Origin of the sequence: Aquabacterium parvum (genome assembly GCF_001447195.1) — a bacterium.
GTDB lineage: Bacteria > Pseudomonadota > Gammaproteobacteria > Burkholderiales > Burkholderiaceae_C > Aquabacterium > Aquabacterium parvum.
The window spans coordinates 1-54707 of sequence record NZ_LFRI01000235.1; the positions used below are offsets into that span (position 1 = coordinate 1).

Annotated in this window: 58 protein-coding genes, 1 tRNA gene and 1 pseudogene (1 of these 60 running past the window's edge); 42 read left to right on the forward strand and 18 right to left on the reverse strand. The window is 66.3% G+C overall.

What is annotated here, in order from left to right; genetic code table 11:
- The 3 genes and pseudogenes from ABG80_RS08160 to xerD form a co-directional block, all read left to right on the forward strand.
- Positions 1 to 125: pseudogene (locus tag ABG80_RS08160) on the forward strand (IS5-like element ISCARN85 family transposase); the annotation flags it as partial.
- A 102-nt stretch (positions 126 to 227) separates the two neighbouring features.
- Positions 228 to 848, forward strand: a complete 621-nt coding sequence (locus ABG80_RS08165) for a chalcone isomerase family protein (protein WP_058087232.1) — start codon at positions 228 to 230, stop codon at positions 846 to 848.
- Positions 835 to 1794 (forward strand): site-specific tyrosine recombinase XerD, encoded by a 960-nt coding sequence (gene xerD / locus ABG80_RS08170; protein WP_407638743.1) that lies wholly within the window; start codon positions 835 to 837, stop codon positions 1792 to 1794. The genes ABG80_RS08165 and xerD overlap by 14 nt, the downstream gene beginning before the upstream one ends.
- Positions 1795 to 1836: 42 nt before the next feature.
- Here the strand turns inward: xerD and ABG80_RS08175 are convergent, their stop codons facing one another.
- Together ABG80_RS08175 and ABG80_RS08180 are read right to left on the reverse strand one after the other, a co-directional pair.
- Complete coding sequence (locus ABG80_RS08175; protein ID WP_058087233.1) at positions 1837 to 2727, reverse strand: ferritin-like domain-containing protein; 891 nt, start codon at positions 2725 to 2727, stop codon at positions 1837 to 1839.
- Between the two features lie 42 nt (positions 2728 to 2769).
- A complete protein-coding gene (locus tag ABG80_RS08180; protein WP_058087312.1) occupies positions 2770 to 3612 on the reverse strand; it encodes an undecaprenyl-diphosphate phosphatase in 843 nt (280 codons plus the stop codon).
- A gap of 126 nt (positions 3613 to 3738) precedes the next feature.
- Between ABG80_RS08180 and ABG80_RS08185 the strand changes: the two genes are divergently transcribed.
- Genes ABG80_RS08185 through ABG80_RS08205 form a run of 5 tightly spaced genes read left to right on the forward strand, consistent with a single transcriptional unit; the run spans position 3739 to position 7560 of the window.
- Positions 3739 to 5292 carry a protein adenylyltransferase SelO gene (locus ABG80_RS08185; protein WP_058087234.1) on the forward strand — a complete coding sequence of 518 codons (1554 nt, stop codon included), beginning with the start codon at positions 3739 to 3741 and terminating at the stop codon, positions 5290 to 5292.
- Positions 5289 to 5708, forward strand: a complete 420-nt coding sequence (gene msrB / locus ABG80_RS08190; protein WP_058087235.1) for a peptide-methionine (R)-S-oxide reductase MsrB — start codon at positions 5289 to 5291, stop codon at positions 5706 to 5708. The genes ABG80_RS08185 and msrB overlap by 4 nt, the downstream gene beginning before the upstream one ends.
- Before the next feature lie 34 nt (positions 5709 to 5742).
- On the forward strand, positions 5743 to 6384 hold the full coding sequence (locus ABG80_RS08195; RefSeq protein WP_058087236.1) for a septation protein A: 642 nt from the start codon (positions 5743 to 5745) through the stop codon (positions 6382 to 6384).
- A 44-nt stretch (positions 6385 to 6428) separates the two neighbouring features.
- Positions 6429 to 6686: a BolA family protein gene (locus ABG80_RS08200; protein WP_058087313.1), complete on the forward strand. Its 258-nt coding sequence runs from the start codon at positions 6429 to 6431 to the stop codon at positions 6684 to 6686.
- Between the two features lie 43 nt (positions 6687 to 6729).
- Complete coding sequence (locus ABG80_RS08205; RefSeq protein ID WP_058087237.1) at positions 6730 to 7560, forward strand: peptidylprolyl isomerase; 831 nt, start codon at positions 6730 to 6732, stop codon at positions 7558 to 7560.
- A gap of 184 nt (positions 7561 to 7744) precedes the next feature.
- Here the strand turns inward: ABG80_RS08205 and trmB are convergent, their stop codons facing one another.
- Complete coding sequence (gene trmB, locus ABG80_RS08210; RefSeq protein ID WP_058087238.1) at positions 7745 to 8473, reverse strand: tRNA (guanosine(46)-N7)-methyltransferase TrmB; 729 nt, start codon at positions 8471 to 8473, stop codon at positions 7745 to 7747.
- Between the two features lie 164 nt (positions 8474 to 8637).
- On the opposite strand from trmB, the gene ABG80_RS08215 reads away from it, so the two are divergent.
- Positions 8638 to 9387, forward strand: coding sequence for a hypothetical protein (locus ABG80_RS08215; RefSeq protein ID WP_058087239.1), 750 nt, complete (start codon positions 8638 to 8640; stop codon positions 9385 to 9387).
- Positions 9388 to 9424: 37 nt separating this feature from the next.
- Positions 9425 to 9498 (forward strand) — tRNA-Gly (locus ABG80_RS08220).
- Between the two features lie 60 nt (positions 9499 to 9558).
- Here the strand turns inward: ABG80_RS08220 and nadE are convergent.
- Together nadE and ABG80_RS08230 are read right to left on the reverse strand one after the other, a co-directional pair.
- The gene (gene nadE / locus ABG80_RS08225; protein WP_083505929.1) at positions 9559 to 10569 is read right to left on the reverse strand and encodes an NAD(+) synthase; all 1011 of its coding nucleotides are present in this window, start codon (positions 10567 to 10569) and stop codon (positions 9559 to 9561) included.
- Between the two features lie 70 nt (positions 10570 to 10639).
- On the reverse strand, positions 10640 to 12085 hold the full coding sequence (locus tag ABG80_RS08230; protein WP_058087240.1) for a class I adenylate-forming enzyme family protein: 1446 nt from the start codon (positions 12083 to 12085) through the stop codon (positions 10640 to 10642).
- Between the two features lie 104 nt (positions 12086 to 12189).
- On the opposite strand from ABG80_RS08230, the gene asnB reads away from it, so the two are divergent.
- Genes asnB through ABG80_RS08255 form a run of 5 tightly spaced genes read left to right on the forward strand, consistent with a single transcriptional unit; the run spans position 12190 to position 16990 of the window.
- Positions 12190 to 14178, forward strand: coding sequence for an asparagine synthase (glutamine-hydrolyzing) (gene asnB / locus ABG80_RS08235; protein ID WP_058087241.1), 1989 nt, complete (start codon positions 12190 to 12192; stop codon positions 14176 to 14178).
- 18 nt (positions 14179 to 14196) lie between these two features.
- The gene (locus ABG80_RS08240) at positions 14197 to 14451 is read left to right on the forward strand and encodes an acyl carrier protein (protein ID WP_058087242.1); all 255 of its coding nucleotides are present in this window, start codon (positions 14197 to 14199) and stop codon (positions 14449 to 14451) included.
- A 16-nt stretch (positions 14452 to 14467) separates the two neighbouring features.
- Positions 14468 to 15565, forward strand: coding sequence for a 3-oxoacyl-ACP synthase III family protein (locus ABG80_RS08245; protein WP_058087243.1), 1098 nt, complete (start codon positions 14468 to 14470; stop codon positions 15563 to 15565).
- Positions 15562 to 15816: an acyl carrier protein gene (locus tag ABG80_RS08250; RefSeq protein WP_058087244.1), complete on the forward strand. Its 255-nt coding sequence runs from the start codon at positions 15562 to 15564 to the stop codon at positions 15814 to 15816. Before ABG80_RS08245 ends, ABG80_RS08250 begins: the two co-directional genes overlap by 4 nt.
- A gap of 31 nt (positions 15817 to 15847) precedes the next feature.
- Positions 15848 to 16990: a hypothetical protein gene (locus ABG80_RS08255; protein WP_152987534.1), complete on the forward strand. Its 1143-nt coding sequence runs from the start codon at positions 15848 to 15850 to the stop codon at positions 16988 to 16990.
- A gap of 11 nt (positions 16991 to 17001) precedes the next feature.
- Here ABG80_RS08255 and ABG80_RS08260 read toward each other — a convergent pair whose 3' ends face one another.
- Together ABG80_RS08260 and ABG80_RS08265 are read right to left on the reverse strand one after the other, a co-directional pair.
- Positions 17002 to 17931, reverse strand: coding sequence for an aspartyl/asparaginyl beta-hydroxylase domain-containing protein (locus ABG80_RS08260; protein WP_058087246.1), 930 nt, complete (start codon positions 17929 to 17931; stop codon positions 17002 to 17004).
- A gap of 59 nt (positions 17932 to 17990) precedes the next feature.
- Positions 17991 to 19484, reverse strand: coding sequence for an NAD-dependent succinate-semialdehyde dehydrogenase (locus ABG80_RS08265; protein WP_058087247.1), 1494 nt, complete (start codon positions 19482 to 19484; stop codon positions 17991 to 17993).
- Between the two features lie 230 nt (positions 19485 to 19714).
- On the opposite strand from ABG80_RS08265, the gene alaS reads away from it, so the two are divergent.
- The 4 genes from alaS (at position 19715) to ABG80_RS08285 (ending at position 24380) form a co-directional block, all read left to right on the forward strand.
- The gene (alaS, locus tag ABG80_RS08270; protein WP_058087248.1) at positions 19715 to 22342 is read left to right on the forward strand and encodes an alanine--tRNA ligase; all 2628 of its coding nucleotides are present in this window, start codon (positions 19715 to 19717) and stop codon (positions 22340 to 22342) included.
- A gap of 167 nt (positions 22343 to 22509) precedes the next feature.
- On the forward strand, positions 22510 to 22830 hold the full coding sequence (locus ABG80_RS08275) for a YbjQ family protein (RefSeq protein ID WP_058087315.1): 321 nt from the start codon (positions 22510 to 22512) through the stop codon (positions 22828 to 22830).
- Positions 22831 to 22843: 13 nt separating this feature from the next.
- A complete protein-coding gene (locus ABG80_RS08280) occupies positions 22844 to 23359 on the forward strand; it encodes a YbjQ family protein (protein WP_083505930.1) in 516 nt (171 codons plus the stop codon).
- A gap of 19 nt (positions 23360 to 23378) precedes the next feature.
- Entirely contained in the window at positions 23379 to 24380 is a 1002-nt protein-coding gene (locus ABG80_RS08285) for a M48 family metallopeptidase (RefSeq protein ID WP_058087249.1), read from the forward strand.
- Here the strand turns inward: ABG80_RS08285 and ABG80_RS08290 are convergent.
- From ABG80_RS08290 to ABG80_RS08300, 3 genes are read right to left on the reverse strand one after another with little or no spacing between them, the layout of a single operon-like run.
- Positions 24371 to 25369 (reverse strand): cytochrome d ubiquinol oxidase subunit II, encoded by a 999-nt coding sequence (locus ABG80_RS08290; RefSeq protein WP_058087316.1) that lies wholly within the window; start codon positions 25367 to 25369, stop codon positions 24371 to 24373. The two genes, ABG80_RS08285 and ABG80_RS08290, sit on opposite strands and share 10 nt — an antisense overlap.
- 50 nt (positions 25370 to 25419) lie before the next feature.
- Positions 25420 to 26817, reverse strand: a complete 1398-nt coding sequence (locus ABG80_RS08295; RefSeq protein ID WP_083505931.1) for a cytochrome ubiquinol oxidase subunit I — start codon at positions 26815 to 26817, stop codon at positions 25420 to 25422.
- Positions 26818 to 26820: 3 nt separating this feature from the next.
- Positions 26821 to 27414 carry a GbsR/MarR family transcriptional regulator gene (locus ABG80_RS08300; protein ID WP_058087318.1) on the reverse strand — a complete coding sequence of 198 codons (594 nt, stop codon included), beginning with the start codon at positions 27412 to 27414 and terminating at the stop codon, positions 26821 to 26823.
- A 303-nt stretch (positions 27415 to 27717) separates the two neighbouring features.
- Between ABG80_RS08300 and ABG80_RS08305 the strand changes: the two genes are divergently transcribed.
- From ABG80_RS08305 to dut, 6 genes are all read left to right on the forward strand, one after another.
- Positions 27718 to 28605, forward strand: a complete 888-nt coding sequence (locus ABG80_RS08305) for a metal-dependent hydrolase (protein WP_058087250.1) — start codon at positions 27718 to 27720, stop codon at positions 28603 to 28605.
- 197 nt (positions 28606 to 28802) lie between these two features.
- The gene (locus ABG80_RS08310; RefSeq protein ID WP_160322493.1) at positions 28803 to 29696 is read left to right on the forward strand and encodes a metal-dependent hydrolase; all 894 of its coding nucleotides are present in this window, start codon (positions 28803 to 28805) and stop codon (positions 29694 to 29696) included.
- An 85-nt stretch (positions 29697 to 29781) separates the two neighbouring features.
- Positions 29782 to 30846: an AraC family transcriptional regulator gene (locus ABG80_RS08315; RefSeq protein WP_083505933.1), complete on the forward strand. Its 1065-nt coding sequence runs from the start codon at positions 29782 to 29784 to the stop codon at positions 30844 to 30846.
- Between the two features lie 200 nt (positions 30847 to 31046).
- Positions 31047 to 32045 carry an AraC family transcriptional regulator gene (locus ABG80_RS08320; RefSeq protein ID WP_160322494.1) on the forward strand — a complete coding sequence of 333 codons (999 nt, stop codon included), beginning with the start codon at positions 31047 to 31049 and terminating at the stop codon, positions 32043 to 32045.
- Positions 32046 to 32115: 70 nt separating this feature from the next.
- The gene (coaBC, locus tag ABG80_RS08325; protein WP_058087254.1) at positions 32116 to 33345 is read left to right on the forward strand and encodes a bifunctional phosphopantothenoylcysteine decarboxylase/phosphopantothenate--cysteine ligase CoaBC; all 1230 of its coding nucleotides are present in this window, start codon (positions 32116 to 32118) and stop codon (positions 33343 to 33345) included.
- 57 nt (positions 33346 to 33402) lie between these two features.
- A complete protein-coding gene (gene dut / locus ABG80_RS08330; RefSeq protein WP_058087255.1) occupies positions 33403 to 33852 on the forward strand; it encodes a dUTP diphosphatase in 450 nt (149 codons plus the stop codon).
- Between the two features lie 34 nt (positions 33853 to 33886).
- On the opposite strand, the gene ABG80_RS08335 is transcribed toward dut, so the two are convergent.
- Positions 33887 to 34417 (reverse strand): FKBP-type peptidyl-prolyl cis-trans isomerase, encoded by a 531-nt coding sequence (locus ABG80_RS08335; RefSeq protein ID WP_058087256.1) that lies wholly within the window; start codon positions 34415 to 34417, stop codon positions 33887 to 33889.
- Positions 34418 to 34494: 77 nt separating this feature from the next.
- On the opposite strand from ABG80_RS08335, the gene ABG80_RS08340 reads away from it, so the two are divergent.
- The 3 genes from ABG80_RS08340 to ABG80_RS08350 all read left to right on the forward strand — a co-directional run bounded on the left by ABG80_RS08340 (position 34495) and on the right by ABG80_RS08350 (position 36641).
- The gene (locus ABG80_RS08340) at positions 34495 to 35700 is read left to right on the forward strand and encodes a JmjC domain-containing protein (protein ID WP_058087257.1); all 1206 of its coding nucleotides are present in this window, start codon (positions 34495 to 34497) and stop codon (positions 35698 to 35700) included.
- A 49-nt stretch (positions 35701 to 35749) separates the two neighbouring features.
- The gene (locus ABG80_RS08345; RefSeq protein WP_152987535.1) at positions 35750 to 36271 is read left to right on the forward strand and encodes a hypothetical protein; all 522 of its coding nucleotides are present in this window, start codon (positions 35750 to 35752) and stop codon (positions 36269 to 36271) included.
- A 154-nt stretch (positions 36272 to 36425) separates the two neighbouring features.
- Positions 36426 to 36641: a hypothetical protein gene (locus ABG80_RS08350; protein ID WP_058087259.1), complete on the forward strand. Its 216-nt coding sequence runs from the start codon at positions 36426 to 36428 to the stop codon at positions 36639 to 36641.
- A gap of 205 nt (positions 36642 to 36846) precedes the next feature.
- Here the strand turns inward: ABG80_RS08350 and bamC are convergent, their stop codons facing one another.
- From bamC to fliE, 6 genes are all read right to left on the reverse strand, one after another.
- Positions 36847 to 37992, reverse strand: a complete 1146-nt coding sequence (bamC, locus tag ABG80_RS08355) for an outer membrane protein assembly factor BamC (protein WP_152987536.1) — start codon at positions 37990 to 37992, stop codon at positions 36847 to 36849.
- Between the two features lie 55 nt (positions 37993 to 38047).
- Positions 38048 to 38926 carry a 4-hydroxy-tetrahydrodipicolinate synthase gene (gene dapA / locus ABG80_RS08360; protein WP_058087261.1) on the reverse strand — a complete coding sequence of 293 codons (879 nt, stop codon included), beginning with the start codon at positions 38924 to 38926 and terminating at the stop codon, positions 38048 to 38050.
- A 78-nt stretch (positions 38927 to 39004) separates the two neighbouring features.
- Complete coding sequence (locus ABG80_RS08365; protein WP_058087262.1) at positions 39005 to 39811, reverse strand: SDR family oxidoreductase; 807 nt, start codon at positions 39809 to 39811, stop codon at positions 39005 to 39007.
- Between the two features lies 1 nt (position 39812).
- Positions 39813 to 39974, reverse strand: coding sequence for a hypothetical protein (locus ABG80_RS22645; protein ID WP_160322495.1), 162 nt, complete (start codon positions 39972 to 39974; stop codon positions 39813 to 39815).
- A gap of 43 nt (positions 39975 to 40017) precedes the next feature.
- A complete protein-coding gene (locus ABG80_RS08370; protein ID WP_058087263.1) occupies positions 40018 to 41253 on the reverse strand; it encodes an MFS transporter in 1236 nt (411 codons plus the stop codon).
- 105 nt (positions 41254 to 41358) lie between these two features.
- Positions 41359 to 41712: a flagellar hook-basal body complex protein FliE gene (gene fliE / locus ABG80_RS08375; protein WP_058087264.1), complete on the reverse strand. Its 354-nt coding sequence runs from the start codon at positions 41710 to 41712 to the stop codon at positions 41359 to 41361.
- 206 nt (positions 41713 to 41918) lie between these two features.
- Here fliE and fliF point away from each other — a divergent pair, with 206 nt between their 5' ends.
- The 13 genes from fliF (at position 41919) to fliR (ending at position 53668) form a co-directional block, all read left to right on the forward strand.
- Entirely contained in the window at positions 41919 to 43655 is a 1737-nt protein-coding gene (gene fliF, locus ABG80_RS08380) for a flagellar basal-body MS-ring/collar protein FliF (protein ID WP_058087265.1), read from the forward strand.
- A 15-nt stretch (positions 43656 to 43670) separates the two neighbouring features.
- The gene (gene fliG / locus ABG80_RS08385; protein ID WP_058087266.1) at positions 43671 to 44666 is read left to right on the forward strand and encodes a flagellar motor switch protein FliG; all 996 of its coding nucleotides are present in this window, start codon (positions 43671 to 43673) and stop codon (positions 44664 to 44666) included.
- The gene (locus ABG80_RS08390) at positions 44653 to 45714 is read left to right on the forward strand and encodes a FliH/SctL family protein (protein ID WP_083505935.1); all 1062 of its coding nucleotides are present in this window, start codon (positions 44653 to 44655) and stop codon (positions 45712 to 45714) included. Before fliG ends, ABG80_RS08390 begins: the two co-directional genes overlap by 14 nt.
- Positions 45711 to 47141, forward strand: coding sequence for a flagellar protein export ATPase FliI (gene fliI, locus ABG80_RS08395; protein WP_268760953.1), 1431 nt, complete (start codon positions 45711 to 45713; stop codon positions 47139 to 47141). Before ABG80_RS08390 ends, fliI begins: the two co-directional genes overlap by 4 nt.
- Positions 47142 to 47165: 24 nt before the next feature.
- Positions 47166 to 47648, forward strand: a complete 483-nt coding sequence (fliJ, locus tag ABG80_RS08400) for a flagellar export protein FliJ (RefSeq protein WP_058087268.1) — start codon at positions 47166 to 47168, stop codon at positions 47646 to 47648.
- A 13-nt stretch (positions 47649 to 47661) separates the two neighbouring features.
- Entirely contained in the window at positions 47662 to 49098 is a 1437-nt protein-coding gene (locus ABG80_RS08405; protein ID WP_058087269.1) for a flagellar hook-length control protein FliK, read from the forward strand.
- 164 nt (positions 49099 to 49262) lie between these two features.
- Positions 49263 to 49895, forward strand: a complete 633-nt coding sequence (locus ABG80_RS08410) for a flagellar basal body-associated FliL family protein (protein ID WP_058087270.1) — start codon at positions 49263 to 49265, stop codon at positions 49893 to 49895.
- A gap of 42 nt (positions 49896 to 49937) precedes the next feature.
- Positions 49938 to 50939: a flagellar motor switch protein FliM gene (gene fliM / locus ABG80_RS08415; protein ID WP_058087271.1), complete on the forward strand. Its 1002-nt coding sequence runs from the start codon at positions 49938 to 49940 to the stop codon at positions 50937 to 50939.
- Positions 50932 to 51447, forward strand: a complete 516-nt coding sequence (gene fliN / locus ABG80_RS08420; protein ID WP_152987537.1) for a flagellar motor switch protein FliN — start codon at positions 50932 to 50934, stop codon at positions 51445 to 51447. The genes fliM and fliN overlap by 8 nt, the downstream gene beginning before the upstream one ends.
- Positions 51448 to 51462: 15 nt before the next feature.
- On the forward strand, positions 51463 to 51828 hold the full coding sequence (locus tag ABG80_RS08425; RefSeq protein WP_058087272.1) for a FliO/MopB family protein: 366 nt from the start codon (positions 51463 to 51465) through the stop codon (positions 51826 to 51828).
- Between the two features lie 8 nt (positions 51829 to 51836).
- A complete protein-coding gene (gene fliP, locus ABG80_RS08430; RefSeq protein WP_058087321.1) occupies positions 51837 to 52586 on the forward strand; it encodes a flagellar type III secretion system pore protein FliP in 750 nt (249 codons plus the stop codon).
- A gap of 25 nt (positions 52587 to 52611) precedes the next feature.
- The gene (fliQ, locus tag ABG80_RS08435; protein ID WP_058087273.1) at positions 52612 to 52881 is read left to right on the forward strand and encodes a flagellar biosynthesis protein FliQ; all 270 of its coding nucleotides are present in this window, start codon (positions 52612 to 52614) and stop codon (positions 52879 to 52881) included.
- A 25-nt stretch (positions 52882 to 52906) separates the two neighbouring features.
- A complete protein-coding gene (gene fliR / locus ABG80_RS08440) occupies positions 52907 to 53668 on the forward strand; it encodes a flagellar biosynthetic protein FliR (RefSeq protein ID WP_058087274.1) in 762 nt (253 codons plus the stop codon).
- Positions 53669 to 53742: 74 nt separating this feature from the next.
- Here fliR and ABG80_RS08445 read toward each other — a convergent pair whose 3' ends face one another.
- Positions 53743 to 54147, reverse strand: a complete 405-nt coding sequence (locus ABG80_RS08445) for a hypothetical protein (protein ID WP_058087275.1) — start codon at positions 54145 to 54147, stop codon at positions 53743 to 53745.
- A gap of 141 nt (positions 54148 to 54288) precedes the next feature.
- On the opposite strand from ABG80_RS08445, the gene ABG80_RS08450 reads away from it, so the two are divergent.
- Positions 54289 to 54707 carry the start of a DNA topoisomerase IV subunit B gene (locus ABG80_RS08450; RefSeq protein WP_058087276.1) on the forward strand. It continues 1585 nt past the right edge of the window, so 419 of the gene's 2004 nt are visible here — the first part of the coding sequence; the start codon lies at positions 54289 to 54291; its stop codon lies beyond the right edge, outside the window.

Genomic DNA, 54707 nt, shown 5'->3' on the forward strand with positions numbered 1-54707 from the left:
AGAGGTTGTTCCGGCGGCTCAAGGGCTACCGCCGAATCTTCTCCCGGTTCGAAAAGCTTGATGCGATGTTTCTCGGCTTTCTCAGCTTCGTGCTCGTGGTCGATGGGCTTCGCAGTTTGTGTTAACAGGCCCTAGCTGGTTTGCCCTTGAAAGCCGATTGTGTGTCCCCACATTCAAACGGTCCTGGCGGGCTGCTAGGCTGCCTTTCACCCAACAAACACCGCTGCATGCTGAATTTTTCCTGGCGCCTGCGCGCCACCCGTCACCTGGCCTGCACCGCGCTGCTGGCCCTCGTCGCTGGCACCTGGGTCGGGCCATCTCCCGCCATGGCGGCCAGCCTCGAAGGGCAGACTTTCGAGGACACGGCGGTGCTGTCCGATCGCACCCTGCGCCTGAATGGACTGGGCTTGCGCGGCGTGGCCTGGATCAAGGCCTTTGTGGCCGGCTTGTACCTGGCCGCCCCCACGAAGGACTCGGCACAGGTCCTGAGCATGCCGGGCCCCAAGCGCCTGCGCCTGAAGATCATGCTCGACGCGCCCAGCAACGAGCTGACCAAGTCGCTGACCAGCCGCATTGCGCGCCACGAACCGGAGCCCGTGCAGGCCCAGATCGGCGCCCGGCTGCAGACCCTGGCCTCCCTGATCGACGGCTTGGGCGAGCTCAAGGTGGGCGACACCGTTGACCTCGACTTCCAGCCCGACCGAGGCACCGTGCTGCGCTTGAACGAAAAGCCCATCGGCCAGCCCGTGGCCGGCGATGACCTGTACCGGGCGGTGCTGAAAATCTTCGTCGGCGAGCACCCGGCCGACAAACGCATGAAAGAGGGTTTGCTGCGTGGCGGTGTCTGACGACGCCAGCGGGGCGCCGGGCGGCACAGGTCAGCAGACCGACTCGCTGCCCGCGCCGACCGACCCTGTCGTCGATCGGTTCGTCGATGCCATCTGGCTGGAAGACGGCCTGAGTGACAACACCCTGGCCGCTTACCGCCGTGACCTGTCGGCCCTGGTGAGTTGGCTTTTCGGGCATGCGGGGCACACCTTGCTGCAAGCCTCGGAGGCCGACCTGCAGGCCTACATGCTGGCCCGCCACGGCGAGTCTCGTCCAGCCTCGGTGGGGCGCCGCCTGAGCGTTTTCCGGCGGTTCTACCGCTGGGCCATCCGCGAACACCTGTGTCAGGCCGACCCGACCGTGCGCATGGATGCCCCGCGCCAGCGCATGCGCCTGCCCGGCACCCTGACCGAAGACCAGGTCGAGCAACTGCTTGCCGCCCCCGATCCCCACGAGCCCCTCGGCCAGCGCGACCGCGCCATGCTCGAGCTCATGTACGCCAGTGGCCTGCGCGTGAGCGAGCTCGTGGGCTTGCGCACCGTGCAGGTCAGCCTGGATGAAGAGGTGCTGCGCGTGACAGGCAAGGGCAGCAAGGAGCGCCTGGTGCCTTTTGGCCAGGAGGCCAGCGGCTGGTTGCTGCGCTACATGAGCGAGGCCCGCCCACAGATCCTGGGAGAAGGCCGCAGCAGCGAAGACCTGTTCGTCACCGCTCAGGGCCATGCCATGAGCCGGCAGATGTTCTGGAAGCTCATCCGCAAACACGCCATGCACGCGGGCATCACCCAGCACCTGTCGCCGCACACCTTGCGGCACGCCTTCGCCACCCACCTGCTCAACCACGGCGCTGATTTGCGCGTGGTGCAGATGCTGCTGGGCCACGCCGACATCTCGACCACCCAGGTCTACACCCACGTGGCGCGCGAGCGGCTGAGGCAGTTGCACGCGCAGCACCACCCGCGTGGCTGATGCACCGGGGTGTCCTGGCTGCGGTTCAGGCGCCTCGGCAGCTCAGTCGGTGCCCAGCAGAAATGCCATTTCTTCTTCGGTGAACCCGGCTGCTTTGCGCGCCGCTTCGTTGAAAGGCGGGCGCAAGCGGGGTGCCTCGAATTCGCGCACCAGCCGAGGGTAGAGCGTCACGGCGTCGAGCCCGCGCTCCTGGCACAGGTGGTGAAACCATCGGTTGCCGATCGCCACGTGGCCAACCTCGTCACGCAGGATCAAGTCAAGGATCTCGACCGCGCGCAAGTCGCCCGCACGCGTGAGCTTGTCCTGGATCAGCGGCGTGGCGTCCAGCCCGCGGGCTTCCAGCGTGCGCGGCACCAGCGCCATGCGCGCCACGATGTCGTGCCGCGTCTTCTCGCACATGCTCCACAGGCCATCGTGGGCATCGAAGTCGCCGTAGTCGTGCCCCAGGCTTTGCAGGTGCTCGCGCAGCAGGCTGAAGTGCAGCGCCTCCTCGGCGGCCACACGAAGCCAGTCGCGGTAGAAGGCCTCGGGCATGCCCGCGAAACGCCAGACGGCGTCGAGCGCCAGGTTGATGGCGTTGAACTCGATGTGGCAGATGGCGTGCAGCAGCGCCGCGCGCCCATCCAGGGTGAAAGGGCTGCGCGAGGGCACGTCCTTGGCGGGCACCAGCCGGGGCAGGGCAGGGCGGCCCGGCATGGCGGTTTGCTGCGCCTCGCTCAGCGTCAGCACCGCCAGCCGCACGGGCTCGGACCACGCGTTGTCACCACTCGGGTGTTGCGCTGTGCGCGCAGCTGATGGCGCCACCAGGCAAGCCGAAGCTTCTTCAAACAGCACTCGTGCCTGGGCAGCTTTGCGTGCCGGATCGGGCTCGAGCAGTGCGTCGAGGGCCCGGTGTCGGATGCTCGGGCGATGCGGCGGGCTCTGAGGGCTCATGCCCCCGATTGTCGCAGCCCTGACATCGGGCTGGCCCAGGGCTCACTCGTGCCAGCTCACCCAGCCGAAATGCGCCGTCACCAGGATCAGGATGCCGAAAGCGATGCGGTACCAGGCGAAGGGCACGAAGGTGTGGCCGGACACGTAGCGGATCAGCCAGCGCACGCACACCCAGGCCGACAGGAACGCAAAAACCAGCCCGGTGGCGAACAGCGGCAGGTCATCCCAGGACAAGAACGCGCGCTCTTTGTAGAGGCTGTAGATGCCAGCGCCCACCAGGGTCGGGATGCCCAGGAAGAAGCTGTAGTCGGTGGCCGCCTTGCGCGACAGCCCCATCAACATGCCGCCGATGATGGTCGCGCCCGAGCGGCTGGTGCCCGGCACCATGGCCAGGCACTGGATCAGGCCGACCTTGATGGCGTCGACAAAGCCCAGGTCGTCGATGGTCTCGACGCGGGCCTGAGGTTGACGCGCTGCGATGCGCTCGGCGATCAGGATGATCACCCCGCCGATGATGAAGGTGGTGGCCACCACGGTGGGCGTGAACAGGTGTTCCTTGATCACCTTGCCGACCAGCAGGCCCATGACGACCGCAGGCAGGAAGCCGATGACCACGTTGAGTGCAAAGCGCTGGGCTTTCGGGTCGGAGCCGAGGCCGGCGACCGTGTCCTTCAGGCGCTGCATGTAGACCAGGATGACGGCAAAGATGGCGCCGGTCTGGATGGCGATCTCGAAGACCTTGGCTTTTTCGGAGCCGGCGGCTTCAGAGAAACCCATCATGGCATTGGCCAGGATGAGGTGGCCAGTGCTGGAGATGGGCAGGAACTCGGTCAGCCCCTCGACGATGCCCATCAACGCGGCCTTGAAGAACAACACCAGGTCCAAAGCGATCTCCTGCAACAAGACGAAGCCGGCAGCGAGCCGGCGATGCAGCGCATCTTAGGGCCTGTGCATTCGGACACATGCCCCGCCGCGCCCCAGGGACAGGGGGGCTTGTCTACACTCCGCCACATGCCTTTGCTCACCCCCGATGCCCCCCTCACCGATGGCTGGCACCCGCCCGCGCAAAGCTGGCCCAACCGATACGCCGCAAGCAGCGAACGTGCCCGCACCGATTTCGGCGTGCCCCTGGGCACCTTCCTGCAGGGCGAGCCCTTGCCCGCCCTGCAATGGGTGTCCCGCAACGACGCCTTGGCGGCCGAGCTGGGCTGGCCCGTCCACTGGGCCGACGAGCAGGCCTTGCAGGTGCTGGGTGGCAACGGCCTGTGGCCAGGCATGGCCCCGATGGCCACCGTCTATTCAGGTCACCAGTTCGGTGCCTGGGCTGGGCAACTGGGTGATGGCCGGGCCCTGCTGCTGGGTGAAGTCGAAACCCCGCTCGGTCCTCGTGAGATCCAGCTCAAGGGTGCCGGCCAGACACCGTACTCCCGCCGGGGCGATGGCCGTGCCGTGCTGCGCTCGTCCATCCGCGAGTTCCTGTGCTCCGAAGCCATGCATGGCCTGGGCATACCGACCACGCGCGCGCTGGCCCTGGTGGCATCCCCGGAGCGCGTGCGCCGCGAAACCACCGAGACGGCCGCCGTCGTCACCCGTGTGGCGCCCAGCTTCATCCGATTCGGGCATTTCGAGCACTTCGCGCACAGCGCACAGCCCCGCCACCACGAGGTGCTCCATGCGCTGCTGGACTTCGTCATCACCCACCACTTCCCGCAACTGGCCGCGCAGCCCCAGCCCGCGCTGGCCCTGCTGGACGAGGTGGTGCGCCGCACGGCGCTGTTGATGGCCGACTGGCAGGCCGCCGGCTTTTGCCACGGGGTCATGAACACGGACAACATGTCCATCCTGGGCCTGACGATCGACTACGGCCCCTTTGGCTTCCTTGACGCGTTCGATCCGGACCACATCTGCAATCACTCCGACACGCAGGGGCGCTACAGCTGGAACAACCAGCCTCAGATCGGCTACTGGAACCTGCGCGCGCTGGCCCAGGCCCTGCTGCCGCTCATCCCCGAAGCGCAAGCCGATCCCAAGGGCGTCATCGAGGTGCTGGAGCGTTACGAGCAGGCCTTCATCCAGGCCATGAACGCCCGCTGGCGCACCAAGCTGGGCCTGCGCAGCGAACAGCCCGGCGACGACGCCCTGTGCATCGACTTCCTGCGCCTGCTGGCCGCGGGCAAGGTGGACTTCACCATCGCCTTTCGCCGCCTGGCCGATTTCGACACCACCGTGGGTGCCGACGACGTGCGCAACGCACCTGTGCGCGACCTGTTCCTGGATCGCGCCGCCTTTGACGCCTGGGCCGGACGCTACCGCAACCGCCTGCAGGCCGAGGCCAGCCAGGACGCCGAGCGCGCCGAACGCCTGCGCCGCGTCAACCCGCTGTACGTGCTGCGCAACCACCTGGCCGAGACCGCCATCCGCCAGGCCCAGCGGGGTGACTTCAGCGAGGTTCAGCGCCTGCACCGATTGCTGCAGCAGCCGTTCACCGAGCAGGCCGGCTGCGAGGCCGATGCAGGCTTTCCGCCCGAATGGGCCCAATCCATCGAGGTCTCCTGTTCATCATGAGCGATCACCCTGTCAAGAAGACCGACGCCGAATGGCAAGCGCAGCTGACCTCGGCCGGCGCCGAGCCCCTGGCCTTTCGCGTCACGCGCCACGCCGCCACCGAGCCGCCTTTCAGCGGCAAGCATTGGGACAACTTCGCCGAGGGTGCCTACCGCTGCATCTGCTGCGGCGTCAAGCTCTTCGAGTCGGACACCAAGTTCGACGCCGGCTGCGGCTGGCCCAGCTACTGGCAGCCCGCGGCCGACGACCTCATCGAGTACGTGCGTGACATCAGCCACGGCATGATCCGCACCGAGGTGCGATGCAAGGGTTGCGGCGCCCACCTGGGCCATGTGTTCGACGACGGCCCGGCGCCCACCGGCGAGCGCTACTGCATCAACTCCGCCGCGATAGACTTCGAGCCCCGGTCACGTTGATCGCCCCGATTTCGCCTCTGCCTAGCGCGTCCCCATGAAATTCCTTTTCGACCTGCTGCCCGTCATCCTTTTCTTCGTCAGCTTCAAATGGGCCGACGGGCACAAGGAGGCAACGGCTGCCTGGCTCACCCAACACCTGGGCTTCGCGGTTTCCGGTGGCTCGGTGGGCGTGACCGAAGCGCCGGTGCTGCTGGCCACCGTCGTTGTCGTGCTGGCCACGGTCCTGCAAATCGGCACGCTCAAGGTGCTGCGCAAGCCCGTGGACAAGATGCTGTGGGCCAGCCTGGGCATCGTCGTCGTGCTCGGCGGCCTGACGCTGTGGTTCCACGACGAGACCTTCATCAAGTGGAAGCCCACCGTCATCTACTGGCTGATGGGCACCGGTCTGCTGGTCACCGAGGTGATCTTGGGTCGCAAGATGCTCCGTCAGATGATGGGTGGCCAGGTCGATGCCCCCGACGCCGTCTGGCGCAACCTGGGCTGGGCCTGGGTGGTGTTTTTCGCGGCCATGGGCGTGCTCAACCTCTACGTGGCCTTCAATTTTCCGCTGGACACCTGGGTGAGCTTCAAGATGTGGGGCAGCCTGGGCCTGACGCTGGTCTTCACGCTGGCGCAAGGTGTATACCTCAGCCGCCACATGGTCGAGCCAGAGCCGAGCACCGAGGCCAAATCGTGAACCCAGAGAACACCGCGAACCCGCAACCCGTCACCGCCGACGAGATGGAGCGCGTGCTGCGCGCCGCGCTCTCGCCGGACGCCATCGAGGTGCACGACGACACCGCCGCGCACCAGGGCCACGCCGGGCACAGCGGCGCGCCGTTCGGCACCCATTTCTCGCTGCGCATCCGGGCCGCCTGCTTCAACGGCTTGTCACACGTGGGGCGCCATCGCCTTGTGTATGATGCCCTGCGCAACCTCATGCCCCGGGGCGTCCATGCCCTGGCCATCCAGGCCGAGCCGACCCAGCCCAAGACCTGAGCGGCTCACCTGACCTTCCTGCACCCCAAGCGCTCTGCTCAACATGAAGACTTCCCGTACCGCCCTGGCAGCCCTGCTGGCCGCTTCGCTGTCGCTGGCCGCCCCGTTGGTGTCGGCCCAGAACATCGCCATCGTCAATGGCAAGGCCGTGCCCAAGGCCCGCGTCGACGCCATGATCGACCAGATCATCAAGTCGCCCCAGCAGCCCGGCCAGCCGCCGATGACCCGCAGCCCCGAGCTCGAGCAAAAGGTCAAGGACGAGATCGTGCTGCGCGAGATCTACATCCAGGAAGCCGAACGCCTGGGCCTGCAGCGCTCTGCCGACTACAAGACGCAGATGGAATTCGCGCGCCAGTCCATCCTGATCCGCGCTCTGTTCACCGACGCCGAGAAGAAGCTGGGCACCACCGACGCCGAAGCCCGTGCCGAGTACGACCGCATCAAGGCGTCCAATGGTGACAAGGAATACCGCGCCCGCCACATCCTGGTCGAGAAGGAAGAAGACGCCAAGGCCCTGATCGCCCAGATCAAGGGCGGCGCCAAGTTCGAAGACCTGGCCAAGAAGAACTCGAAGGACCCGGGCTCTGCCGAGAACGGCGGCGACCTCGATTGGGCCAACCCCGGCAACTACGTGCCCGAGTTCTCGGCCGCGATGACCAAGCTGCAAAAAAGCCAGGTCACGGATGCGCCTGTGAAGTCGCAGTTCGGCTTCCACATCATCAAGCTGGAAGACGTGCGCGCCGTGCAGTTCCCCGCCTTCGAAGAGGTCAAGGAGCAGATCGTTCAGCGCCAGAACCAGGTCAAGGTGTCCAAGTTCCGCGAAGACCTGAAGAACAAGGCCAAGACGGACTACAAGTTCTCCAGCGGCAACTGATGGCTGCCGGCACCTGGCTTCGGGGTGTTTGACAGCCCGGGGGCAGTGCTGGTGCAGCGGCCTCGCGTCGGTGACGCGGAAAAGGCAGGCGATCCCCGGATCGGCCTGCCTTTTTTGTGTGCTTTGCCTGGTGGCGTGAGCCGGTGCTGGCGCCGTCACCGAGGCTCGGAGGGCGCCAGGCTTCTCAGCTTCGCTTGCGGAACACCAGGTCCCACACCCCGTGGCCGAGCTTCAGTCCGCGGTTTTCAAATTTCGTCAGCGGGCGGTAGGCCGGTTTCTCGGCGTATCCCTCGGCGGTGTTGACCAGGTCGGGGTCGGCCCCCAACACCTCGAGCATCTGCTGAGCGTATGGCTCCCAGTCGGTCGCGCAGTGGATGTAGCCGCCAGGCGCCAGGTGCCGAACCAGGTCTGCCACGAAGGGCGCCTGGATGAGCCGGCGCTTGTTGTGGCGTTTCTTGTGCCACGGGTCGGGGAAGTAGACGTGCACGCCGGCGAGCGAGCCCGGTCGGATCATGTGCTCGAGCACCTCCACGGCGTCGTGCTGGACGATTCGCAGGTTGGTCAGGCCGCGCTCGCCGACCTGCTTGAGCAAGGAGCCCACGCCCGGTTCGTGCACCTCGCAACCGATGAAATCGGTGTCCGGCAGGGTGTCTGCGATCTTGGCCGTGGCGTCGCCCATGCCAAAACCGATCTCCAGCACAACGGGGGCCGTGCGGCCAAAGACGGTCGGGAAGTCCAGGGGCTGGGCGGTGTAGGGCAGCACGAAGCGCGGGCCCAGCTCGCTCAGTGCCTTGGCCTGGCCTTCGGTGGTTCGGCCGGCCCGCATCACGAAGCTTCGGATGCTGCGGGGATGGGCCACTTCGGGAGGGGTGCTGCCTTCAGGCGGGCAATCTTGCTCGTTCGGGGAGGTCATGGCGGTATTTTAGGGTTGGGGACAGCCCTGATGCCAATTGGCGAGGGTGTGCAGCCTGCCCGTGACGCAATTGACGGATCGCCACCTGACCCTGCAACAGGCTGTGTTTTCCGTGGCTGCTTCTGAGATGCTTCTTCTCAACAGAACACGCACCGGAGTCCACCATGGCATCGATCACCAGCTTCACCCGCCAAGGCCTGCTTGCGGCGAGCCTTTCGCTTGGCGCATCGGCAGCCATGGCTTTGCCGATCACCATCCCCACGACTTTCATCGATGCCGAAGCCACCTTCAGCTTCAACTCAGACACAGCCGACCTGATGAGCGTGCTGGGCATCGGCGTTTCGGCCTTGGGCAACTCGGTGGACGATGGCTCGCACTGGAATTTCGCGATGCCCGTGACGCAGGTGTCGCTGGACGTGTCGCTGTTCAAGCTCAAGCCCTTGTCAGGCGCTGCGTCGGGTTCCGGCCTGCTGATCTACAACACCGAAAGCGGTGGCGCGCTGTCGCTGGCGAACTTCGGGCTGGATTTCAAGCGCAATGTGCTGACGGCCGATCTGGGCACCGTTGATGGCAAGATCACCAAGTCTTTCGATGTCTTCAATTTTTCGGTCACCAAGGGCTTGCACCTGTCCACCAGCGGTGGGCTGTCGATGCAGATGCAGCTCGACAACATGATGCTGACCCAGCAGGCGCAGACGGCCTTCACCTGGTCGCTGGCCCTCGATGAAATCGCACAGGCCGGCCTGCCGACGCTGAACTTCGGTTCGCTCGGCGTTGACATCAACCCCTCGCTGCGTTTTGGCCTGTCAAGCAAGCCGCTGGTGTCGGCTGTGCCCGAGGCGTCCGGCCTGGGCATGCTGGCAGCTGGCATGCTGGCGATCGGTGCGATCACGCGACGCCGCATGAAGGCCTGATCGAGCGGCCCGCGATGGCGCTAGAATCGCGTGCATTGCGGGTGTCGTTCAATGGTAGGACTCTTGCTTCCCAAGCAAATAACGTGGGTTCGATTCCCATCACCCGCTCCAGCTCAAAAAAGGCCAGTCACTGACTGGCCTTTTTCGTTGCTGCGACTGCCCCTGGTCTGATCAGTCCGCCGGTCGCGGCACCGGGCCGGTCACCGGCTCCATCAACAACCCCGACCAGTGCAGCGGCGCCGTGGTGCGTCGCTTGGCCTCGATGTCCCGGTAGATGAAGCCGGCTTGTTCTTCGCTCAGGCCCAGGCACTCGGCCAGCTTCGCGGCAGGCAAGCCCTGGTTGAGGTGCCACAGCGCCACGTCCATCTCCTTGTAGGGCAGGGCGTAATAGAACTCGTCCTGGCCCTGGCTGAGGCTGTAGGTGTCGGTGGTCGGGGTGGCGTTGCAGATGACCTCGGGCAGTCCCATGTGGCGGGCCAACGCGTAGACCTGGGTTTTGTAGAGGTGGGCGATGGGCTTGAGGTCAGCGGTGCCGTCGCCGTTCTTGACGAAGAAACCCTGGTCGTACTCGACCCGGTTGGGCGTGCCCACGACGGCGTAGTTCAAGCGGTCGGCGTGGAAGAACTCCAGCGTTTTGCGGATGCGCTGCTTGAAGTTGGTGGCGGCCACGATCTGCAGGTATTCGCGCAGGCCCAGGCGCTGCTCGTGCAGCGGGCCGTTGCCCGGCTCTTGAACCACCAGCTTGAAGTGGTTGATCTGACCCTGTGTGCCGCCCGCGATCACGATCTTGTTTTTCCAGCCTTCGCCATAAGCCGCGAAGACGGTGCGGATGGCTTCGTCGCGCCAGCGGTAGCAGCCGATGGCCTCCAGCGCGGGGGCGATGTCTTCGACCGTGTGGCGGATACCCAAGTGCTCGGCCAGCAGGCGGCCTTTGATCGAGCTGTCGGATGACGAGTCTCGCTCAGGCATCAGCAGGCCAAACACCTTGTCGGGGCCCAGGGCGCGCACGGCAAGCGCCGCACAAACCGAGCTGTCGATGCCGCCTGACATGGCCACGACCAGTCCGCGGCGTTTGAGGTGCTGGCGCATCAGCTCGCGGATCTTGCTGGTGATGCGGTTGATTTCGGCGTCGCGATCGAAGTCCAGCAGGGTGTCGATCAGGGTGTCGATGGGTGGGGGCATGGTGATGGCTTTCCCTGGATTTGAATGGCTGGCTGAAGTGGATGGGGTGTTGGGCGGCAGCTCAGGTGCCTCAGGTGCCGATCAGGTGTTTTTGCACCTTGCCCGAGGCGGTTCGGGGCAGGGTGTCGAAAAAGTCGATCTGCTTGGGCACTTTGTACAGGGCCAGGTGTTCGCGGCAATGGCGCTGGATGTCGCGCGTGAGCTGTGGCAAAGGCGGATGACCTGGGGCCGGGATCACGCAGGCTCGAGGCACCTCGCCCAGCAGCTCGTCGGGCAGCGGCACCACGGCACACTCGCTGACGCCGGGCACCGCCTGGATGCAGTTCTCGATTTCATGTGGCGACACGCGGTGCGCGCCCACCTTCAGGATCTCGCGGCTGCGCCCGTGGAGGAAAAGGAAGCCCTCGGCATCGAGGTGCCCGATGTCACCGGTGTGCAGCCAGCCATCCACCAGGGCGCTGGCGGTGTCGTCGGGCGAGTTCCAGTAACCGAGCATGAGGTTGGGGCCACGAGCCCAGATGTCGCCGACTTCGCCCGCAGGCTTGGCCCGACCTTGGGCATCGCGCACCTGCAGTTCGACCCCAGGCAGCGCCATGCCCACCGAGCCCGGCTTGCCCCGTCGCTGTGCCGGGCTCAGCGTGGTCAGGCGCGAGCAGGCTTCGGTTTGCCCGTACATCACCCAGAAACCGACCTCGGGCAACGCTTGCTGCAGGCGCTCGATGCGCGCCGGGTCCATGGGGCCCCCAGCCTGGGCCATGTGGCGCAAGGCGGGCAGGGGGTGAGCGCTCAGCTGACCTCGCTCGAGCAGCAGGTAAAACGACGAAGGCACACCGTAGAAGTGCGTGGCCTCGACCTGGGCCATGCGCTGCACGATGCGCTGCGGGTACATGAAGCTGTTCTCCAGCACCAGCGTGGCGCCCAGGCTCAGGTGGGTGTGCAGCACCGAGCTGCCAAAAGCGTAGTGAAAGGGCAGCACGCACAGGGTCACGTCGTCGGGTGACATCGGCAGGGATTGCTGCACTGCCAGGGTGTTGGCCGCCAAAGCGCCGTGGCTGAGCATCACGCCCTTGGGCTGTCCGGTCGTGCCCGAGGTGAAGACAAGGCTGGCCAGGGCATGAGGCTCCAGCGCGCAAGGTGCCGCATTGGGGGGTGGCGGCTGGGGTGTCTCGGGCAGAGCCCGCCAGCACAGGCGGGCCTGGCAGGCCTCGGCCAGTTGCGCGATGTCAGCGGGCTTGAGCGCCGGGTTCAGTGCAACGACCACGCCGCCAGCCCACCAGGTGGCATACATGGCCACGGCCAGATCGGCGCTGTTGTCCATCACCAGGGCCACGCGATCGCCGGCTTGAATCAGCGACTTCAACCGCTCTCCCTGGGCTGCAATCTGACTGGCGAGCGCGTCAAAAGAGGTGCAGCGCTCTGCCTCGACGAACGCAGGGTGCGCGGGGCGCGTGGCTGCCTGGTGCAGCAGGCGCGTCAACAGCAGCGGGGCGGAGGTGGGGTTCTGAGCGTCGGACATGACCGATTGCGATAGAGCGATGCAATTCCACACAGTCTAGGGGGACTCCGCGCCCTTGGGCGCCTTATCATCGTCCGGCAGGACTTGATTCAAGGGGGGTGTGCATGTGCGGTGTCGCGGGGGTGCTGGATTGGCGAGCTCAGGCCAATCCAGTGTGGTCTCCTGACAACGGGCTGCTCAGGCGCATGGCCGACACCCTCCACCACCGAGGGCCAGACGGTCGCGGCTTCCTGAAGCGCCCTGAGCTGGGGCTGGCGCACACCCGCCTGGCCATCGTCGACCTCGCCGGTGGCGATCAACCCATCTTCAATGAAGACGGCAGCATCGCCGTTGTCTTCAACGGTGAAATCTTCAACCACATCGAGCTGCGCGACGAGCTGATCGCGCAAGGCCACCGTTTCGCCACCCGCTCAGACACCGAGGTCATCGTTCACCTCTATGAGCAGCATGGCGATGACTTCGTGCACCACCTCAACGGGCAGTTCGCCATCGTGCTGTGGGACGAGCGCCGCCAGCGCCTGCTGCTGGTGCGCGACCGCGTCGGCATCGCGCCGCTTTTCTACCGCATCGGCGAGACCGATGACGAGCACCAGTTGATCTTCGGCTCCGAGGTCAAGGCGCTGTTGCCGGCCCTGGTGCGCAGCCCGCGTGTCAACCGCCGCGCGCTAGACCAGGTCTTCACCTGCTGGACGCCGGTGGGGGCCGAAACGCTGTTCGAGGGCATCTGGTCGCTGGAGCCCGGCACCATGCTGATCGCCGAGCCGGACCGCGACAAGCACCTGCACGCCACCGTGCGCCGTTACTGGGACTGGCGCTTTCCGCTGTCGCCCGACGATTGCCTGCAAGGCTCTGACGAAGACTTGCTCGAAGAGTTGCGTGCCACCCTGGTGGACGCCACCCGCATCCGCCTGCGCGCCGACGTGCCGGTGGGGGCCTACCTGTCCGGCGGGCTCGATTCGTCGATCCTGACCAGCGTCATCCACCACGAGACGAACGCGCCGCTGCGCACCTTCTCGATCGGTTTTGAGGACGCCTCGCTCGATGAAAGCGCCCAGCAGCGCGAGATGATCGATTTCCTGCATGCGCGCCACAGCCGCATCGAATGCCGTCAGGAAGACGTCGGCATGGGTTTGATGGACACCGTCTGGCACGCCGAGTGCGCTGTGCTTCGCACGGCCCCGGTGCCCATGCGGCTGCTCTCGGGCCTGGTGCGTCGCCAGGGCTACAAGGTGGTGCTCACGGGCGAAGGTGCCGACGAGGTCTTTGGCGGCTACGACCTGTTCAAGGAGGCCCAGCTGCGCCAGTTCTGGGCGCGAGAGCCGCACTCGAGCGCCAGGCCGGAGTTGCTGCGGCGCTTGTACCCGTGGCTGGCAGGTCAGTCCGGGCGCTCCGATGCCTTCATGCGCGGCTTCTACGGCGCAGGCCTCGAAGACCCGGATGACCTGCTGTTCTCGCACGGCCCGCGCTTCGACACCACGCGCAAGGCGCGCATGTTCCTGCTCGACCCCAGGCCCGATCACGAATCGCTGGACGACATCCGGGCGCTCATGCCGCGAGAGGCCAGCCGCTGGCACCCCCTGGCGCGCGCGCAATACCTCGAAGCCCGCCTGTTGATGGGCAACTACCTGCTGTCATCCCAGGGCGATCGCATGCTGATGGCCAATGGCGTGGAAGGGCGCTTTCCTTACCTCGATCACCGCGTCATCGAGTTGGCCAATCGCCTGCCGTCGCGACTGAAGATGCGGGGCCTGCGCGAGAAGATCGGCCTGCGCCAGGCCATGGCCCGCTACCTGCCCGATCGCACGCGCACCCGTCACAAACAGCCCTACCGCGCACCCGATGCCGCCGCGCTGTTCAACCCCGCGACGGGCGAGCCGCTGCCCTTTGTCAGTGACTTGCTCTCGCCGGAAAGCCTGACCCGATCAGCCTGCTTCGAGCACACCCGCGTGGGTTTGTTGCTGCGCAAGGCCGCGCGCCAGCCCGAAGCCCTCGGCACCCGCGACAATCAGGCCCTGATCGGCATGGTGACGCTGCAAGCCTGGCACCGCCTGTTCATCGAATCCCACCACCCCATGCGTCCCCTGGCGCACTGAAACCCGAGGAGCCCCTCCGTGACCGCCCGTGCAGCCCTTCGACGCTACGTCCTGGAAAACCACCTGTTCACCGACGACGATGCCGCCCTGAAGGACGCCGACTCCTTCCTGGAGACCGGCATCCTCGACTCGACCGGCATCATGGAGCTGATCCTCTTCATCGAAGAAACCTTCCAGCTCAAGGTGACCGATGAAGAGATGGCGCCTGAGAACCTCGACTCCATCGACAGCCTGGTGGCCTACGTGGAGCGCAAGCAGGCCGCTGCAGCGTGATGGCCAGGAGCGCAACGTGAGCTTCAGCCGCATCGACGGGTTCCGCATCGCCGGGGTGAGCACCTGCGTGCCGCCCACCCGCGTCGACAACCTCGACCTGGGCGAGCGCTACGGCGCCGAAGACGTCCGCAAGGTCGTCTCGATGGCTGGTGTGCGCCACCGTCACGTGGTGGGCGACGAGCTCACCGCCGTTGATTTGTGCACCGAGGCGGCACGCCGACTGCTGGACCAGCTGGGCTGGGCCCCCGAGAGCATCACGGGCCTGATCATGGTCACGCAGTCGCCCGATCACTTCCTGCCGTCGTCCGCCTGCGTGGTGCACGCCAAGCTGGGCTTGCCGGTCGAGTGCGCGGCCTTCGACATGGGCCTGGGCTGCTCAGGCTACCCCTACGGCCTCTACATCGCGGCGACCATGCTCAAGGCCGGTGGCCAGCAACGCATCCTCATGCTGCATGGCGAAACGCCCAGCCGTTTTGTTCACCCCGATGATCACGCCACCACCTTGTTGTTCGGTGACGCCGGCTCGGCCACAGCACTGGAGGCCTCGCCCGCTGCATCGCCTGCACCCACCACCGCCGACGCCGAGCCCGCCAGCTTCGGCCTGTTCACCGATGGCAGTGGCGCCGATGGCCTGATCATCCGTGGCGGCGCCTTCCGCGACCGCTCGCCCGCCGACCCGCGAGACTTGTGCGTGCGCATGGATGGCGCCGGCATCTTCAACTTCACCATCAAGCGCGTGCCGCCGCTGGTCAACGACACGCTGGCCTTTGCGGGCCTGTCGGTACCGGACATCGATGCCTACCTTTTCCACCAGTCCAACCGCTTCATCATGAAGCACCTGATGAAGAAGTGCGGCTTGAGCGAAGACCGCGTGCCCTTCACCATCGAGGACACCGGCAACTGTGGCGGCCCTTCGGTGGCCGTGACCCTGACGCGAGCCCTGTCCGAACGCGAACGCGATCGGCCCTTGCGCCTGATGCTCCTGGGCTATGGCGTGGGCCTGTCGTGGTCATCGGCCATCGTCATGCTGCCTCCTGATGCCGTGCTGTTGCATGGCGTTTGTGCGCAGGCCCCTGCCACCGCCACGCCTGATCCTTCGGAAACCAAGCCATGAGTCAACGCACCCTCACCACCCAGGAAGCCCTGGAGATGATGGCGGACGCCTTCAACGAGCCCCTTGAAAACCTGCTGCCCGACACCCCCCGCGACAGCATCCCGGGCTGGGACTCGATGGGCGCGCTGATGCTGATCGCCGAGCTGGACGAGCGCCTGGGGCTGGAGCTGCAGGCCGAGGTCTCGCGCGAGATGAAGCGGGTGCAGCACGTGTTGGACTTCCTCGCTGCGAACGGGGCGCTGGCCCCTTGAGGCCAGGCTCAGCCGTGCACAGGGGCCAGGCTTGAGCACACGCGCCGCGTTGCCCATCGAGAAAACCGCTCGCCTGGTGGCGCGGGCTTTGGGCTGCACGCCAGGTGAGCTGGCTGCGGGCCTGCGACCGGCTCGAGCCGATGAGCTGCCTTCGGTGCTCGAGCTGCGCCGCCTGGTGATTGGCGCCGACCTCCATTGGGACGACGACGCCTACCTGCGCTGGCGATACCAGTTCGGTGCCGAGGGACAGGGCTTGGCGACCTGCTGGGTCTGCACCCTGGGCGAGAGGCTGCTGGGCATGATCGGCGTCGAGTCGCTGCGCCTGCAGGCCGGCGAACAAGTGTGCGATGCCCACGTGACGATGGACATCATGGTGCGCCCGGAGCTCGACGGTGTGGGCTTGGGTGTGTGGATCAACCAGGCCATTTGCGAGCGCCTGGGCTGCGTGCTGGCGGTGGGCTCCAACCCGAACTCGCGCGGCGTCATCGCCCGCACCTTCGAGCCCTTGCCCGATCGCCGCAGCCATGCCCACCCACTGAACTTCGGCCACTTCATGGCCAAGCGCCTGTCGCTGGGCTGGCTGGCCGCGCTGGCGGCCTGGGCAGCCACCACCGGCATGGTGCTGTTTCGGGTGGCGACCCTGTGGCTGGCCTCGTCGACGGTTCAGGTCAGCCAGGCTGAGGTGCTGGGGCCGGAGGTCGAGTCATTGCTCGAGCGGGCCAAACGCAGTCGCCGGGTCGAGGTGTTTCGCTCGCTCAAGGGCCTCAGTCACCGCCTGCTTCGCAACCCTCGCAGTCCGGCCCAGGTCTGGCTGGCGCGCCGTGGCGGCGAGGTGGTGGGTTTGATGGCAGTTCGCCGCACGCAAGTCGGTGAGCAACGCCATGCCCTGCAGATCATGGATGTCGTGCTCGACAGGCACCACGAGGATGTGGCCTTGCGGGCCCTGCTGGCGCACGTGGCGGCGCGGGGGTTCAGGGAGGGCGCCGAGTACCTCAGCGTGACGCTGTATGCCCCGGAGCTCGAAGCACGCTTTTCACGCCTGTTTTTCAGGCACCAGCCGCACCCCTACGAAACCATGGCCTGGTCATGCCCCGAGGGGCCCTTCAAGGACGCTGTTCTGGCCCGCAACGCCTGGTCGCTGATGGACATCCACACCGACCGCGATCAGGGCTGATCGCCACGCGGTCACCAGAAAATCGCCAGCAGCAGCCCGATGATCAGCACCCACTTGCCGACGTAGTAGCCGGTGCGGTTCGTCGCTTTGAACTGCTTGGCTTTTTCCCGCAGCTGGTAGGCCACGCCAAAGAACTTGTTGATGCCGCCGACCTGCTCGCCCTGCTCGTTTTGCGTGGCCGAGGCCTTCATGACGATGCCCGCAAACACCTTGTTGACCCAGCGCACCACGGGCGTGTAGACGGGGCGCTCCACGTCGGCAAACAAGATGATGCGCGGCTGCTGTGTGGTGTTGGCCGCGTGGTGGATGTAGGTCTCGTCGAACATCACCACCTCGCCGTCTCGCCAGTGGTAGCGCTGGCCGTCGACCTCGATGTAGCAACCCGGGTCGTTGGGCGTGATCAGGCCCAGGTGGTAGCGCAACGAGCCGGCGTACGGGTCGCGGTGCTTGACCAGCGTGGCGCCCGGCGGCAGCGAAGCGAACATGGCGGCCTTGATGCCGGGGATCTGGTTGAGCAGGGCCACCGTCTTGGGGCAGCGCTCAGCGGCCGAGGGTTGGTCCACGCCGTACCACTTCAGGTAGAAGCGTTTCCAGCCCGTGCGAAAAAAGGAGTTGAAGCCGATGTCGTTATAGCCGTCGGCGGCCTTGATGCGGCCGCCCTCGTCCAGCGCCAGGGCCTCGTCGCGGATGACCTGCCAGTTCTCCTGCAGCACCTTGAGCTCCGGGAACTGCTTGGCATCCAGGTAGGGCTGGCTGCCCACTTTCGAGAACAGCACCATCAGCGAATTGAAGGGGGCGATCAGCACCGTGAAGTCGGTGAGCGCGCGCACCAGGCCGAAACGCACCTTGCCGCGAAAGTGGGCGTGCAGGGCGGCAGCGATGAAAGTGATCAGCACCCAGTGGCGTGGGGCCAGGGGCCAGATTTCTTGGGCGAGGCTCATGGGCAGGCTCGGTGACAACGGTTCAGGGTTTGGCGGGCGGCGAGGTGTCGGTTGTCGACTCAGCGGTCCAGACCGCCCAGGCAGACGTACTTGGCCTCGACATAGTCCTCGATGCCCTGGCGGGCGCCTTCGCGGCCCAGGCCCGATTGCTTGACGCCACCAAAGGGCACTTCACAGGTCGAGATGATGCCGGTGTTCACGCCCACCATGCCGTACTCCAGGCCTTCCGACACACGCCAGATGCGGCCCACGTCGCGGCTGTAGAAGTAGCTGGCCAGGCCGAACTCGGTGTCGTTGGCCAGTCGGATGGCATCGGCTTCCGTGTCGAATTTGAACACGGGCGCCACGGGGCCGAAGATTTCTTCGCGGGCCACGCGCATGCTGGCGTTCACGTCGGACAGCACGGTGGGCTCGAAGAAGGCGCCGCTGGCCAGGTCAGGCGCAACCGCCGCACGCTTGCCGCCCGTGCGCACCTTCGCGCCCTTGGCCAAGGCGTCACCCAGCAGCTCTTCGACCTTGGCCAGCGCCTGGCCATCGATCAGCGGGCCTTGCACCACGCCGGCTTCGAAGCCGTTGCCCACCTTCATCTCGGCGACCTTGGCGGTGAGTTTTTCCACGAAGCGCTCGTAGATGCCAGCCTGGGCATACAGGCGGTTGGCGCACACGCAGGTCTGGCCGGCGTTGCGGTACTTGCTGATGAGTGCGCCTTCCACGGCGGCGTCCAGGTCGGCGTCGTCGAAGACGATGAAGGGCGCGTTGCCGCCCAGCTCCAGCGACAGCTTCTTGACCGTCTGCGCGCACTGCTTCATGAGGATGCGGCCGACCTCGGTCGAGCCGGTGAAGGACAGGTGGCGCACCACATCGCTGGCGCAAAGCACCTTGCCGACCTCGACGGAGCGATCGCCATCGGCGGTGATGACGTTGAGCACGCCAGGCGGCATGCCGGCACGCTGTGCCAGTTCGGCCACGGCCAGGGCCGACAGCGGCGTCGCCTCGGCGGGCTTGATGACCACAGGGCAGCCGGCGGCCAGGGCCGGGGCCACCTTGCGCGTGATCATCGCGATGGGGAAGTTCCAGGGCGTGATGGCCGCGCACACGCCCACCGGTTGTTTGAGCACCAAAAAGCGCTTGCTTGGGTCGGTTGAGGGCACGGTTTCGCCGTAGATGCGGCGGCCTTCTTCGGCGAACCATTCCAGGAAGCTGGCGCCATAGCCGACCTCGCCCTTGGCTTCAGCCAGGGGTTTGCCTTGCTCGGCAGTCATGATGCGGGCCAGGTCGTCGGCGTGCTGCATCAAGAGGTGGAACCACTTCATCAGGATGGCCGAGCGGGCCTTGGCCGGCAGCTTGGCCCAGGCAGGCCATGCGCGGTTGGCGGCGGTGACGGCCGCTTCGGTCTCGGTGGCGCCCAGGTTGGCCACCTGGGCGAGCAGGGCGCCCGTGGCCGGATCGGTCACGTCGAAGGTCTGGCCGTTGCCAATCCATTGGCCATCGACGAGGGCCTGGGTCTTGAGCAGCGTGGGGTCCTGGAGGCTGGACAGGGGGGACGTTTGCATGATGACCGAGCGGGGGGATGGCACCGAAGGGCGAAACGAGCATTCTAGTGAGCCCGGCGCCTGCGTGCGATGGCCCCGCCGGACAGGATGGTCGGCGCTGGCGGACGAGGCCCTGGCGGCGTTGCCTCGGTTCGGCCCTGGCAGGGCCCCTTGCCTATAATCCAAGGCTTTGCTGAAAAGCACCAGAACGCGCCATTGAGCGTCCACTGAGCCCCACCGAAAGCCGCCGCATGAAAGCCGCAGACATCCGCAAGACCTTCCTGGAGTACTTCCAGTCCAAGGGCCACACCATCGTGGCGTCCAGCCCTGTGGTGCCGGGCGACGACCCCACGCTGCTGTTCACCAACGCGGGCATGAACCAGTTCAAGGACGTGTTCCTGGGTTTTGACAAGCGCCCCTACAGTCGCGCCACCACCTCGCAGAAGTGCATCCGTGCCGGCGGCAAGCACAACGACCTGGACAACGTCGGCTATACCGCGCGTCACCACACCTTCTTCGAGATGCTGGGCAACTTCTCGTTCGGTGACTACTTCAAGCACGACGCCATCCAGTTCGCCTGGGGCCTGCTGACCGAACAGTTCAAGCTACCGAAAGAAAAGCTCTGGGTCACCGTCTACCAGGAAGACGATGAGGCCTACGAGATCTGGAACAAGGTGGTGGGCGTGCCCGCCGAGCGCATCGTGCGCATCGGTGACAACAAGGGCGGCCGCTACATGTCCGACAACTTCTGGATGATGGGCGACACCGGTCCTTGCGGTCCCTGCACCGAGATCTTCTACGACCACGGCCCCGAGATCGCCGGTGGCCCCCCGGGCAGCCCCGACGAAGACGGCGACCGCTACATCGAGATCTGGAACAACGTCTTCATGCAGTTCAACCGCACCGAAGACGGCGTGATGCACCCGCTGCCCAAGCCCTCGGTGGACACCGGCATGGGCCTGGAGCGCATCGCCACGGTGCTGCAGGGCAAGCACAGCAACTACGAGATCGACCTGTTTCAGAACCTGCTGGCGGCCGCCCGTTCGGCTGTCACCGCTTCGGGTGGCGAAGGCTTCGACGCCAACAGCCCATCGCTCAAGGTCATCGCCGACCACATCCGCGCCTGCTCGTTCACCGTCGCCGACGGCGTCATCCCCAGCAACGAAGGCCGTGGCTACGTGCTGCGCCGCATCACCCGCCGCGCCATCCGCCACGGCTACAAGCTGGGCGCCCGCACCCCCTTCTTCCACAAGCTGGTGACGGCCCTGTTGGTTGAAATGGGCGAGGCCTACCCCGAGCTGCGCGCCAACGAAAAGCGCATCACCGAGGTGCTGAAAACCGAAGAAGAGCGCTTCTTCCAGACCATCGCCAACGGCATGGAGATCCTGGAAGGCGCCCTGGCCACGGGCACCAAGCAGATCGACGGCGAAACCGCCTTCAAGCTGCACGACACCTACGGCTTCCCCGTTGACCTGACCGCCGACGTCTGCCGCGAGCGCGACGTGACCGTTGACCAGGCCGGCTTCGACGCCGCCATGGCCCGCCAACGTGAGCAGGCCCGCGCCGCCGGCAAGTTCAAGATGGCCGCCGGTCTGGAATACAGCGGCGTGGCCACCGACTTCCAGGGCTACGAGCACCTGGTGCAGGAAGGCGCCCAGGTCACCGCCATTTACGTGGACGGCGCTTCCGTTCAACAAGCCAGCGCCGGCGACGATGCTGTCATCGTCTTGAACAAGACCCCGTTCTACGCCGAGTCCGGCGGCCAGTGTGGCGACAGCGGCGACCTGCGCAACGCCACCAGCCGCTTCGTGGTCGAAGACACGCTCAAGATCCAGGCCGACGTGTTCGGCCACCACGGTCGCGTGGTCGAAGGCGCCATCAAGGTGGGCGACACCGTCAACGCCAAGGTCGACGCCGAGTTGCGCGCCAAGACGGTCCGCAACCACAGCGCCACCCACCTGATGCACAAGGCCCTGCGTGAAGTGCTGGGTGAGCACGTGCAGCAAAAGGGCTCGCAGGTCACGCCCGACCGCACGCGCTTCGACTTCTCGCACGGCCAGCCGCTGAGCGACGAAGAAATCCGCGAGATCGAGCAGATCGTCAACGCCGAGGTGCTGGCCAACGCCGACGCGCAGGCCCAGGTCATGGCCCTGGACGACGCCCAAAAGAGCGGCGCCATGATGCTGTTCGGCGAGAAGTACGGCGAGACCGTGCGCGTGCTGAGCATCGGCTCTTCGAAGGAGCTGTGCGGTGGCACCCACGTCAAGCGCACCGGTGACATCGGCCTGTTCAAGATCGTGGCCGAAGGTGGCGTGGCCGCTGGCGTGCGCCGCGTCGAGGCCATCACCGGCGACAACGCCCTGGCCTACGCGCAGAACCTCGAAGGCACCGTGAACGGCCTGGCCGCCATGCTCAAGGCCACCCCGCACGACGTGCCTGCCCGCGTGGCCGCCGCGCAGGACCAGATCCGAGCACTGGAAAAGGAAATCGCGGCGCTCAAAGGCAAGCTGGCCTCGAGCCAGGGTGACGAGCTCGTGGCCCAAGCCGTGGACGTCAAGGGTGTGAAGGTGCTGGCAGCTGTGCTCGAAGGCGCCGACGCCGCCACGCTGCGCAACACCATGGACCAGCTCAAGAACAAGCTCAAGACCGCAGCCATCGTGTTGGCGGCCGTTGACGGCGGCAAGGTGCAACTGGCCGCTGGTGTCACGGCGGACACGACTGGCAAGGTCAAGGCCGGCGAGCTGGTCAACTTCGTGGCCAGCCAAGTGGGCGGCAAGGGTGGCGGCAAACCCGACATGGCCATGGCCGGTGGCACCGATGCCACCGCGCTGCCGCAGGCCCTGGCGGGCGTGCAGGCCTGGGTGGCCGAGCGCCTGTGATTGCCCGGGTTTGAGGTCGGGGCGTCACCTGTGTGACGTCCTGCCGACAGCCCGGGTCCGCCGGGCATGACCTGATCGCCCCGCCCGTGGTGCGCACTTATGATGGTTCGCATCACAACCAGGGCAGGGCGCACGAAGCCGCACCTGCCACCACAGGGAGCGCTCGCATGATCGTCAGCAACCTCGAAGTCCTGCCCGGCCAGCGCGTCGTCAAGCACCTGGGTTTGGCCCAGGGCAGCACCGTGCGCGCCAAACACGCCGGCAAGGACTTCCTCGCCGGCCTCAAGAACATCGTCGGAGGTGAGCTCAAGGCCTACACTGAGCTGATGAAGGAAGCCCGGGAGGAGGCCATCAAGCGCATGGTCGAAGAAGCCCGCTCCATGGGCGCCAACGCCGTGCTCAACGTGCGCTTCACCACCACCTCCATCACCATGGGGGCCGCCGAGATCCTGGCCTACGGCTCGGCCGTCCAGGTCGAAGCCATCTGAGGCGGGAGGCCCCATGGTCTGGCTCGAACTGGGCCTCCAGATTGGCCTGCCGCTCGCCCTGCTGTTGCTGGGGCTGATCGTCGGGCGCATCCTGGAGAAGCGCCACTACGCGTCCATCCGCCGCCGCGAGAAAAAGCTCGCTGGCGTGCTGGTGTTTTCCACCCGCTGGCCACCCGAAGTGACCACGTCGCAGCGCACCACTTTGGTTGCCGGTAGCGTGGTCATCTCGTCCGATCACTTCAAGACCTTCGTGGCCGGCCTGCGCAACATCTTCGGCGGCAATGTGCGCAGCTACGAAACCCTGATGGAGCGCGCGCGCCGCGAAGCCGTGCTGCGCCTGAAGGAAGAGGCGCATCGCCAGGGCGCCAAGCTCGTCATCGGCCTGCGTTTCGAGACCACGCAAATCGCCGGGCGCGGCACGCCCTGCATGGAGGTGCTGGCTTACGGCACGGCGCTCAAACAGGCCACATCAGGCATGCACCGACCTGATCGTGCAACGGACCATTCCGCCAGCGCATTGGCCGGCTGACGCAAAACCCCGGCCTCGCATGCAGTTCGAGAACCGCGCACCCGACGAGGGCATCAACGCCCAGCCCGAGAACCTGGGCCGCGAGGCCATCTGGCTCATCTTTGGCGCCATCGGCTGCGTGATCCTGTTGGTGGTGCTGGCCGATGTGGGCGCGCGTTGGCTTGCCCCCCGTTTGCCGTTCTCGGTGGAGCAGGCGTTGGCCGAGCGCATGGAGGGCCAGCCCCCGAAGTTGCCCGCCGCAGAGCAGGCAGCGAACGCGGCCTTGCAGGGCCTGGCCGATCGTTTGCGCGGCCCCTTGGGCATGCCCGATGACATCACGGTCCATGTGCGCGTCGACGACAGCGAGGTGCTCAACGCCTACGCCAGCGTGGGCGGGCGCATCGTCATCCACCGCGGTCTGCTGCGCCGCCTTCAGGGTGAGCATGAACTGGCGGCCTTGCTGGCCCATGAGATGGCCCATGTTCAGCACCGGCACGTGGCGGCCAGCCTCGGGCGGGCGATGGCCATCGGGTTGGTGCTGACCGTGGTGTCGGCCGATGCGGGCGGTCAAGCTGCGGGCGTGCTGCTGGAGCAAACCGGTGGCTTGCTGATGCGCGGCTACGGACGGGACCACGAGCGCGAGGCCGACACCGGGGCCATGCGTGCTGCTGCCGCGCTCCACGGGCACGTTGGCGGCGTGATCGGCCTGTTTGAGCGCATCGCCGTTGCGCGCGATGAACAACCCCAGCGCGATGACGGCCAAAACAGCGGTGAACCAGGCCGCAAGCGCTGCGCCACTTCGGCAGACCCGACGGATCCGGCAGACCCCTCGCCCAAGCCCTCTCGCAACGTGCCCACCTGGCTCAGCACCCACCCCGCCGACGAGGACCGCACCCAGGCCACCCGCACCTGGGCGCGCGAAAACGGTGTGCCCCTGAGCGGCGCCACCCCCGCCATGCACCCGGCCTTGCTGACCTGGGCCCACACCAGCCAGGGCCCTTGCAAACCGGCCGAACGCCCTGGCCGGGTGGCTCAGCCGTAACTCAGCTCACTGGCCTTGCCGCGAAACACCCGGTACGCGAAAACCGTGTAGCCGATGATGGCCGGCAGCGTCATCACCGTGCCCAGCAGGATGACCTGCAGCGACTCGCGCGAGGCAGCGGCCTGCCAAACCGTCAGCCGGTCGACCACCACGTAGGGAAAGAGGCTGTAGGCCAGCCCGATGCCCGCCATCGCGAACACCACCACCGTGGCCCAAAAGGGCAGGGCGCAGAACCGCTCGGTCACCAGCTTGGAGTTCAGCACCGAACGAAGCGCCACCAAGGCACCCAACGTGATCAGCGGAATCGGCAGCAGCGCGATGAAGCCCGGCATGCTGAACCAGCGCTCGCGCACCTCGGGGCTGATCAGCGGCGTGGCCACCGAAATCAGCCCGATGCCCAGCACCACCACAGGCCAGACCGCCTTGGCCCAGTCCACCGCGCGGCGTTGCAGCGCGCCTTCCGTCTTGATGATGAGCCAGCCGGCGCCCAGCAGCAGGTAGGCTGCAACCAGCGACAGCGCGATCAGAGCGGCAAAGACCTGGGGCCACAGCCCTGGTGCAAAGCCCGTGACAAAGCGCCCCAGCATCCAGCCCTGGGCCAGCGAGGCCAGCAGCGAGCCTGCGATGAACAGCCGGTTCCATAGCAACTGGTGTTCGTCGCGAGCCTTGACGCGAAAGTCGAAGGCCACCCCGCGCAGCGTCAGGCCCAGCAGCATCAGCGTCACCGGCAGGTACAGCGCGCCCAGCACCACGCCGTGTGCCTTCGGAAAGGCGATCAGCAAGATGCCCACGCCCAGCACCAGCCAGGTCTCGTTGGCGTCCCAGAAGGGGCCGATGGAGGCGACCATCACGTCCCGCTCTCGGGCGTCGGCGCGGGCCATCCACATGCCCACGCCCAGGTCGTAGCCGTCGAGCAGCACGTAGGCCAGCATGGCCAGGCCCATGATCGCCATGAAGAGCACGGGCAGCCAGTCCCCCGAGAGCGCCATGGCGCCGGGGAGGGTGGCTGGCAAGGCGGTTGGCAGCTCGGCAAGCGTGGTCATGGCTGGGCTCCTTGGGGATGTTGGGCGCCGAGTTCAGCGGGCCCCTTCGTGTGGCCAGGGGGTGTCTGCACAGGCGACAGCAGCGGTTTTTCGCTCATGTAGCGCAACACCGCGATGTAGGCGGCGATCAGGAGCACGTACATCACGAGGTAGGCAACGAAGGTCAGCGCGATGTGCGCCGGCGGCGTGCTGGTCACGACCTCGGCCGTGCGCAACTCGCCGAACACGATGAAGGGCTGGCGACCGATCTCGGTGACGTACCAGCCGGCCAGCGTGGCCACCCAGCCTGAAAAGCTCATGAAGCGCAGCGCCTGCAGCCACATGCGTGGCAGGCGAGAGGGCTCCCAGCCCGCGCGGCGCAGCTGCCACAGGCCCAGCCAACTCACGGCCAACATCAGCAGGCCCACGCCCACCATCACGCGAAAGCCCCAGAACAAGGGCGCCACCGGCGGGTGAACGCCCTCGAACTCATTGAGCCCGCGCAATTCGCCATCCCACTCGTGGGTCAGCACCAGCGACGCCAGTTTGGGCACCTCCACCGCGAAATGCGTGGTGCGCGCCGCCTCGTCAGGCCAACCAAACAGCACCAGCGGCGCGCCTCGCTCCGTGTGCCACACCCCTTCGATGGCGGCGATCTTCTGCGGCTGGTGCTGCAAGGTGTTGATGCCGTGCATGTCTCCGGCCACGATCTGCAGCGGCACCAGCACCGCAGCCACCGTCAGCGCCGCGCGCAGCACCAGCGGCGCCGCCGGGCTGGCGGTGCCACGCAACTGCCGCAGCGCCGTCAGCCCCGCGATCAGGAAGGTGGCCGTCAGCCCCGAGGCCAGCAGCATGTGCGCCAGTCGGTAGGGGAAAGAGGGGTTGAAGATGACCTCGGCCCAGCTGCGCACGTGGTAGATGCCATCGACCACCTCGTGGCCCTGTGGCGTCTGCATCCACGAGTTCAGCGCCAGGATCCAGAAGGCGCTCGCCGTGGTGCCAAAGGCCACCAGGAAGGTGGCGATCAGGTGCGTTCGCTCGGAGACCCGGTCGTGCCCGAACAGCATCACGCCCAGGAAGGTGGCCTCCAGGAAGAAGGCCGTGAGCACTTCGTAGCCCAGCAGCGGCCCCGCCACGTTGCCCACCCGCTCCATGAAGCCAGGCCAGTTGGTGCCGAACTGAAAGCTCATCGTGATGCCGCTGACCACGCCCAACGCGAACGTCAGCGCGAACACCTTGGTCCAGAAACGCCAGGCCAGCAGCCAGCGTTCGTCGCGGGTGCGCACCCAGCGCCAGCGAAAGAACAGCAGCCACCAGCCCAGCGCGATGGTGATGGTCGGGAACAGGATGTGGAAAGAGATGTTGGCCGCGAACTGCAGCCGCGACAGCATCAGCGATGACAGGTCGGCGTCCATGGCTCAGCCCTCCGTGCCGCTGTCGAGGTCGTCTCGCCGCGCATCGTCGGCCGGCTTCTTGCCACGCCGACCCGTGAACTCCAGCAGCTTGCCCACCTGCGCGCCCATCTTCATCAGCTTGGACAGCGTCTGCACGTCCATGCGGCTGACCTCGTCGAACCAGCTCATGAGTTGCTCGATGAGGTCGTGCATCTCGCGCATGCGGGCCTGGGCGTGGGCGTCGTCGGGGCCGCTGGGGTCCTGCAGCAGGGCGTCACGCAGCATGCTCAACGTGGGTTCGATCTCGCGGCGGCGGCGCTCCTCGGCCAGGCGGCGGAAGGTGTCCCAGGCGTCGCCCGAAGGCTCGAAGTACTCGCGGCGGTCGCCAGGCAGGTGTCGCAGGCGAACCAGGCGCCAGGACTGCAATTCCTTGAGCCCCATGCTCACGTTCGAGCGCGAAAAGCCCAGCGTCTCGGCCATGTCATCGGCGTGGATGGCCCTGGGCGACAGGTAGATCAATGCGTAGATCTGGCCCACGGTGCGGTTGATGCCCCAGCGGCTGCCCATCTCGCCGAAGTGGGTGACGAAGCTGGCGGCCAACGGGCTGAGGGTGCTCATGACGGGTGACTCCTGCGCGGCGTGCGCGCCAAACGGTGGTTGCTTGATGTCCGTCAATGTACTGCTGAAAGTTCAGTAAATACTGAAAGTTCAACAAATCCGACAGGACTGTGGGCCCATGGCTTGAGCGCCGTGAGTCGTGAATGAATTCACCCTGAGCGCCACTTTCGGTTGCCGAAGCCGCCCACTGTCGGCACGGATTCCCCTGTGTCATGCAGCATCCTGTGTGCGGATGCGCCTTGCGCCGACATTCGCTGTCAGCCCGAAGCAGTTCGGTTGCACCCGACCAGAAAAGGAGACGCCATGACCCACCCTGTAGCCCAGCACCCCATCGTTCCCCGGGAGAAGCTGAACTTCGGCCTGGACGGCGACATCCCCACGTACTGGTACGGCGGAGACCCTTTCAAGACCCGCTTCTGGGACGCGCTTTCGCTGATCTTCCCGCCCGGCGAGAAGTACTTCATGAACTGCGTGCGCGACTTCCGCGATCAGATCAGTGACCCCAAGCTGCTGCAGGACATCAAGGACTTCAATCGCCAGGAAGCCCAGCACAGCATGGTTCACCGCCAGGACAACGACCGCCTGCGCAAGCAGGGCGTGGACGTGGACAAGCTCACCGACCACGTCGAGACGCTGCTCAACGGCCACTACCGCAGCACCTACAGCCGTGGCTACAACATCGCCGTCACCTCGGCGCTGGAGCACTTCACTTCCATCATCGCCCACAGCCTGTTCGACAAGCGCGACGTGATGAAAGAGGCCGATCACCGCGTGCGCGCCATGTACTCGTGGCACGCCATCGAGGAGGTCGAACACAAGGGCGTGGCCTACGACGTCATGATCGACTACGCCAAGGTCGGCTATTTCAAGCGCGTGGGCGCCCTGATGCACGCCACCGTCATGTTCCCCATGACCATCTTCCGCATCCAGCGCCAACTGATGATCCACGACGGTTTCACCCTGCCTCAGCGCCTGAAGATGGCCGCTGGCGGCATCTGGTGGATGCTCAAGCCGGGCGGCCTGCTCGCGCCCATGCACAAGCACTACATCCAGTACTACAAGCCCGGCTACCACCCTTGGCAGGAAACCGAGCAGCCTGGCTACCAGGAGTGGATGGCCGCGTTCGACAAGTTCGACCGCGACCCGGTGCAAGCCACCGAACAGATGCGCAAGGACCTGGCCCTGGCCTGATCGCGTCGGGGCGCATTCGCCGCCCCGACCAACCCTTCAAAAGCCCCCAAGGCAGTTGCCTGGGGGCTTTTGATTTGGCTCAACCCGATCAAGTCATGTCGCAGCGGAAGCCCTCCTGTCATGCGTCATCCTGTCTTCCCTGGGGCGGCATCCCTAGGATGGATCCATCCTGGAGACAAACCAAGAAGGACCACAACATGACACACCAAGCAGACCAGCAGCACCCCATCGTGCCGCGCGAGAAGCTGGACTTCGGCCTCGACGATCCCAGCATCCCCAAGTACTGGTTCGGTGGCGACGCGTTCAAGACCCGCTTCTTCGACGCCATGTCGCTGATCTTCCCGCCGGGTGAAAAGTTCTTCATGGTCACCGTGCGCGACTTCCGAGACCGCATCACCGACCCCAAGCTGCTGCAGGACATCAAGGACTTCAACCGCCAGGAAGCCCAGCACAGCCTCGTGCACAACCAGTACAACGACGTGCTGCGCAAGCAAGGCATGCCGGTTGAAAAGTTGATCGGCTGGCTCGACAAGCTGCTGTTCGACAAGTACCGCAGCCGCCACAGCCGTGAGTACACCCTGGCCATCACCGGCGCGCTGGAACACTTCACCGCCCTGGGCGCCCACGCCATGTTCGACGAGCGCGACATCATGGGCGATGCCCACCCGAAGGTGCGCGCCATGTACGCCTGGCACGCCATCGAAGAAGTCGAGCACAAGGGCGTGGCCTACGACGTCATGATCGACTACGCCAAGGTCGGCTACTTCAAGCGCATCGGCGCCTTGATCCACGCCACCTTCATGTTCCCCTACGTGATCCTGATGTTCACCAACGCCATGCTCAAGGCCGACGGCTTTGGCCTGCTGCAGCGCGCCAAGCTGTTCGCCAAGGGCATCTGGTGGCTGCTCAAGCCAGGCGGCTTCGTGGCCCCGCTGCACAAGCACTACGTGCAGTACTACAAGCCTGGCTACCACCCCTGGCAGGAAACCGAGCAACCTGGCTACGAAGAGTGGCTGCGTGGCTTTGCCAAGCACCAGGACCCGGTGGAAGCCAGCGAACTCATGCGCGCCGACCTGGCCGCAGCCCGGTGAGTTCGGTCGCGCATTTTTCCCTGCGTGACATCCCCGTAGTTGGTTAGACTTCGGCACACCTGTTTCGGGTGTGCCGATTTCCTTTATGCGCATTCCTCTTCCCCCTGCGGCCATGCTGGAGGCCTTGGGCATCAAGCCCATCCCGCTGTTCATGCTTTCGGCCTGGATCAAGGCGGGCGCCAAGTGCGGCTTCAACGTTCAGCCCCTCTTCAAAGAGGCGGGCATCAAGATCGACCTGATCCGCCTGGAAGACGCCCGCGTCTCGCCCCTGCAGCTCGTCTCGCTGCTGGAGCAGTGCGTCGCCCTGTCACCCGAAAAGCACTTCCCCTTCGTGCTGGGCGACACCTTCGCCTTCGAGTCCCTGCCTGAATTCGAGACCCTCCTGACCACGAGCCCCTCCTTGCGCGAGGCCCTGCGGGTGGCCGACCTGGCCCGCCGCATGGTGCTGCCCTGGCTCAAGCTGGAGGTCAAGGAGGAGGGCGATCTGGCGCGTGTGGAAGTCGGGTTTGACGTCCCTGTGCCCAACCTGAATGCCTACGGGCTGCCCTTGCACCTGGTCAGCGAGGCCATCCTGGCTTGCATTCGCAAGTTTGGTCGCACCCTGCAGGGATCCGAAGATGGTTTCGCAGGGGTCCTGATCAAGGGGCCCCCTCCGTCGTACGCCAGCAAGTTCGAGGTGTTCTTCTCCCAGCCGGTCACGTTCAACGCTGGCGTGGACGCGCTGGTTTTCGAGCGGCGCATCCTTGACCTGCCCCTTGAAGGCGCTTTCCCCGCCCTGCACGAACAGGCCCAGTTCCTGGCCGAGCAGCGCTTGGGCAAAGAGGCCCGACGCCAAGGTGTTGCGGCAGAGATTGAAGAGCTCATCACCCGAGAGCCCAACCTGCTGGCGCTCGGTGTGGAAGACATGGCCGATCGGCTCAACCTGCACCCGCGAACCTTGCAGCGGCGCCTCAAAGACGAGGACGACAGCTATCTGCACGTGCAGGCTCGCATGCGCCATCGCCTGGCCTGCCAGTGGCTCAGGCAAGGCGATGTCTCCATCGATGACATCAGCGCCCGCCTGGGCTTCTCCGACCGGCGTGCTTTCACTGCGGCCTTCAAACGCTGGGAGGGCGCCACGCCCAGCGCCTGGCGGGAGCAGCAGGGCTGATCGTCTGTTTCCTGCACGGCATCGGTAGCAACGAGCACATCATTTGGGTGGACTTGTCGTTAATTGACCCTGCTTGGCGGGAAACCTTTCTTGCAGCAGGGATGGGCCTCACCTAGATTTCACCCAGGCCGGTTGTCGGTCTGTCGTTAATCGCATTTGGCTTGTCGTCTGCTATGCACACTCGGTCGTTCTCGTCTTCCGTGCCAGTCCCCGCTTTGGGCAGCTGGCGTCAGGCCGCCTCGGCCTGCGGTTTCACCATCGATCCGGTTCTGCGCGAAGTGGGCATCAACCCCCTCGACGCCCAAACGCCGGTCCGTGTGGCCCCTGCCAACCTGTTTCGCGCGTTCTCGATGTGCGTCGAGCGTGCGCGCACGCACCATTTCCCGTTCGCCCTGGGCGAGAACTTCGTCTTCGAACATTTCTCCGAGTTCGACACCTTCGTCGATTCCTGCGCGACCTTGCGCGAGATCCTCGAGTTGGCCGGTTGGGCTCGCGAAGTCATCGCGCCCTGGATGTCGCTGCGCCTGGATGAATTCGGCGCCGAAGCCCACCTGAGGGTGGTCGTGAGCGTGCCGGGTCAGGATCCGGCCGAGTTGCGTCACGTGCGTGAAGTCGTGATGGCCGCGATCTACCAGGTGCTGCGCCGCGCGACCCGCAATGGGCATGTCCTGCTGTCGGTGCGCATGGCCGGCTCGCCCCCTGCCGACCCCCAGAAGTACAGCGACCACTTTGGCGTGCCCGTCACCTTCAACGAAGATGCCGACGCCCTGGTGATGGACCGCCGCTGGCTCGACCAGCCCCTCAACGCCCCGCTGCAGCATGCCCAGAGCGAGGCCCGCCTGCGCGTCGAGCGCCGCCTGAGCCAGGAAGGAGCCGAGCGCAACATCGTCGATGAAGTCCGCTGGGCCCTGGAGCGCCGCCCCGAGCTGCTGCGCGAAGGCCTGGAGTCCACCGCCGCCGCGCTGGGTTTGCACCCGCGCACCTTGCAGCGCCGTCTGCAGGCCGAAGGCGTCAAGTACGTCGACATCCAGTCCAAGGCCAAGTGCCACCGCGCCCAGATCATGCTGCGCCGCCGCGCGATCAGCATGGAGTCGATCAGCGAAGAGCTCGGCTTTTCCGACCGCCGCGCCTTCACCTTCGCCTTCAAGCGCTGGATGGGCATGTCGCCCAGTCTGTACCGCACCCAGGTCTGCAACTGAGGCAGAGCGCGGGCCGCGCCGCCGTCGGATGACGGCTCCGGCGATGCCAGAGCCTGCTAGAGTCCGGCCCATGTCAGAACGCGCAGATCTCCAGGGCCGGCACATCGTGCTGGGTCTCACGGGCGGCATCGCCTGCTACAAGTCGGCCGAGCTGGTGCGCCTGCTCACCAAGGCCGGTGCCACGGTGCAGGTCGCGATGACCGAAGCGGCCGAGGCCTTCATAACCCCCGTCACGATGCAGGCCCTGTCGGGTCGCAGCGTCTACACCAGCCAGTGGGACGCGCGCGAGGCCAACAACATGCCCCACATCAACCTGGGGCGTGAGGCCGATGCCATCGTCGTGGCCCCCGCCAGCGCGGACTTCATTGCCAAGCTGGCACAAGGCCGGGCCGACGAACTGCTCAGCCTGATGTGCCTGGCCCGCCCGCGCGAGGCCTGCCCGCTGATCGTCGTGCCCGCCATGAACCGCGAGATGTGGTCTCACCCGGCCACCCAGCGCAACATTGCCCAGCTCGTGTCCGATGGCGCCGAGGTGTTCGGTCCGGGCAACGGCGATCAGGCCTGTGGCGAGGTTGGCGACGGCCGCATGCTCGAGCCCGCAGAAATCCTGGCCGACTTGATCGCCTTTTTTCAACCCAAGCACCTGCTGGGCAAACGCCTGCTGATCACCGCAGGCCCGACCTTCGAGCCCATCGATCCGGTGCGCGGCATCACCAACCACTCCAGCGGCAAGATGGGTTTCGCCATCGCGCGTGCTGCTGCCGAGCAGGGCGCCCAGGTCACCCTGGTGGCTGGACCCGTGCACCTGCCAACGCCCCGTGGCGTGCAGCGCATCAACGTGATGACGGCCCAACAGATGTTCGACACGGTGTTGCCCCTGGCGCCTCAGCACGAGGTGTTCGTGGCCACCGCGGCGGTCGCTGACTGGCGGCCCGCCACCCTGGCCGAGCACAAGATCAAGAAGGAGGGCAAGAAGCTGGCGCCCAGCTTCGAGCTCACCGAGAACCCCGACATCCTGGCGGCCGTGGCCTCTCTGGCTCGCCCGCCATTCTGCGTGGGCTTTGCCGCCGAGAGCGAGCACCTGCTCGAGCACGCTCGCGCCAAACTGCAACGCAAGCGCGTCCCGTTGATCGTCGGCAACCTGGGGCCCGCCACCTTCGGCAAGGACGACAACGCGCTGCTGCTGGTCGATGCCGAGCACGCGCGCCCGTTGCCGCTCGATGGTGCGCCCACCGACAAGCTCACGCTGGCGCGAGAGCTGATGACCGAGCTGGCCCACCGCCTGTCTTCGCGGCACTGAGGGCTTGTTGCACCACTTTGAGACCCAGACGGCGCCAGCCAGACACAGAGAACCCGCATGACCACCGTCGACATCCGCATCCTCGATCCGCGCATGGCCGAAGCCCTGCCGGCCTACGCCACGCCCGGCAGCGCCGGCCTTGACCTGCGCGCCGCGCTCGAGCAGCCGCTGGTGCTGCAGCCCGGCCAGGCCGAACTCATCCCCACGGGCCTGTCCATGCACCTGGGCGACCCGGGCCTGGCGGCCATGATCCTGCCGCGCTCGGGCCTGGGCCACAAGCATGGCATCGTGCTGGGCAACCTGGTCGGCCTCATCGACTCCGATTACCAGGGGCCCCTCATGGTGAGCTGCTGGAACCGCGGCTCGCAAGCCTTCACCATCCAGCCGATGGAGCGCATCGCGCAGTTGGTGATCGTGCCGGTGGTGCAGGCGAGTTTTCGCCTGGTCGACAGCTTCGAGGCTTCGCAGCGAGGCGAGGGCGGTTTCGGCTCGACAGGCCGAGGCTGAGCGAACGCCTGGCCTGTCGCAGGCCAGGCGGGTTTCAGTGCAGCGTGGTGCCGTCCGGCGCGTCCTCTGAGCCAGGCCCCAGGCTCAGCGGTGAGAGTGCCACCGAGCCTTGCTCGGTTTCTTCTTGCGTGGCGGGGCGCACGTCGCACACCTTGAGCGTCAGGTTCAGGCCGATGCCGGCCAGGGGGTGGTTGCCATCGAGCACCACGTGGGTGTCGTACACCTCGGTGACGGTGTAGATGGCGTCCTTGGGCATGTCGGGCGTGGCGCTGCCTTCGGGCGGTCCTTCGAACTGCATGCCTTCCGTGACGGAGTCAGGGAAGATCTCGCGGGGCTCGAAGAAGACCAGCTCGGCGCGGTAATCGCCGAAGGCCTGCTCGGGCTCGAGGTGCAACTGGGCTTCGAAACCCGTGGTCTGGCCAATGAGGGCCTGCTCGACCTTGGCGAGCAGGTCGTCGCCACCGAGCAGGAATTCCATCGGCTCGCTCAGTTCGTCGATGAGCTGCCCCTGGGTGTCTTCCAGGCGCCAGGTCAGGCTCACGACACAGGGAGAGGTGATGATCATCCCCGAATCATCTCATGGCGGTTGATCTTGACCCAACTCATGCCGTGCGGCGCCAGGGGGGGGCAGCCGGCGGCACAATGGCGCGCATGACCAACCTGCCCCCCAAGCCCGTGGCCCCGCCGCCCATCGATGAACCCACGCCCCTGCTGGGTGGACTTTCTCCTCAGGCCTTCATGCGCCGCCATTGGCAAAAGAAGCCCTTGCTGATTCGCCAGGCGGTTGCGGGCGTGCGTGCACCCATCGAGCGCGCTGAGCTGTTCGCGTTGGCCGAGCAGGAAGACGTCGAGTCCCGCCTCATTGTTCAGTCGCAATTGGGGGGGCAAGCAAACGCGCGCAAGCGCGACCAGGCCTGCGCAGGCTGGTCGCTGCAGCATGGGCCGCTCGCGCGCCGCAGCTTGCCGCCTCTCAAGCAGGCAGGCTGGACCCTGCTGGTGCAGGGCTTGGATCTGCACGTGCCCGCCGCCACCGAGCTGCTGCAGCGCTTTCGCTTTGTTCCCGACGCGCGACTCGATGACTTGATGATCTCGTGGGCGTCGGACCAGGGGGGCGTGGGGCCGCACTACGACTCATATGACGTCTTCCTGTTGCAGGTGCAGGGTCGTCGGCGCTGGCGCATTGGCCGGCTGCGCGACGATCGCCTCCAACCTGACGTGCCTTTGAAAATCCTCAGCCACTTCGAGCCGGAACAGGAGTGGGTGCTCGAACCCGGCGACATGCTCTACCTGCCGCCCATGTGGGCCCACGACGGCATCGCCGAGGGCGAGTGCATGACCTGCTCCATCGGCTTTCGCGTGCCCGAGGCCACCGAGCTGGCGCGCGAGGTGCTCATCCGCTTCGCCGAGGAACTCGACGGGGAAGGCCCGCGACGCCTCTACAAGGACCCGGCTCAGCTGGCCACGGCCACGCCAGGCTTGATCCCCGAGGGCCTGGAGGCCTTTGCTGCGCAAGCCATCGAGCGCCTGCTCAAAGACCCCCAAGGCTTGCGCTCGGCGCTCGGCGAGATCCTCACCGAGCCCAAGCCGCGCGTCTGGTTCGAAGCGGGGGAGCCTCTTCCCGATGGCGTGGGGGTGCAGCTCGACCCGCGCACGCGCATGGTCTACGATGGCCAAAGGGTGTTCGCCAATGGCGAGTCCTGGCGCACAGCTGGGCGCGATGCCCGTCATTTGCGCAGCTTGGCGGATCAGCGCTGGCTCGATGCGGCCACGGTGGCCAAAGCCAGCCCCGCATTGCGTGAGTTGCTTGATCAATGGGCGGAAGACGGCTGGCTGCACCCCTCGCGCTGAGCTGGTGAGGCAGTGACGCAGCATCCCGCGTGACCCAGGAGGCCAGACCATGGACCCACAGCCTGCATCGTCATCCCCTGCCTCTTGCCGCATCGATGGCTGGCGGGAGTTTCAGGACCGATTTCGCGCCACATTGGCCATGGTTTCGGCCTCTGCGGGCGAATGCCGCTGGGCAGATGCCGATTTCGCACACTGGCCGCTGGGGGAGCGGGCTGTCACGGACTTGCTGCAGCAGTGGATGCTCCAGCACGGCAGCGCCCGCGTCGTGTTGCTGGCTGGGCAATTCGATGTGCTCCAGCGCGCCCACCCTCGCTGGCTGAGCTGGCGTCAGACCTGGTCGCACCGGGTCTCGTGCTGGGCGGCGAGCGATGAAATCATGGCAGACGTGCGCCCCATGTTCCTGTGGCGAGAACAAGGTGCAGACCGGGCCGGCATCCGGATGCTCGATTCCGTGACCGCAGTGGGGCAATGGACCACCGATCCCGCGATCCTGGCCCTGTGGCAAGCTGATTTTGATGCCTATTTACAACGCTCAAGCGAGGGGATGCCATGCACCACCTTGGGCCTATAGGGAATAGCCCGATGCGTCGTATAATCAGTGGCTGAATGTGGAGCAACGCCAGTTGCGATGCATCCTCTGCCCTTGTGCCCTTTATACGGGTCTCGGGCTTTGAATACAGTTCCAAGACCACCGCTTTTTTGACACCCCTTTTGAGGACACAAGCATGAAAAAGTCGCTCCTGCTGGCTTCGCTGATCGCTGCCATGGCCCTGGCCGCTTGCGGTAAGAAGGAAGAAGCTGCTGTTGAAGCCGCTTCCGCCGCTTCCGAAGTCGCTTCCGCCGCCGTTGAAGCCGCTTCCGCTGTTGTGGAAGCCGCCTCCGCTGTTGCTTCCGAAGCCGCTCCCGCTGCTTCGGACGCTGCTTCGGCTGCTTCGAACTGATCGCTTCCAGCGTATCGAAAAAGCCGCTCTTCGGAGCGGCTTTTTTCATGCCTGATTCACGCTGAATGGCTCGAGCAGCTGTGCTCCATGGCGACTCATGGTGCCGTTTGACTGGCCTTGGCCTGCAGGCGCCTTTGCCGCAGGGCGATCAGGACAATGAAAAACCGCCCCTCGGGGCGGTTTTGATTCGTGTGCCGGGGCAAGCTCAGTTGAGTTCGTCAACCAGTCGCTTGGCGATCAGGCGGGTGGTGTCGTTGTTCACCGGTTGGCCAGCCTCGCTGAGCACCGAAACCAGGGTTTCGCGGCCCTGGGTTTGCAGCTTCACTCGGTAGCGGGCCAAGGTTTCCTCTTTGTTGCCACGACCGAACAGGCGGCTGAAGAAGCCGGGTTGGGCTGCTGCCGGGTCGTTCACCGACAGGCGAACCTCGTAGCTGCTGCTGGCGCGATCGCGACCCTCGACCGTGAAGCCGCCACGATCCAGGGCCAGGCCGACACGGCGCCAAGCCAGGTCAGGCTCGCTCCGGAGGGTGAGGCTGGTGGCGTCTGCGTTCAACACGGCCAGGGTGCCGCTGGCCGGCTGCGCGGTCGGTTGCTGCTTGGTGGCCTCGTCGCGGGCCTGGTCGGCCTGTTCCTTGGTGCCACCCAGCGCCACCATCATGCGGGCCAGCATTTCGGCCTCCAGGTTGGCGTCGCTGGGGCGGCCGCGCCAGGTTGTGCGCTCCTTGCGGTCGCCTTCGAAGACTTCTTCCAGGCCACGGTGCGTGACGTAGACCTCGGTGCCTTGCGCGGTGCGTTCAAGGCGGGTGCGGAACTGGTCGCGCTCGCCGGTGTCGTACAGGCGGTCGAGCACCGACCCCAACAGGCCACGCACACCGCCTTCGCTCAGCTTGGCCCGGTTTTCGTTCCAGTTGGTTTCCATCAGGCCCGCTGCGGGCTGATCGATGACGAGCTCGAAGCCCACGCTGGACCAGAAGGCACGCACCTTCTCGTAGACCTGCTCGGGCGACTGGTTGACCACCAGCCAGCGGGTCTGGCCTTGGCGCTCCAGGCGGATGTCGCCGACGGCCTTGGGGGCAACCTGGTTGCCCGTGCTGGCCGCACCCGGGGTCTGCTGACCCATGCTCGAGGCCGTCACGATGGCGGGCGTGACCTGGGTGAAGCGCGACTGACCCGCAAGCTGGCTCAGGTCGGGCGGCACATCGAGGCGCACGCTTTGCGAGCCGCTGCTGCGGTAGTCGATCTTGTCGCCGGAGAGGGCGTTGGACAGGGAGGAGCAGCCGCTGCCCAGCAGGGTCACGGACAGTGCGCAGCCCAGGGCGATGGCGGTCTGTTGACGGGAGGTGATCGGCATGGAACGCAAAGTGAAAGGGCCCGACGTCATCGGGCCCCGTTGGAAGAATGGCTTGTCAGAGCACGCCGGCTTCGCGCAGGGCCGCTTCGACGGTGGACTGCGCGCCGTCCGACAATGGCGTCAGGGGCAGGCGCAGCGTACCACCACATTTGCCCATCTTGGCCAGCGCCCACTTCACCGGGATCGGGTTGGGCTCGACGAACAGGTGCTTGTGCAGCGGCAGCAGCTGCATGTGCAGCTCGATGGCTCGGGCGGTGTCGCGGGCCATGGCGGCTTCGCACAGCTGGGCCATGCCACGCGGCGCCACGTTGGCCGTGACGCTGACGTTGCCATGGCCACCGAGCAGCATCAGGGCGACAGCGGTGGGGTCGTCGCCGGAGTAAATGGAAAAGCCCTTGGGAGCCTGCTTGATCAGCCACGCGGCGCGTTCGAGGTTGCCTGTGGCTTCCTTGATGCCGAAGATGCCGGGCACCTGGGCCAGCCTCAGGGTGGTCTCGACGGACATGTCTGCCACGCTGCGGCCGGGCACGTTGTAGAGCATCACGGGGATGTCCACGGCTTCGGCGATGGCCTTGAAGTGCTGGAAGATGCCTTCTTGCGTGGGCTTGTTGTAGTAGGGCACGACCTGCAGGGTGCAGTCGGCGCCGACCTTTTTGGCGTACTCGGACAGCTCGATGGCTTCACGCGTGGAGTTGGCGCCAGCACCGGCCATGATGGGCACGCGGCCTGCAGCCTGCTCGACCGCCACGCGGATGATTTCGCAGTGCTCTTCGACCGAGACGGTTGGTGACTCACCGGTGGTGCCAACCACGCCGATGCAGTGGGTGCCCTCGGCGATGTGCCAGTCGATCAGGGAGCGCAGGGTGGGGTAATCGACGCTGCCGTCTTCATGCAGAGGCGTGACCAGGGCGACGATGCTGCCAGAAATGTTCATGGTGATTCCTTCAGTCCGGCGATTCTACCGGGCTGAGTCAGGGTGCCCAGGGGGCAAACGGGTGGCTCAGGGAAGATTTCAGTGCGGCCGGGCGTCTTGTTTGAGGGCCTTCAAGGCCATCCGGTCGACGAGCCCGGGCGCGATCAGTTTCAACCAACGCGCCAGCCGGCCTTTGGCTGACATGAGCACCTCGCGCTTGCGCTGCTCGATGCCTTCGAGGATCAGCCTGGCGCAGGCATCCACGGGCATGGCGTCGGCTTCGTCGAGCTTGCTCTGACCGGCCGGCAGACCCTGTGCATTGAAGCCACGCAAGCGGATGTCGGTGGCCACGACACCAGGGTAGGCCACGGTCACGGAAACGCCATGGGGCGCCAGTTCGATGCGCAGGGCCTCGAAAAAGCCGTTCATGGCGAACTTGGTGGTGCTGTAGGCGGTGCGGCCGGGCAGGGCGACGATGCCGGCCAGGCTGGAGACGGCCACCAGGCGGCCTTTGCTGGCCTTGAGGTGCGGCAAGGCGGCGTGGGTGCACCAGATGCTGCCCCACAGGTTCACCCGCATCAGGTCTTCGTACCAGCACAGGTCGCTCACGTCTTCTAACAGGGCGTGGCCGGACATGCCGGCGTTGTTGACCAGGGTGTCGATGACGCCGAAGCGCGCCACGGTGTCGGCGATGAGGGCGCGGCAGTCGTCTTCTCGGGCCACGTCGGTGGGGCGCACCACCACCATGGCGCCATGTTGGCGGCACTCGTTCGCGACTGCTTCGAGTTTGTCCCAGCTGCGCGCGGCCAGCACCAATTGAAGGGCAGATCCCTGTGCCTGCGCCATCTGCCGCGCCAGTTCGGCGCCAATGCCATCGGAGGCGCCCGTGATGATGACCACGCTCATGTCAGATGCAACTCCAAAAGCGCGCCGCCATGTCGACGACGAAGTGGGGGCTGAGGTACCAGGCGAACACCAGGGCCAGGGCCACGGCCGCCAGGCCCTTGAGCAGCCACGGCCAGATCTGCTTGGGTGCCCGGGGCTGGGGTGGTGCGGATGTCGCTGGCATGGTGAAGATTCGGTGAAAGCAGGCTATCGGGCTTCGCGAGGGCTCAGGCCGTGACGAGTCGGCGAGCCGGCTGCTGGTGTTCGCGGATGGGCAGGTTCAGCGCCGCGGCCGCGAAGGCCAGGCCGATGGCCAGCCACCACACGATTTGGTAGTCGCCCGTGGCATCGTAGAGCCGGCCCGCCAGCCAAACGCCCATGAAGGAGCCGATCTGGTGCGAGAAAAACACCAGCCCACCCAGCATGGACAGGTGCCGCACGCCCAGCATCTGCGCCACAACAGCGTTGGTGGGGGGCACCGTCGACAGCCACAGCGCACCCATGGCAGCGGCGAAGATGGCCACCGACGCCGGTGTAAGCGGCAGCAGCACGAAGGCCAGCATGGTCACGCCGCGCATGGCGTAGATGAAGGACAGGATCCAGGTTTTGCGCAGGCGCTGGCCAAGCGAGCCGGCGGCGTAAGTGCCAAAGACGTTGAACAGGCCGATCAGCGCCAGGGCGGTGGTGGCGACTTGCGGCTCGAGCTGGTGGTCTTTGAGGTAGCTGGGCAGGTGCACGCCGATGAAGGCCAGCTGGAAGCCGCAGACGAAATACCCGGCGGTCAGCAGCAGGTAGTCGCGATGGGTCAGGGCTTCGCGCAGGGCGGCCATGGCGTTCAACGGGGCGCCATCGATGAGCGGTCCGGTGCTGGCTGAAGACGCATCGCGAGGAGGCTCACGCAGGCCGAAAGCCAGTGGTGCAATGAGCAGGGCCGCTGCGGCCAGGGTCAGCAGCGCGGGTGACCACTGCAGGCTGTGGATGAGCTGGCTGGACAGCGGCACCATCAGGAATTGGCCGAAGGAGCCGGCTGCCGCCGTGATGCCCATGGCCCATGAGCGTTTGGCCGGATCGATGTTGCGGCCGACGACGCCATAGACCACCGCGTAGGTGCTGCAGGCCTGTGCCAGGCCGATCGTGACGCCGGACGTCAACACAAAGCCCAGGTGCTGATCGAGGGTGGCCATGCCGACCAGCCCGAGCGCATAGAGCAGGGCACCCAACCAGAGCACACGGAAGGCGCCGCTGCGGTCGGCCCACCAGCCGACGATGGGCCCGGCCGCGCCCCAGACGAGGTTCTGCACGGCCATGGCCAGCGAGTAGTCTTCGCGCGTCCAGCCGTGGGCGGTGGTGATGGGTTGAAGCCAGAGCCCGAAGCTGTGCCGGATGCCCATCGACAAGGTGACGACGAGGGCGCCGCAAAGCAGCATCTGCCCCAAGGGCAGGGGGCGGTGGTGTGATGTCATGGATGCGGCCTGCCAAGGCAAGCAGACAGGTGTTCGGCTTGGTTTACCGGACAGCAGAGGCGGACCGGAGCGGCGTTCAGGACGCAACGCACCCGGCGGGCGCCGTCACACCTGCATGTTCATGATATCGGTATACGCCTGAACCAGCTTGTTGCGCACCTGCACGGCCGACTGGAAGCCCAGTTGCGCCTTTTGCATGGCGATCATGGTTTCTTCCAGGCTGACCGTCGGGTTGTCGAACTGCACCTCTCGCTGCATGGAGCTGGCGGTGGCTTGTGCCGAGCTGATGGACTTCAGTGCGCCTGAAAAAGCGGACTGAAATGAGGGCTTTTCAACCGCGCCACCGGCTTCGGCTGCGCCTTCGGCCCGGGTCTTGGCTTCCACCCGGCGGGCGACGTCGGCCATGCCGGCGCGGGCGGCGGCTTGGGCAAAGTCAAAGGGTTTCAGTTTCAGGTCCATGGTGCCGAAAAGGTCATCAGGGCGTGATGCAACTCACCACGGTCACCATTGTGGGAGACCGGCCCGAGTCCTAAGCTGGGAAGAGGTCGGCAAATGGCCGGCTGTTCCCGGCACTTTTGCCTGCTCTGACTCCGAATAATGGGCCCGTCATGGCCGTATTGCGGCATCGTCACCTTCACGATGCGCGGCCAATGCCAGCAGCCCACATGGAAGTCACAGTCGCCTCACCTCAGAACGTCGCCGTTGCTGCCCCCGCCCAGGTGGTGGAGGCCGGCACCCCTGGCTTCGCCCAGCGCGTGATGGCGCTGCCTGCCCAGCGCAAGATCATGCTGGGCGGCGGCATCGCCGTGCTGATCGCCATCTTCGTGGCCATGGCCCTGTGGGGGCGCGATGGCGATTACCGCGTGCTGTACGCCAACCTGTCCGACAAGGACGGTGGTGCCATCCTGGCGCAGCTGCAGCAGATGCAGGTGCCTTACAAGCATGCCGACGGCGGCGCCGCCATCCTGGTGCCGGCCGACAAGGTGCACGATGTGCGACTGAAGCTGGCCTCGGCTGGCCTGCCCAAGGGCTCGGTCGTGGGTTTCGAGCTGATGGAGACCCAGAAGTTCGGCACCACGCAGTTTCAGGAGCGCCTGAACTTCCAGCGTGGCTTGGAAGGCGAGTTGACCCGCTCGATCCAGGCCATCTCCAGCGTGCAGAGCGCCCGCGTGCACCTGGCCCTGCCCAACCAGAATGGCTTTTTCCGTGAGCAGCAAAAGGCATCGGCCTCTGTGGTGCTGACGCTGTACCCCGGTCGAACCCTGGACCGTGGACAGTTGGCTGGCATCGTGCACCTGGTGTCGTCCAGCGTGCCGGAGATGTCGACCAAGGCGGTCAGCATCGTTGACCAGAGCGGCACGCTGCTGGCTGGCCAGCAGGACAGTGGCACCGACCAGGCTGGGTTGGATGCGCAGCAGCTGCAGTACGTGCGCCAGATCGAGAGCAGCTACACCCAGCGTGTGCGCGACATCCTCGAGCCGGTGCTGGGGTCGGACAACCTGCGTGCACAGGTCACCGCAGACGTGGATTTCTCGCAGGTCGAGCAGACGGCCGAAGAGTTCAAGCCCAACCAGGGGCCCAATGCGGCCTCGACGGTGCGCAGCCAGCAGACCAGCGAGAGCTCGGGGCAGGGCAGCGCGACGCCTTCCGGCGTGCCCGGTGCGGCCAGCAATCAGCCTCCCGTGCCGGCCACGGCGCCCATCAATGGCGCTTCGGCCCCGCTGCAGGCAGCTGGCATGCAGGGCGCAGGCGGCAACAACCGCCGCGACGCGGTCACCAACTACGAGGTCGACCGCACGGTGCGCGTGGTGCGCAGCTCGACCGGCAACATCCGTCGCCTGACTGCAGCCGTGGTGGTCAACCACCGCACGGTGACCGATGCCAAGGGCAAGACCAGCACCGAGCCGCTGCCGCAGGAAGAGCTCGACAAGCTGACCTCGCTGGTGCGCGAATCCATCGGTGCCGACGACAAGCGTGGCGACTCGATCAAGGTGGTGTCGGCGCCGTTCCAGGTGCCCAAGGAAGAGGTCGATGACACCCCGCTGTGGAAGAAGCCCGAGACGGTGGACCTGATCCGCACCCTGGCCGTGCCCGGCGCACTGACCCTGGCCGCCCTGATCGTGGTGTTCGGCGCGATCCGCCCGGCCATCCAGGCGGCCAAGCCGGTGGCCGCGCCGGAGTCGGAAGCCCAGCGACTCAATGCGGTGGTGGACGACCCGCAGGAGCTGTCTGTCATCGCGGGGGGCAATGGCCCGGTCGTGGCAGGTGCGGAAGGCGGCGTTGCGGCGCTGGAGGGCCCCGGCGCTGGTGGCCCGGACCTGCGCCTGGAGCACGCCCGCAAACTGGCCAAGGAAAACCCGCTGGCCATGGCCTCCGTGGTCCGTGGCTGGATGAACAATTGATCGAGGTGAGCTGCCATGGATGAACAAGGTCTGGAAGATGCAGCCATCTTGCTGATGTCGTTGGGCGAAGAAGAGGCAGCTGAGGTCTTCAAGCACCTCGAGCCCAAGGAGGTTCAGCACCTGGGCGAGACCATTGCCAAGCTCAAGACCATCAGCCGCGATCGCATCAACAGCGTGCTTGATCGCTTCTCGGCGGAGGCCACGGAGGTGGGCACGCTGGTGCCCGACACCGACGAGTACATCAAGTCGGTGCTTCGCAAGGCGCTGGGCGACGACAAGGCCAACTTGCTGATCGATCGGATCATCCAGGGCAGCGACGTCACGGGCATCGAGAGCCTGAAGTGGATGGACGCGGTCTCTGTGGCTGAGTTGCTGCGCAACGAGCACCCGCAGATCGTTGCTGCCATCCTGGTGCACCTGGACCCGGACCAGTCTTCGTCGGTGCTCAAGGCCTTCACCGAGCGGCACCGCAACGAGGTGATGGTGCGCATCGCCACGCTCGACGGCATCCAGCCGTCCGCGCTCAAGGACCTCAACGAGGTGCTCTCGCGCGTGCTCTCGGGCGGATCTCAGGTGCGCAAATCGTCGCTGGGTGGCGTCAAGCCCGCCGCAGAAATCATCAACCTCATGGGTTCGAGCCTGGAGACATCGGTGCTCGACTACATCCGCGAGGCCGACTCCGACCTGGCTCAGAAGATCCAGGACAACATGTTCACCTTCGACGACCTGAGCAAGCTCGACGACAAGGGTTTCCAGGCCCTGCTCAAGGAAGTGCAGACCGAGTCGCTCATCATCTCCCTCAAGGGCGCCAGCCCCGAGATCCGCGAGAAGGTGTTCAAGAACATGTCCAGCCGCGCAGCCGAAACCTTGCGCGAAGACCTCGACGCACGTGGCCCGGTCAAGCTCTCCGACGTCGAAACCGAGCAAAAGGAAATGCTCAAGATCGTGCGCCGCCTGGCCGACGAGGGCCAGATCATGCTGAGCAGCGGAGGCGACGATGAGTACGTCTAAGCCTGGCCCCAAGGCGCCAGGCAGCCCAGCCACGCCCCCGAGCACGCCCGCGCCCAACGCTTACGCCCGCTTCATCCCGCGCGAGGAATTGGGTGGCAACGTGGCCGCCTGGGCGCCGCAGACTTTCGAGCGCCCACCGGCCCCGCCTTTGGAGTCCGGGGTGCGCAAGCCCACGTTGGCTGAGCGCGCTGCCGCTGAAATGCGCCCCGGCATGAAGGCTCAGCCGGTCAAGCATGCGCCTCAGGCCACCGGTCAGCCGGTTGCGTCCAAGCCCGCTGGCACGGGGGCCGCCGCTGGCGCCGCGCCCAAGCCAGCCGTGCGTCGACCCGTCGTGGGCGGCATGCCTGGCCAGGCCGAGGCCCAGCAACGCGAGGCCGAGGCCCCGCCCCCGCCGCCCGCTCCCAACGTGGATGATTTGGTGAACAAGGCTCGCCAGGAGGGCTACCAGGACGGCTACCGCAACGGCCTGGCCGCCCTGGAGAGCTACAAGCAGACGCAGGCCGCGCAGATGGCCGCGCACATGAGTGACCAGGTCGGCGCGCTGGCATCCGACTTCCACCAGCGCCTGGAGTCGCTGGAGCAGCAGCTGGCCGGCCGCATCGCCGGTGTGGCACTCGAGCTGGCCCGCCAGGTGGTTCGCACCGAATTGAAGATCCACCCCGAGCTGGTGGTGGACGTGGCCGAGCAGGCCTTGGGCGCCTTGCTGGCGTCGGCTCGCCAGGTGATCGTGCGCCTGCACCCCGAGGACCATGCCATGGCCTTGCCCCACCTCAGCGAGATGCTGAGCGCCCGCGGTGCCCGCATGGTGCCCGACGTGACGCTCAACCGAGGTGGCTGTGTGGTCGAGTCAGACATCGCCGTGATCGACGCGGCCATCGAGGCCCGCTGGGACCGCGCCGCCGCCGCCATGGGCTACGAGGCCCCTTGGCACGATGGCCACGAGGCCCACAGCCTGGCCGATGCGCACCCCATCCGAAACCTTGACGAAGAAGACGCCGATGCCTGGCCGGATGCCCGTCGCGCACCGAACGAGGAGGACCCCGCATGAACATGCCCATGAGCGCCCGCACCGACGTGGCGATGGACCGCTGGAACCGCTTCCTCGATGACTTGGACGCCTGCGCCAGCACCCGCATGCCCTTGGAGAACCAGGGCAAGCTGGTGCGCCTGTCGGGCCTGGTGCTCGAGGCCACGGGCCTGCGACTGCCGGTGGGCGCCGTCTGCGAAATCCACTCCGAGACGCGCCTGGAATCGACGCCCGTGCTGGCTGAGGTCGTGGGCTTCACCGGCGACCGTGCCTACCTGATGCCGACCGCCGAGGTGCATGGCCTGGCCAGCGGCGCGCGCGTGGTGCCTTGCCCGATCCCGATGAACACCCCTTTGCTGGGTCGACCCAACCACCCCTGGCGCCGCAGCGAAGACCGCACCCGTCACCTGCCCGTGGGCGCTGGCCTGCTGGGCCGCGTGGTCGATGCGCAAGGCGTGCCGCTGGACCGCAAGGGCCCGCTGCAGCACATCCGCAGCGAGCCGCTGGCCCGCCGTGCCATCAACGCCATGGAGCGCGACCCGGTGCGCCTGCCGCTGGACACCGGCGTGCGCGCCATCAATTCGATGCTGACCGTCGGCCGTGGTCAGCGCATCGGCCTGTTCGCCGGTTCGGGCGTCGGCAAGTCGGTGCTGCTGGGCATGATGGCCCGCTACACCCAGGCTGACGTCATCGTCGTGGGCCTGATCGGCGAGCGGGGCCGCGAAGTCAAGGAATTCATCGAAGACATCCTGGGCGAAGAGGGCCTGGCCCGCTCCGTGGTGGTGGCAGCTCCGGCCGACGCACCTCCGTTGACCCGCATGCAAGGTGCCGCTTACGCCACCGCCGTGGCCGAGCACTTCCGCGACCAGGGCCTGCACGTGCTGCTGCTGATGGATTCGCTGACCCGCTACGCCATGGCACAGCGTGAAATCGCGCTCGCCATCGGTGAGCCGCCCGCCACCAAAGGTTATCCGCCTTCGTGCTTTACCAAGCTGCCTCAGTTGGTCGAGCGCAGCGGCAACGGCCTCAATGGCCATGGCTCCATCACGGCGTTTTACACCGTGCTCTCGGAGGGGGATGATCAGCAGGACCCCATCGCCGACGCGGCCCGCGCCATCCTGGACGGCCACATCGTGCTCTCGCGCGAGCTGGCCGAATCCGGCCATTTCCCTGCAATAGACATCGAACGCAGTGCTTCTCGGGTGATGCACAACGTCGCCGATGGGCAACATATTGAGGACGCGCGACGCTTTCGCCAGCTGTGGTCCAAGTACAGCAAGGCGCGGGACCTGATCCAGCTCGGTGCTTACGTGCCCGGCGGCGACATGGACCTGGACCAGGCGGTGCGCGTGCACCCGCACATGGTGCGCCTGCTGCAGCAGGACATGCACGACCCGGCCTGGCTGGGCGATGCGGTCGGCGAGCTGCACCGCATCGTGGCGGCCTGAAGGTTGTTGAATCGGAGTTGACCCATGAGTGGCATTCAGTCCCTGCTGTTGGTGCTGGAGGCGGCGCAAAAAGAGCGCGATGCGGCCCTGTCGGCCCACGAGGCGGCCCGCAAGTCCCATGAGTCGGCCCGTCAGCAAGCGCAGTCGCTCAACGACTGGCGGCAGGACTACCAAAAGCGCTGGCAGGCGCAGTTCCAGCAATCGGGCGGCGTCGAGATCGTGCGCTGCTATCAGGATTTCATGGCCCGGCTGGGCGACGCGGTGTCCGAGCAGGACCGCCGCGTCGGCAACGCCGAGCAGCAGGTGGCCCGCGCTCGGGCCTTGCTCATCGAGCGGGAGCGCCGGGTGGCGGCGGTCTCGCAACTGATCGATCGTCGCCAGGCAGAGGCCATGCACAAGCAGGCCCGCCAGGACCAGAAAGCCACCGACGAAATGGCCGCGCGCAGCGTGCGCCTGCAGCAAAGCCTGGGCGCCTCGGCCACTGGCCTGTCGACCGGCGCCATCTGAAGGGGTGAAACACATGGGCAACGCGATCAACAACACCGGCAACCAGGCCAGCAACGCCGGCCAGCTCACCGACATGCTCTCGCGCATGGCTTCGGGCAAGCAGGGCGACGAATCGGGCTCCGAAAGTTTTGCCCGCTGGATGAGCCAACACCAGGGCACTCAGCCGGGCAGCCTGGCCGCCTCTCAGGCCACCCGTTCCACGACGCTGACCACACCCGCGCGGCCGCCTGTTGCCAGCGCCTTGCCCAACATGGGCGCGCGCCTGCAGGCCGTCCGCGCCAACACCCCCTCGGCGGCGCACGAGCCAGAGCGCGCGGTGTCCAATCAGGGCGCGCGCCAGGAAGCGCGCTCGGCCAAGGCACGCACCGAGCAGGCACCCAAGCCAGCCAGCCGTCAACCTGCATCGAACCAGGCCAAGCCCACCGACGAGGCCCAGGAGGTCGTGCGCAGCGATGCCACCAGCCGCTCCGAGTTGATCGACGACAAAGCACAAGACGCCACCCGCTTCACCACCGCCCTGGGCGAGGGCGTTGCCGAGGTGCGCGAACTCACGCCCCCCACCGACGTGCAGACCAACGACTCGGCCAGCATGATGGCCTGGTTGGTCAGCCTGACGCAACCCAGCTCGCCCACCATGCCAGCCGAAGGCTCGGTCGATGGCGATGCCTCGGGCGAGGGGGGCTTGCTGGAGTCTGAATCAGGCCTGAGCTTGTTGGGTCAAGACGTGGACAAGGGCGAGAAAGGCCGTGGTCGAGGCTTGGCCCAGGGGTGGAGCGTGGGCCAGCGCGAGCTGGGCCTGGACACCCGGGCTGCGGCGTCGTCCTCGGCGGCCGCCTTGCAGGTCGACGCCCTGCTGGGGCGTGGCGCGGCCTCGGCCGAGCAAGCCGGCGACCCGCTGGCCGCGATGGTGCCGATCGATGGCGGCAGGGCCTCGTTTGGGCAGACCCTGTCTCAGGTGACCGCACCGCGCCACGAGCAGGCTTCGATCCCCGTGCCACTGAATGCCCCCGATTTTTCTCAGAAGCTGGCCGACCAGGTCAGCCTGTGGGTGGGGCAGGTCAAGCAGGACGGTCCGATGACGGCCGAGCTGCACCTGAACCCGGCAGAGATGGGCCCCATCAACGTGAAGATCTCACTCGATGGCACGGCCGCACAGGTGGATTTCGCTGCCGCAGCGCTGGAAACCCGACAGGCCATCGAAGCCAGCCTGTCGCTGCTCTCCAGCGCCCTGAACGACGCGGGCCTGAGCCTGTCTGGCGGCGGCGTGTCGTCCCAGACACCCCAGCAGACTCTGGCGCAGGGCGGCAACGCTGGCCAGGACGGCCGGGGTGGCCGTGGCCCGAACGAGCGCAACCGAGGCGAACAAGCCGATGCGGACGATACCGCTGGCCTGCGCCAGGTCAGCGCTCCGAAGACGAGTCGCCTGGGCGGCCTGGACCTCTACGCTTGAGACTGCCTGGCAGGCCTTTCGCCTGCCGAGCGTGACAGACCGGCGGAAATCGCCGGTTTTTCACATCGCTTATCGCCTCTTCGGTTTCCGGCTGGCTTCGAATAATCCACCCATGCCCCCGAGCTTTTCATGACCCGGGGACATGAACCGCAGGAGATCCGAGCATGTCAGCACCCGCCGCCGCCCCGGCCGAAGGCGAAGCCCCCCCCAAGAGCAAGAAAAAGCTCATCATCATCATCGTTGCTGCGCTGCTGGTGCTGGTGCTCGGTGGTGGCGCGGCGGCCTTCATGATGATGAAGAGCAAGGCTGACGCCGAGGCCGCCGCCGAAGAGGGCGACGACACCGAACACGCCGAGCCGGCCAAAAAGGCCAAGAAGCCCGAGCCCAAGAAGGACGAGCACGCCGGCCCGCCCACCTTCGTGCCGCTGGACCCGTTCGTGGTGAACCTGGCCGACAAGGACGTCGAGCGCTACGCTCAGGTGGGCATCAACCTGCAGGTCGATGACCCCAAGGTGGGCGAGCAGATGAAGGCCTACATGCCCGCCATCCGCAACGCCGTGCTCCTGATCCTCTCGCACAAGAGCGCCGACGACATCCTGCCCCCCGAGGGCAAGCAAAAGCTCGCCGAAGAGATCCGCCGCGAGGCAGCCCGCGCCATGGGCTACGAGATCGAAGACCCGGAAGAGGAAGAGCCGGAAGAGGAAGAGACCCCCAAGAAAAAGAAGAAGAAAAAGAAGAAGGTCGAGTCCTACAACCCCATCGTCCACGTGCACTACTCGAACTTCATCATCCAGTGATGAGCGAGCCCTGCAGCCTGCTTTCGGTCTGAGAAGTCCACCATGAACCAGCAGATCCTCTCGCAAGACGAAGTCGATGCACTGCTCCAGGGCATCACTGGCGAAAGCCAGAAGCTCGAGCAGGACGACGCGCCCAAGGAAGGCATCCGCGACTACAACCTGGCGCAGCAAGAGCGCATCGTGCGTGGGCGCATGCCCACGATGGAGATCATCAACGAGCGCTTCGCCCGCAACATCCGGGTGGGGCTGTTCAACTTCATCCGCAAGTCGCCCGAGGTCTCTGTGGGCGGCATCAAGGTCCAGAAGTACAGCGCCTTCCTGCGCGAGATCGTGGTGCCCACGAACTTCAACATCATGGCCGTTCGCCCTCTGCGCGGCTCCGGCCTGATCGTCTGCGACCCGACGCTGGTCTTCGCCGTCATCGACTCGCTGTTCGGCGGCGTCGGCAAGTTCCACACCCGCATCGAGGGCCGCGATTTCTCGGCCACCGAGCAGCGCATCATCCGCCGCCTGGTCGAGGTGGTGTGCGAAGAGTACAAGCGCTCCTGGCAGGGCATCTACCCCGTCGAGCTGGACTACCAGCGCTCGGAGATGCAGCCCCAGTTTGCCAACGTGGCCACGCCCAGCGAGATCGTGGTGTGCTGCTCCTTCACGCTGGAGATCGGCGACACCAGCGGCACCATCCACTTCTGCATCCCCTACGCCACGCTCGAGCCCATCCGCGACATCCTGTTCAGCTCCATCCAGGGCGACTCGGCCGAGCCCGACCGCCGTTGGGTCAAGTTGCTGACGCAGCAGATCCAGTCGGCCGAGGTCGAGCTGGTGGCGGAGCTGGGGCATGCACCGGCCACCGTCGAGCAGCTGCTGGCCTTCAAGCCGGGCGACTTCATCGAGCTGGACCTGGAAAAGATCATCCAGGCCAAGATCGACGGCGTGCCCGTTTTCGAAGCCTATTACGGCACCTCCGACAACAAATACGCGCTTCGCGTCGAGAAGCTTTTGACCACCGGCAACACCGGCTGGCTTGGAGACCAACATGTCTGAATCCGCAGCAGAGTTCCCGCCCGAAGGCGGTCAGGCCGATGGCGGCGAACAAGATGCGATGGCCGCCGAGTGGGAGGCCGCGCTGGCCCAGCAAAGCAGCTCGGGTGGCGCCTCTGCCGACGCCATGTTCGATGGCGCCTCGGCCGGTACGGCCAGCGAAGTGGCCAACCCCGCCGCGCAGATGACGCCTGCCGCCTTTGCCAACTTCGGCTCGTCGGGCTCGTCGGTGGCCGGCGCGGGCAACGACATCAACATGATCCTGGACATCCCCGTGCAGTTGACGGTGGAGCTGGGTCGCACGCGCATCCCCATCAAGAACATCCTGCAACTGGCTCAGGGCTCGGTGGTGGAACTCGACGCGATGGCCGGTGAGCCGATGGACGTGCTGGTCAACGGTTTCCTGATTGCCCAGGGCGAGGTGGTGGTGGTCAACGACAAGTTCGGCATCCGACTGACCGACATCGTCACGCCTTCCGAACGCATGCGGCGCCTCAGCCGCGGCGGCTGACCGAGGGGCACCCCGATGGCAGCCAGCGGCGCGTCCTTCCTGTGGTTCGTCTTCGTCATCGCCCTGATCCCGGCCAGCCTGTGGCTGCTCAAGCGATCGGGCCTGGCCAATGGCCTGGCCAACGGCCTGAGTGGCGCAGGCCCCATCGCCCCCATGAAAACGGTCGGCCAGCTCGGCCTCGGGCCAGGGCAGCGCCTGGTCACCGTCGAGGTGGGGCAGGGCGATGAGCGCACCTGGCTCGTGCTGGGCGTGACCGGGCAGAACATCCAGACCCTGCACACCATGGCGCCGCAAGCCCCGGCAGAGCCTGCCGCCAACTCGCCCGCCGTGCACCCGGCTTTTGCCACCTTGCTGCGCCGCACCCGTCAGGGAGGCCAATGATGCGCCCCATGAACCGCGCCTTGCTGGCCCTCGCCCTGAGCCTGCTGGCCCCGCTGGCCTGGGCACAGGCGGCCCCGGGTGGCCAGGCCTCGCTGCCCTTGCTGATCGGCCAAGGCGGTGGTGGCACCAACTACTCGGTGCCCATCCAGACCCTGCTGTTCTTCACGGCGCTGAGTTTTTTGCCGGCTGTGCTGCTGATGATGACGGGCTTCACCCGCATCGTCATCGTGCTGGGCCTGATGCGCCAGGCCCTGGGCACCCAGGCCGCACCGCCCAACCAGGTCATCGTCGGGCTGTCGCTGTTCCTGACCTTGTTCGTCATGGGGCCGACCCTGGACAAGGTCTACAAGGAAGCCTACGAGCCTTTTGCGGCCAACCAGATCACCTTTGTCGAAGCGCTGGACAAGGGCCAGGCCCCCATGCGCGGCTTCATGCTCAAGCAGACCCGCCAGTCCGACCTGGCCTTGTTCAGCCGCCTGGCCAAGGTCGAGCCGGGCCTCAAGCCCGAGCAGGTGCCGTTTCGCGTGCTGGTGCCAGCGTTTGTCACCAGCGAGCTGAAGTCGGCCTTCCAGATCGGCTTTCTGATCTTCATCCCCTTCCTGGTCATCGACATGATCGTGGCCAGCGTGCTGATGAGCTTGGGCATGATGATGCTCTCGCCCGTGATGGTGGCCCTGCCGTTCAAGCTGATGCTGTTCGTGCTGGCCGATGGCTGGAACCTGCTGCTCGGCTCGCTGGCCGCCAGCTTTGCGCAGTGAGCGCGCGCCACAACGGAGCCCCGACATGGATCCCCAACAGGTTCTGACCATCAGCCGCGACGGGCTGCTCACGCTGATCACCGTGGTCGCGCCCCTGATGCTGGTGGTGCTGGCCGTGGGCCTGGTGGTGAGCATCTTCCAGGCGGCCACCCAGATCCAGGAGCAGACGCTGTCCTTCGTGCCCAAGCTGCTGGCGGCGTTCGCCACCCTGGGTGTGGCCGGCCCCTGGATGCTCAACACCCTGGTCGAGTACATCCAGCAGGTGTTGCAGTCCATCCCGTCGGTGGTGGGCTGAAGGCTCGGCTCCGGCAGCAGCGCCCATGGTCTCCTTCACCGAAGCCCAGATCCTGGCCTGGGTCAGCGCCTGGATCTGGCCGTTCTTTCGCATCCTGGGGTTGTTCACCACGGCGCCGGTGCTGTCGATGCGCGTGGTGCCGCGCCGCGTGCGCATCGGCCTGGCCGCCCTGGTGGTCATCGCGGCCGAGCCCAGCCTGCCGGCCCCGCCACCCATCGCCTTGAACTCGCCCGAGGCCCTGATGGTGCTGATCCAGCAGGTGCTCATCGGCCTGACCATGGGGTTTGCGGCCCGGGTGGTCTTTGCGGCCATCGAGTTCGCCGGCGAAATCGTCGGCCTGCAGATGGGGCTGAACTTCGCGGCCTTTTTCGATCCGCTCAGTGGCGGGCAGATCACGGCCGTCAGCCGCTTCTACGGCACGGTGGCCTCTTGGCTGTTCATCGTCATGAACGGGCACCTGATGCTCACGGCCGCGCTCATCCAGAGCTTCCAGTCTTTCCCGGTGTCGGCTCAGCCGCTGGCCTTCCTGCAGGTGGTGCAACCGCAGGTGTGGGGCGCCGAGATCTTCAAACTGGGCCTGTGGGTGTCCCTGCCGGTGGTGGCCATGCTGGCGCTGACCAACCTGGTGATGGGCCTGGTGGCACGCGTGGCGCCCCAGATGAACATCTTCTCCATCGGTTTTCCGGTCACCATCGGCGTCGGCCTGACCGGCCTGTGGCTGACCCTGCCGATGATGCAGGTGCCCTTCACGATGGCCATCGAGCGGATGCTGGCTCTGTTCATGTGAGCGGCGGGGGCAGGGCCGCCTGCCCGGCCGGGGCGCCGCTCCGCCGCAAGACTCAACGCAGGCGGCAAAACGGCTCAGCCGAAGCTGACCGTCTGGCCGCGGATGTCGAACGGGATGAAGCTGGCGATCCGGCCAGACTTGATCGATTCGACCATGCGTTGCAGCGGCGCCTCGGCGTCGTGGCTGGTCGGGTGGCGTCCGGCGCTGCCCGACAGCGCGGCGACGAAGACGATGTCCCAGGTCGGCCCGGCGCGCCGTGACTCTTCGAGCAGGGCCGCGAACGATGGCACCTCGGCAGGTGACTTGTCCACGCACATCAAGGGCGTCAGCGTGCCGCCTTGACCGGCTTCAAACCGGGCGCGTTGCTCCGGGGTGGCGTCGTCCGGCAGCTCGGCTCGGGTGAACACGAACAGCAGGCGCTGCGGTTCGGCTTGCTGGCGTGCCGAGTGCAGGAGGTCGTCGAAACTGGCAATGCTCATCGAGGGCTTTCGTGGAGGTGGCCGGCGGTCTCAAGCCTGACATGCCACACCCGGCCTGAGTGGACACACCGGTGGATTATGGCTTGAGCCCGTTCGGTGGGGCGCTGCATCAGGGCCCGGATGCCTTGACTAGAATTCCGCATGGCCACCCAAGCACCCCCCGCTTCTTCGTCTCCTTCCGCCGCCTACGGCGAAGGCTCCATCCGCGTCCTCAAGGGCCTGGAGCCCGTCAAGCAGCGCCCGGGCATGTACACCCGGACCGACAACCCCCTGCACATCATCCAGGAGGTGATCGACAACGCCGCCGACGAGGCCCTGGCGGGTTTCGGCAAGCGCATCGCGGTCACCCTGCACACCGACGGCTCGATCAGCGTCGAGGACGACGGTCGGGGCATCCCCTTCGGCCTGCACCCCGAAGAAGGCGTGAGCGTGGTCGAGATCGTCTTCACCCGCCTGCACGCGGGCGGCAAGTTCGACAAAGGCTCGGGCGGTGCGTACAGCTTCTCAGGCGGCCTGCACGGCGTGGGCGTGAGCGTGACGAACGCGCTGTCCACCCGCCT

Bases quoted from the DNA above. Each gene is read 5' to 3' on its own strand.
- ABG80_RS08165 (WP_058087232.1), top strand. From the start codon at position 228: ATGCTGAATTTTTCCTGGCGCCTGCGCGCCACCCGTCACCTGGCCTGC.
- ABG80_RS08175 (WP_058087233.1), bottom strand. From the start codon at position 2,727: ATGAGCCCTCAGAGCCCGCCGCATCGCCCGAGCATCCGACACCGGGCC.
- ABG80_RS08185 (WP_058087234.1), top strand. From the start codon at position 3,739: ATGCCTTTGCTCACCCCCGATGCCCCCCTCACCGATGGCTGGCACCCG.
- msrB (WP_058087235.1), top strand. From the start codon at position 5,289: ATGAGCGATCACCCTGTCAAGAAGACCGACGCCGAATGGCAAGCGCAG.
- ABG80_RS08195 (WP_058087236.1), top strand. From the start codon at position 5,743: ATGAAATTCCTTTTCGACCTGCTGCCCGTCATCCTTTTCTTCGTCAGC.
- ABG80_RS08200 (WP_058087313.1), top strand. From the start codon at position 6,429: ATGGAGCGCGTGCTGCGCGCCGCGCTCTCGCCGGACGCCATCGAGGTG.
- ABG80_RS08205 (WP_058087237.1), top strand. From the start codon at position 6,730: ATGAAGACTTCCCGTACCGCCCTGGCAGCCCTGCTGGCCGCTTCGCTG.
- trmB (WP_058087238.1), bottom strand. From the start codon at position 8,473: ATGACCTCCCCGAACGAGCAAGATTGCCCGCCTGAAGGCAGCACCCCT.
- ABG80_RS08215 (WP_058087239.1), top strand. From the start codon at position 8,638: ATGGCATCGATCACCAGCTTCACCCGCCAAGGCCTGCTTGCGGCGAGC.
- nadE (WP_083505929.1), bottom strand. From the start codon at position 10,569: ATGCCCCCACCCATCGACACCCTGATCGACACCCTGCTGGACTTCGAT.
- ABG80_RS08230 (WP_058087240.1), bottom strand. From the start codon at position 12,085: ATGTCCGACGCTCAGAACCCCACCTCCGCCCCGCTGCTGTTGACGCGC.
- asnB (WP_058087241.1), top strand. From the start codon at position 12,190: ATGTGCGGTGTCGCGGGGGTGCTGGATTGGCGAGCTCAGGCCAATCCA.
- ABG80_RS08250 (WP_058087244.1), top strand. From the start codon at position 15,562: ATGAGTCAACGCACCCTCACCACCCAGGAAGCCCTGGAGATGATGGCG.
- ABG80_RS08260 (WP_058087246.1), bottom strand. From the start codon at position 17,931: ATGAGCCTCGCCCAAGAAATCTGGCCCCTGGCCCCACGCCACTGGGTG.
- ABG80_RS08265 (WP_058087247.1), bottom strand. From the start codon at position 19,484: ATGCAAACGTCCCCCCTGTCCAGCCTCCAGGACCCCACGCTGCTCAAG.
- alaS (WP_058087248.1), top strand. From the start codon at position 19,715: ATGAAAGCCGCAGACATCCGCAAGACCTTCCTGGAGTACTTCCAGTCC.
- ABG80_RS08275 (WP_058087315.1), top strand. From the start codon at position 22,510: ATGATCGTCAGCAACCTCGAAGTCCTGCCCGGCCAGCGCGTCGTCAAG.
- ABG80_RS08280 (WP_083505930.1), top strand. From the start codon at position 22,844: ATGGTCTGGCTCGAACTGGGCCTCCAGATTGGCCTGCCGCTCGCCCTG.
- ABG80_RS08285 (WP_058087249.1), top strand. From the start codon at position 23,379: ATGCAGTTCGAGAACCGCGCACCCGACGAGGGCATCAACGCCCAGCCC.
- ABG80_RS08290 (WP_058087316.1), bottom strand. From the start codon at position 25,369: ATGGCGCTCTCGGGGGACTGGCTGCCCGTGCTCTTCATGGCGATCATG.
- ABG80_RS08295 (WP_083505931.1), bottom strand. From the start codon at position 26,817: ATGGACGCCGACCTGTCATCGCTGATGCTGTCGCGGCTGCAGTTCGCG.
- ABG80_RS08300 (WP_058087318.1), bottom strand. From the start codon at position 27,414: ATGAGCACCCTCAGCCCGTTGGCCGCCAGCTTCGTCACCCACTTCGGC.
- ABG80_RS08305 (WP_058087250.1), top strand. From the start codon at position 27,718: ATGACCCACCCTGTAGCCCAGCACCCCATCGTTCCCCGGGAGAAGCTG.
- ABG80_RS08310 (WP_160322493.1), top strand. From the start codon at position 28,803: ATGACACACCAAGCAGACCAGCAGCACCCCATCGTGCCGCGCGAGAAG.
- ABG80_RS08315 (WP_083505933.1), top strand. From the start codon at position 29,782: ATGCGCATTCCTCTTCCCCCTGCGGCCATGCTGGAGGCCTTGGGCATC.
- coaBC (WP_058087254.1), top strand. From the start codon at position 32,116: ATGTCAGAACGCGCAGATCTCCAGGGCCGGCACATCGTGCTGGGTCTC.
- dut (WP_058087255.1), top strand. From the start codon at position 33,403: ATGACCACCGTCGACATCCGCATCCTCGATCCGCGCATGGCCGAAGCC.
- ABG80_RS08335 (WP_058087256.1), bottom strand. From the start codon at position 34,417: ATGATCATCACCTCTCCCTGTGTCGTGAGCCTGACCTGGCGCCTGGAA.
- ABG80_RS08340 (WP_058087257.1), top strand. From the start codon at position 34,495: ATGGCGCGCATGACCAACCTGCCCCCCAAGCCCGTGGCCCCGCCGCCC.
- ABG80_RS08345 (WP_152987535.1), top strand. From the start codon at position 35,750: ATGGACCCACAGCCTGCATCGTCATCCCCTGCCTCTTGCCGCATCGAT.
- ABG80_RS08350 (WP_058087259.1), top strand. From the start codon at position 36,426: ATGAAAAAGTCGCTCCTGCTGGCTTCGCTGATCGCTGCCATGGCCCTG.
- bamC (WP_152987536.1), bottom strand. From the start codon at position 37,992: ATGCCGATCACCTCCCGTCAACAGACCGCCATCGCCCTGGGCTGCGCA.
- dapA (WP_058087261.1), bottom strand. From the start codon at position 38,926: ATGAACATTTCTGGCAGCATCGTCGCCCTGGTCACGCCTCTGCATGAA.
- ABG80_RS08365 (WP_058087262.1), bottom strand. From the start codon at position 39,811: ATGAGCGTGGTCATCATCACGGGCGCCTCCGATGGCATTGGCGCCGAA.
- ABG80_RS22645 (WP_160322495.1), bottom strand. From the start codon at position 39,974: ATGCCAGCGACATCCGCACCACCCCAGCCCCGGGCACCCAAGCAGATC.
- ABG80_RS08370 (WP_058087263.1), bottom strand. From the start codon at position 41,253: ATGACATCACACCACCGCCCCCTGCCCTTGGGGCAGATGCTGCTTTGC.
- fliE (WP_058087264.1), bottom strand. From the start codon at position 41,712: ATGGACCTGAAACTGAAACCCTTTGACTTTGCCCAAGCCGCCGCCCGC.
- fliF (WP_058087265.1), top strand. From the start codon at position 41,919: ATGGAAGTCACAGTCGCCTCACCTCAGAACGTCGCCGTTGCTGCCCCC.
- fliG (WP_058087266.1), top strand. From the start codon at position 43,671: ATGGATGAACAAGGTCTGGAAGATGCAGCCATCTTGCTGATGTCGTTG.
- ABG80_RS08390 (WP_083505935.1), top strand. From the start codon at position 44,653: ATGAGTACGTCTAAGCCTGGCCCCAAGGCGCCAGGCAGCCCAGCCACG.
- fliI (WP_268760953.1), top strand. From the start codon at position 45,711: ATGAACATGCCCATGAGCGCCCGCACCGACGTGGCGATGGACCGCTGG.
- fliJ (WP_058087268.1), top strand. From the start codon at position 47,166: ATGAGTGGCATTCAGTCCCTGCTGTTGGTGCTGGAGGCGGCGCAAAAA.
- ABG80_RS08405 (WP_058087269.1), top strand. From the start codon at position 47,662: ATGGGCAACGCGATCAACAACACCGGCAACCAGGCCAGCAACGCCGGC.
- ABG80_RS08410 (WP_058087270.1), top strand. From the start codon at position 49,263: ATGTCAGCACCCGCCGCCGCCCCGGCCGAAGGCGAAGCCCCCCCCAAG.
- fliM (WP_058087271.1), top strand. From the start codon at position 49,938: ATGAACCAGCAGATCCTCTCGCAAGACGAAGTCGATGCACTGCTCCAG.
- fliN (WP_152987537.1), top strand. From the start codon at position 50,932: ATGTCTGAATCCGCAGCAGAGTTCCCGCCCGAAGGCGGTCAGGCCGAT.
- ABG80_RS08425 (WP_058087272.1), top strand. From the start codon at position 51,463: ATGGCAGCCAGCGGCGCGTCCTTCCTGTGGTTCGTCTTCGTCATCGCC.
- fliP (WP_058087321.1), top strand. From the start codon at position 51,837: ATGAACCGCGCCTTGCTGGCCCTCGCCCTGAGCCTGCTGGCCCCGCTG.
- fliQ (WP_058087273.1), top strand. From the start codon at position 52,612: ATGGATCCCCAACAGGTTCTGACCATCAGCCGCGACGGGCTGCTCACG.
- fliR (WP_058087274.1), top strand. From the start codon at position 52,907: ATGGTCTCCTTCACCGAAGCCCAGATCCTGGCCTGGGTCAGCGCCTGG.
- ABG80_RS08445 (WP_058087275.1), bottom strand. From the start codon at position 54,147: ATGAGCATTGCCAGTTTCGACGACCTCCTGCACTCGGCACGCCAGCAA.